61 protein-coding genes and 1 riboswitch (1 of these 62 cut by a window edge) are annotated in these 52963 nt (G+C 69.8%); of the genes, 34 read left to right on the forward strand and 27 right to left on the reverse strand.

Annotated features, from left to right (window positions below):
• From WAE60_RS08235 to WAE60_RS08245, 3 genes are all read left to right on the forward strand, one after another.
• A partial coding sequence (locus tag WAE60_RS08235) for a YceI family protein (protein WP_337685716.1) occupies positions 1 to 516 on the forward strand: 516 nt, incomplete at its 5' end.
• Positions 447 to 1424 carry an L-threonylcarbamoyladenylate synthase gene (locus tag WAE60_RS08240; protein WP_337685717.1) on the forward strand — a complete coding sequence of 326 codons (978 nt, stop codon included), beginning with the start codon at positions 447 to 449 and terminating at the stop codon, positions 1422 to 1424. The genes WAE60_RS08235 and WAE60_RS08240, both read left to right, overlap by 70 nt.
• A 6-nt stretch (positions 1425 to 1430) precedes the next feature.
• Positions 1431 to 1748 (forward strand): hypothetical protein, encoded by a 318-nt coding sequence (locus WAE60_RS08245; protein ID WP_029908679.1) that lies wholly within the window; start codon positions 1431 to 1433, stop codon positions 1746 to 1748.
• Here WAE60_RS08245 and WAE60_RS08250 read toward each other — a convergent pair.
• Positions 1745 to 2143, reverse strand: a complete 399-nt coding sequence (locus tag WAE60_RS08250; RefSeq protein WP_029908678.1) for a type II toxin-antitoxin system VapC family toxin — start codon at positions 2141 to 2143, stop codon at positions 1745 to 1747. The genes WAE60_RS08245 and WAE60_RS08250 overlap by 4 nt on opposite strands.
• Positions 2140 to 2418: a type II toxin-antitoxin system VapB family antitoxin gene (locus tag WAE60_RS08255; RefSeq protein WP_029908676.1), complete on the reverse strand. Its 279-nt coding sequence runs from the start codon at positions 2416 to 2418 to the stop codon at positions 2140 to 2142. Before WAE60_RS08255 ends, WAE60_RS08250 begins: the two co-directional genes overlap by 4 nt.
• Before the next feature lie 67 nt (positions 2419 to 2485).
• Between WAE60_RS08255 and WAE60_RS08260 the strand changes: the two genes are divergently transcribed.
• On the forward strand, positions 2486 to 3895 hold the full coding sequence (locus tag WAE60_RS08260; protein ID WP_337685718.1) for an FAD-binding oxidoreductase: 1410 nt from the start codon (positions 2486 to 2488) through the stop codon (positions 3893 to 3895).
• Positions 3896 to 3950: 55 nt separating this feature from the next.
• Here the strand turns inward: WAE60_RS08260 and WAE60_RS08265 are convergent, their stop codons facing one another.
• Complete coding sequence (locus tag WAE60_RS08265) at positions 3951 to 4283, reverse strand: hypothetical protein (RefSeq protein ID WP_029908673.1); 333 nt, start codon at positions 4281 to 4283, stop codon at positions 3951 to 3953.
• A 157-nt stretch (positions 4284 to 4440) separates the two neighbouring features.
• On the opposite strand from WAE60_RS08265, the gene yaaA reads away from it, so the two are divergent.
• From yaaA to WAE60_RS08310, 9 genes are all read left to right on the forward strand, one after another.
• Positions 4441 to 5208 (forward strand): peroxide stress protein YaaA, encoded by a 768-nt coding sequence (gene yaaA / locus WAE60_RS08270; RefSeq protein WP_337685719.1) that lies wholly within the window; start codon positions 4441 to 4443, stop codon positions 5206 to 5208.
• 97 nt (positions 5209 to 5305) lie between these two features.
• Complete coding sequence (locus tag WAE60_RS08275; protein WP_029908669.1) at positions 5306 to 6103, forward strand: 3-hydroxybutyrate dehydrogenase; 798 nt, start codon at positions 5306 to 5308, stop codon at positions 6101 to 6103.
• Positions 6104 to 6209: 106 nt separating this feature from the next.
• Positions 6210 to 7271 carry a patatin-like phospholipase family protein gene (locus WAE60_RS08280; protein WP_337685720.1) on the forward strand — a complete coding sequence of 354 codons (1062 nt, stop codon included), beginning with the start codon at positions 6210 to 6212 and terminating at the stop codon, positions 7269 to 7271.
• Between the two features lie 136 nt (positions 7272 to 7407).
• Complete coding sequence (locus WAE60_RS08285; protein ID WP_051695219.1) at positions 7408 to 7866, forward strand: NUDIX hydrolase; 459 nt, start codon at positions 7408 to 7410, stop codon at positions 7864 to 7866.
• Between the two features lie 4 nt (positions 7867 to 7870).
• Positions 7871 to 8194: a hypothetical protein gene (locus tag WAE60_RS08290; protein WP_337685721.1), complete on the forward strand. Its 324-nt coding sequence runs from the start codon at positions 7871 to 7873 to the stop codon at positions 8192 to 8194.
• 45 nt (positions 8195 to 8239) lie between these two features.
• Positions 8240 to 8782 (forward strand): DUF1993 domain-containing protein, encoded by a 543-nt coding sequence (locus tag WAE60_RS08295; protein WP_029908660.1) that lies wholly within the window; start codon positions 8240 to 8242, stop codon positions 8780 to 8782.
• Between the two features lie 199 nt (positions 8783 to 8981).
• Positions 8982 to 9764: an SDR family oxidoreductase gene (locus WAE60_RS08300; RefSeq protein ID WP_337685722.1), complete on the forward strand. Its 783-nt coding sequence runs from the start codon at positions 8982 to 8984 to the stop codon at positions 9762 to 9764.
• A gap of 138 nt (positions 9765 to 9902) precedes the next feature.
• A complete protein-coding gene (locus tag WAE60_RS08305) occupies positions 9903 to 10040 on the forward strand; it encodes a hypothetical protein (RefSeq protein ID WP_197026647.1) in 138 nt (45 codons plus the stop codon).
• Between the two features lie 247 nt (positions 10041 to 10287).
• The gene (locus tag WAE60_RS08310) at positions 10288 to 11253 is read left to right on the forward strand and encodes a nitronate monooxygenase family protein (protein ID WP_337685723.1); all 966 of its coding nucleotides are present in this window, start codon (positions 10288 to 10290) and stop codon (positions 11251 to 11253) included.
• Between the two features lie 156 nt (positions 11254 to 11409).
• Here the strand turns inward: WAE60_RS08310 and WAE60_RS08315 are convergent, their stop codons facing one another.
• Positions 11410 to 12162, reverse strand: a complete 753-nt coding sequence (locus WAE60_RS08315) for a Crp/Fnr family transcriptional regulator (protein ID WP_029908655.1) — start codon at positions 12160 to 12162, stop codon at positions 11410 to 11412.
• 140 nt (positions 12163 to 12302) lie between these two features.
• Here WAE60_RS08315 and WAE60_RS08320 point away from each other — a divergent pair, with 140 nt between their 5' ends.
• A complete protein-coding gene (locus WAE60_RS08320) occupies positions 12303 to 12851 on the forward strand; it encodes a hypothetical protein (protein ID WP_337685724.1) in 549 nt (182 codons plus the stop codon).
• On the opposite strand, the gene WAE60_RS08325 is transcribed toward WAE60_RS08320, so the two are convergent.
• Entirely contained in the window at positions 12848 to 13057 is a 210-nt protein-coding gene (locus tag WAE60_RS08325; protein ID WP_029908651.1) for a hypothetical protein, read from the reverse strand. The genes WAE60_RS08320 and WAE60_RS08325 overlap by 4 nt on opposite strands.
• Positions 13058 to 13216: 159 nt before the next feature.
• Between WAE60_RS08325 and WAE60_RS08330 the strand changes: the two genes are divergently transcribed.
• The 3 genes from WAE60_RS08330 to WAE60_RS08340 are packed head-to-tail and all read left to right on the forward strand — an operon-like array spanning position 13217 to position 15104.
• On the forward strand, positions 13217 to 13642 hold the full coding sequence (locus tag WAE60_RS08330) for a TIGR02301 family protein (RefSeq protein ID WP_029908650.1): 426 nt from the start codon (positions 13217 to 13219) through the stop codon (positions 13640 to 13642).
• 48 nt (positions 13643 to 13690) lie between these two features.
• Positions 13691 to 14647, forward strand: coding sequence for an SPFH domain-containing protein (locus WAE60_RS08335; protein ID WP_029908648.1), 957 nt, complete (start codon positions 13691 to 13693; stop codon positions 14645 to 14647).
• Between the two features lie 4 nt (positions 14648 to 14651).
• Positions 14652 to 15104 carry an NfeD family protein gene (locus WAE60_RS08340; protein ID WP_337685725.1) on the forward strand — a complete coding sequence of 151 codons (453 nt, stop codon included), beginning with the start codon at positions 14652 to 14654 and terminating at the stop codon, positions 15102 to 15104.
• Between the two features lie 103 nt (positions 15105 to 15207).
• Here the strand turns inward: WAE60_RS08340 and WAE60_RS08345 are convergent, their stop codons facing one another.
• From WAE60_RS08345 to WAE60_RS08370, 6 genes are all read right to left on the reverse strand, one after another.
• Complete coding sequence (locus WAE60_RS08345) at positions 15208 to 15969, reverse strand: ABC transporter permease (protein ID WP_337685726.1); 762 nt, start codon at positions 15967 to 15969, stop codon at positions 15208 to 15210.
• Positions 15966 to 16889 carry an ABC transporter ATP-binding protein gene (locus WAE60_RS08350; protein WP_029908644.1) on the reverse strand — a complete coding sequence of 308 codons (924 nt, stop codon included), beginning with the start codon at positions 16887 to 16889 and terminating at the stop codon, positions 15966 to 15968. Before WAE60_RS08350 ends, WAE60_RS08345 begins: the two co-directional genes overlap by 4 nt.
• Before the next feature lie 137 nt (positions 16890 to 17026).
• Positions 17027 to 17458 (reverse strand): hypothetical protein, encoded by a 432-nt coding sequence (locus WAE60_RS08355; protein ID WP_337685727.1) that lies wholly within the window; start codon positions 17456 to 17458, stop codon positions 17027 to 17029.
• Positions 17458 to 18468, reverse strand: coding sequence for a phosphotransferase family protein (locus WAE60_RS08360; protein ID WP_337685728.1), 1011 nt, complete (start codon positions 18466 to 18468; stop codon positions 17458 to 17460). Before WAE60_RS08360 ends, WAE60_RS08355 begins: the two co-directional genes overlap by 1 nt.
• Positions 18465 to 19568 (reverse strand): hypothetical protein, encoded by a 1104-nt coding sequence (locus WAE60_RS08365; RefSeq protein ID WP_337685729.1) that lies wholly within the window; start codon positions 19566 to 19568, stop codon positions 18465 to 18467. The genes WAE60_RS08360 and WAE60_RS08365 overlap by 4 nt, the downstream gene beginning before the upstream one ends.
• A gap of 2 nt (positions 19569 to 19570) precedes the next feature.
• On the reverse strand, positions 19571 to 20908 hold the full coding sequence (locus WAE60_RS08370) for a cytochrome P450 (protein ID WP_337685893.1): 1338 nt from the start codon (positions 20906 to 20908) through the stop codon (positions 19571 to 19573).
• A 190-nt stretch (positions 20909 to 21098) separates the two neighbouring features.
• Here WAE60_RS08370 and WAE60_RS08375 point away from each other — a divergent pair, with 190 nt between their 5' ends.
• Positions 21099 to 21695: a helix-turn-helix domain-containing protein gene (locus WAE60_RS08375; protein ID WP_337685730.1), complete on the forward strand. Its 597-nt coding sequence runs from the start codon at positions 21099 to 21101 to the stop codon at positions 21693 to 21695.
• 87 nt (positions 21696 to 21782) lie between these two features.
• Here WAE60_RS08375 and WAE60_RS08380 read toward each other — a convergent pair whose 3' ends face one another.
• The 5 genes from WAE60_RS08380 to ftrA all read right to left on the reverse strand — a co-directional run bounded on the left by WAE60_RS08380 (position 21783) and on the right by ftrA (position 26592).
• Positions 21783 to 22970 carry a Gfo/Idh/MocA family oxidoreductase gene (locus WAE60_RS08380; RefSeq protein WP_337685731.1) on the reverse strand — a complete coding sequence of 396 codons (1188 nt, stop codon included), beginning with the start codon at positions 22968 to 22970 and terminating at the stop codon, positions 21783 to 21785.
• Between the two features lie 23 nt (positions 22971 to 22993).
• Positions 22994 to 23923: a VOC family protein gene (locus WAE60_RS08385; RefSeq protein WP_029908635.1), complete on the reverse strand. Its 930-nt coding sequence runs from the start codon at positions 23921 to 23923 to the stop codon at positions 22994 to 22996.
• A 346-nt stretch (positions 23924 to 24269) separates the two neighbouring features.
• Entirely contained in the window at positions 24270 to 24821 is a 552-nt protein-coding gene (locus WAE60_RS08390) for an RNA 2'-phosphotransferase (protein ID WP_029908633.1), read from the reverse strand.
• A complete protein-coding gene (locus WAE60_RS08395) occupies positions 24818 to 25540 on the reverse strand; it encodes a hypothetical protein (RefSeq protein ID WP_337685732.1) in 723 nt (240 codons plus the stop codon). The genes WAE60_RS08390 and WAE60_RS08395 overlap by 4 nt, the downstream gene beginning before the upstream one ends.
• A gap of 74 nt (positions 25541 to 25614) precedes the next feature.
• Positions 25615 to 26592 carry a transcriptional regulator FtrA gene (gene ftrA / locus WAE60_RS08400; RefSeq protein WP_337685733.1) on the reverse strand — a complete coding sequence of 326 codons (978 nt, stop codon included), beginning with the start codon at positions 26590 to 26592 and terminating at the stop codon, positions 25615 to 25617.
• Positions 26593 to 26677: 85 nt separating this feature from the next.
• On the opposite strand from ftrA, the gene WAE60_RS08405 reads away from it, so the two are divergent.
• Positions 26678 to 27097 (forward strand): rhodanese-like domain-containing protein, encoded by a 420-nt coding sequence (locus tag WAE60_RS08405; RefSeq protein ID WP_337685734.1) that lies wholly within the window; start codon positions 26678 to 26680, stop codon positions 27095 to 27097.
• 105 nt (positions 27098 to 27202) lie between these two features.
• Here WAE60_RS08405 and rnhA read toward each other — a convergent pair whose 3' ends face one another.
• The 4 genes from rnhA to WAE60_RS08425 all read right to left on the reverse strand — a co-directional run bounded on the left by rnhA (position 27203) and on the right by WAE60_RS08425 (position 31282).
• Positions 27203 to 27652 (reverse strand): ribonuclease HI, encoded by a 450-nt coding sequence (gene rnhA, locus WAE60_RS08410; protein ID WP_337685735.1) that lies wholly within the window; start codon positions 27650 to 27652, stop codon positions 27203 to 27205.
• Complete coding sequence (thrB, locus tag WAE60_RS08415; protein ID WP_337685736.1) at positions 27649 to 28611, reverse strand: homoserine kinase; 963 nt, start codon at positions 28609 to 28611, stop codon at positions 27649 to 27651. The genes rnhA and thrB overlap by 4 nt, the downstream gene beginning before the upstream one ends.
• Positions 28612 to 28736: 125 nt before the next feature.
• Positions 28737 to 30578 (reverse strand): arginine--tRNA ligase, encoded by a 1842-nt coding sequence (locus tag WAE60_RS08420; protein ID WP_337685737.1) that lies wholly within the window; start codon positions 30576 to 30578, stop codon positions 28737 to 28739.
• Positions 30575 to 31282, reverse strand: coding sequence for a hypothetical protein (locus WAE60_RS08425; protein ID WP_029908620.1), 708 nt, complete (start codon positions 31280 to 31282; stop codon positions 30575 to 30577). Before WAE60_RS08425 ends, WAE60_RS08420 begins: the two co-directional genes overlap by 4 nt.
• 182 nt (positions 31283 to 31464) lie before the next feature.
• On the opposite strand from WAE60_RS08425, the gene ispH reads away from it, so the two are divergent.
• The 7 genes from ispH to WAE60_RS08460 all read left to right on the forward strand — a co-directional run bounded on the left by ispH (position 31465) and on the right by WAE60_RS08460 (position 38354).
• Complete coding sequence (gene ispH, locus WAE60_RS08430; protein ID WP_337685738.1) at positions 31465 to 32436, forward strand: 4-hydroxy-3-methylbut-2-enyl diphosphate reductase; 972 nt, start codon at positions 31465 to 31467, stop codon at positions 32434 to 32436.
• 162 nt (positions 32437 to 32598) lie between these two features.
• Positions 32599 to 32690, forward strand: a riboswitch (glycine riboswitch).
• A 139-nt stretch (positions 32691 to 32829) separates the two neighbouring features.
• Positions 32830 to 33957 carry a glycine cleavage system aminomethyltransferase GcvT gene (gcvT, locus tag WAE60_RS08435; protein ID WP_156035596.1) on the forward strand — a complete coding sequence of 376 codons (1128 nt, stop codon included), beginning with the start codon at positions 32830 to 32832 and terminating at the stop codon, positions 33955 to 33957.
• A gap of 18 nt (positions 33958 to 33975) precedes the next feature.
• The gene (gcvH, locus tag WAE60_RS08440) at positions 33976 to 34341 is read left to right on the forward strand and encodes a glycine cleavage system protein GcvH (RefSeq protein ID WP_029908613.1); all 366 of its coding nucleotides are present in this window, start codon (positions 33976 to 33978) and stop codon (positions 34339 to 34341) included.
• A gap of 89 nt (positions 34342 to 34430) precedes the next feature.
• Positions 34431 to 35777 carry an aminomethyl-transferring glycine dehydrogenase subunit GcvPA gene (gcvPA, locus tag WAE60_RS08445; protein WP_337685739.1) on the forward strand — a complete coding sequence of 449 codons (1347 nt, stop codon included), beginning with the start codon at positions 34431 to 34433 and terminating at the stop codon, positions 35775 to 35777.
• Positions 35774 to 37363 (forward strand): aminomethyl-transferring glycine dehydrogenase subunit GcvPB, encoded by a 1590-nt coding sequence (gcvPB, locus tag WAE60_RS08450; protein ID WP_337685740.1) that lies wholly within the window; start codon positions 35774 to 35776, stop codon positions 37361 to 37363. Before gcvPA ends, gcvPB begins: the two co-directional genes overlap by 4 nt.
• A 134-nt stretch (positions 37364 to 37497) precedes the next feature.
• A complete protein-coding gene (locus WAE60_RS08455; protein WP_029908607.1) occupies positions 37498 to 37914 on the forward strand; it encodes a hypothetical protein in 417 nt (138 codons plus the stop codon).
• Entirely contained in the window at positions 37911 to 38354 is a 444-nt protein-coding gene (locus WAE60_RS08460; protein WP_029908605.1) for a hypothetical protein, read from the forward strand. Before WAE60_RS08455 ends, WAE60_RS08460 begins: the two co-directional genes overlap by 4 nt.
• A gap of 3 nt (positions 38355 to 38357) precedes the next feature.
• Here WAE60_RS08460 and WAE60_RS08465 read toward each other — a convergent pair whose 3' ends face one another.
• From WAE60_RS08465 to WAE60_RS08475, 3 genes are all read right to left on the reverse strand, one after another.
• Positions 38358 to 39152: a TSUP family transporter gene (locus tag WAE60_RS08465; RefSeq protein WP_029908603.1), complete on the reverse strand. Its 795-nt coding sequence runs from the start codon at positions 39150 to 39152 to the stop codon at positions 38358 to 38360.
• A gap of 74 nt (positions 39153 to 39226) precedes the next feature.
• Complete coding sequence (locus tag WAE60_RS08470; protein WP_029908601.1) at positions 39227 to 39556, reverse strand: DUF6481 family protein; 330 nt, start codon at positions 39554 to 39556, stop codon at positions 39227 to 39229.
• Between the two features lie 114 nt (positions 39557 to 39670).
• Positions 39671 to 41635, reverse strand: coding sequence for a hypothetical protein (locus WAE60_RS08475; protein WP_337685741.1), 1965 nt, complete (start codon positions 41633 to 41635; stop codon positions 39671 to 39673).
• Between the two features lie 469 nt (positions 41636 to 42104).
• Between WAE60_RS08475 and WAE60_RS08480 the strand changes: the two genes are divergently transcribed.
• The 5 genes from WAE60_RS08480 (at position 42105) to WAE60_RS08500 (ending at position 44720) form a co-directional block, all read left to right on the forward strand.
• Positions 42105 to 42485 carry an AtpZ/AtpI family protein gene (locus WAE60_RS08480; protein WP_029908598.1) on the forward strand — a complete coding sequence of 127 codons (381 nt, stop codon included), beginning with the start codon at positions 42105 to 42107 and terminating at the stop codon, positions 42483 to 42485.
• Positions 42486 to 42510: 25 nt separating this feature from the next.
• The gene (locus WAE60_RS08485) at positions 42511 to 43281 is read left to right on the forward strand and encodes a F0F1 ATP synthase subunit A (RefSeq protein WP_337685894.1); all 771 of its coding nucleotides are present in this window, start codon (positions 42511 to 42513) and stop codon (positions 43279 to 43281) included.
• Positions 43282 to 43331: 50 nt separating this feature from the next.
• Positions 43332 to 43559 (forward strand): F0F1 ATP synthase subunit C, encoded by a 228-nt coding sequence (locus WAE60_RS08490; RefSeq protein WP_018061086.1) that lies wholly within the window; start codon positions 43332 to 43334, stop codon positions 43557 to 43559.
• A 104-nt stretch (positions 43560 to 43663) separates the two neighbouring features.
• Complete coding sequence (locus tag WAE60_RS08495; protein ID WP_029908593.1) at positions 43664 to 44200, forward strand: ATP synthase F0 subunit B'; 537 nt, start codon at positions 43664 to 43666, stop codon at positions 44198 to 44200.
• A gap of 10 nt (positions 44201 to 44210) precedes the next feature.
• On the forward strand, positions 44211 to 44720 hold the full coding sequence (locus tag WAE60_RS08500) for a F0F1 ATP synthase subunit B (RefSeq protein WP_029908591.1): 510 nt from the start codon (positions 44211 to 44213) through the stop codon (positions 44718 to 44720).
• Positions 44721 to 44788: 68 nt separating this feature from the next.
• On the opposite strand, the gene smc is transcribed toward WAE60_RS08500, so the two are convergent.
• The 4 genes from smc to WAE60_RS08520 form a co-directional block, all read right to left on the reverse strand.
• Entirely contained in the window at positions 44789 to 48235 is a 3447-nt protein-coding gene (gene smc, locus WAE60_RS08505) for a chromosome segregation protein SMC (RefSeq protein WP_337685744.1), read from the reverse strand.
• A 16-nt stretch (positions 48236 to 48251) separates the two neighbouring features.
• Positions 48252 to 48947: a DsbA family protein gene (locus tag WAE60_RS08510; RefSeq protein ID WP_337685745.1), complete on the reverse strand. Its 696-nt coding sequence runs from the start codon at positions 48945 to 48947 to the stop codon at positions 48252 to 48254.
• Entirely contained in the window at positions 48944 to 49579 is a 636-nt protein-coding gene (locus WAE60_RS08515) for a thioredoxin domain-containing protein (RefSeq protein ID WP_029908585.1), read from the reverse strand. The genes WAE60_RS08510 and WAE60_RS08515 overlap by 4 nt, the downstream gene beginning before the upstream one ends.
• Before the next feature lie 125 nt (positions 49580 to 49704).
• Positions 49705 to 50247, reverse strand: coding sequence for a DciA family protein (locus WAE60_RS08520; RefSeq protein WP_029908583.1), 543 nt, complete (start codon positions 50245 to 50247; stop codon positions 49705 to 49707).
• A 193-nt stretch (positions 50248 to 50440) separates the two neighbouring features.
• Here WAE60_RS08520 and mutY point away from each other — a divergent pair, with 193 nt between their 5' ends.
• The 3 genes from mutY to WAE60_RS08535 form a co-directional block, all read left to right on the forward strand.
• Complete coding sequence (gene mutY, locus WAE60_RS08525; RefSeq protein WP_337685746.1) at positions 50441 to 51502, forward strand: A/G-specific adenine glycosylase; 1062 nt, start codon at positions 50441 to 50443, stop codon at positions 51500 to 51502.
• Between the two features lie 74 nt (positions 51503 to 51576).
• Positions 51577 to 52206 (forward strand): glycoside hydrolase family 25 protein, encoded by a 630-nt coding sequence (locus tag WAE60_RS08530; RefSeq protein WP_337685747.1) that lies wholly within the window; start codon positions 51577 to 51579, stop codon positions 52204 to 52206.
• Positions 52207 to 52318: 112 nt separating this feature from the next.
• A protein-coding gene (locus tag WAE60_RS08535) for a transglutaminase-like cysteine peptidase (protein WP_156035595.1) crosses the window boundary here: on the forward strand, positions 52319 to 52963 show its 5' portion. 75 nt of this gene lie beyond the right edge of the window; the window shows 645 of its 720 coding nt (coding positions 1–645); its start codon is at positions 52319 to 52321; its stop codon lies beyond the right edge, outside the window.

Below are 52963 nucleotides of genomic sequence, written 5' to 3' on the forward strand. Positions count from 1 at the left end.
CCCGACAACGCCCTGAAGGACCCGGTCGCCTGGACCGTGGCCAAGAGCTCGACCCTGTCGTTCTCGGCCACCTGGGCCGGCGACGCCATCGACGGCCAGTTCAAGCGCTGGACGGCCGACATCCTGTTCTCGCCCGAGGCGCTGGACCGCTCGAAGCTGACGGCGAGCATCGACATGACCTCGGGCGCCACCGGCGACGACCAGCGCGACCAGAGCCTGCCCAGCGACGACTTCTTCGCCGCCGCGGCCCATCCCAAGGCCGTCTTCACCGCCAACAAGTTCCGCAAGACCGGCGAAGGCAAGTTCGTCGCCGACGGAACGCTGGACCTGCGCGGCGTCAAGAAGCCGGTCAGCCTGCCCTTCACCCTGAAGATCGACGGCGACACGGCCATTGCGCGCGGTGTAACCACCCTGGACCGGACGGCGTTCGGGGTTGGACAGGGCGAATGGGCTTCCACGGATCAGATCGGCGGCAAGGTGAAGGTCAGCTTCGCCATCACGGCCAAGCGGAAATAGAGGCTGCGGCGCGGGCCCTCCGCGACGGGGGGCTGGTGCTGCTGCCGACCGAGACCGTCTACGGCCTGGGCGCCGACGCCTCGAACCCCACGGCCGTGGCCGCCATCTTCGAGGCCAAGGGGCGGCCGCGCTTCAACCCGCTGATCGCCCACGTCCACGACGTCGAGACCGCCGTCCGCATCGCCGCCTTAGACGACCGCGCCCAGGCCTTGGCCGCCGCCTTCTGGCCCGGCCCCCTGACCATCGTCGCCCCGGTGCGCGACACGGCCGCCGTCTGCGACCTGGCGCGGGCCGGGCTGGACACCGTGGCCATCCGCGTGCCCGGCCATCCGCTGTCGCGGGCCGTGCTGGAAGCCTTCGGAGGTCCGGTGGTGGCCCCCTCGGCCAACCGCTCGGGCCGGCCCAGCCCGACCACCTTCGAGGACGCCTTCGCCGAGACCGGCGACAAGACCGCCGCCGCCATGGACGGCGGGTCCTGCCAGGTCGGGCTGGAGAGCACCGTCGTGGCCGTGCTGGACGGCCCCGTCCGCCTGCTGCGGCCCGGCGCCGTGACCCGCGCCCAGCTGGAGGCGGTGGTCGGCCCGCTGGCCGAGGCCGATAACGACGCCAAGCGCTCGCCCGGCCGCCTGGCCCTGCACTACGCGCCGGACGCCCCCGTGCGGATCGACGCGACGGCGCCGGAGGCCGGCGAGGCGTATCTGGCGTTCGGGCCTTGGCCGGACGGGGAGGGCGTCTTCAACCTCAGCCCGTCGGGCGACCTGGCCGAGGCCGCCGCGAACCTGTTCGCCTTCCTGCGCGCCGCCGACCGCACGAAACCCGCCGGTATCGCCGTCGCGCCGATCCCCGAAGAAGGCCTGGGCGAGGCGATCAACGACCGACTGAGACGGGCGGCCGGGTTCGTGGGATAAGGGCGGATGAAATTCCGCATCATGTACCTTGAAGACAAGTCCAAGGGCCTGAACGGTCCGGCGCGGATCGGGCGGGTCCGGCTCTCGAAGACCGGCGAGACGCTCTACTACGCGGGCCGCACGTTCCAGGCGCTGCGCAATTCGGGCCTGAAGGCCAATTTCAGCGACAGCGAAACCGGTCAGCCCTTCTGGATCGCCAAGGCCCGCAAGGGCGGCGACGACCGCCTCTACAAGGGCGCGGGCGATCCCCCGACGATCGACGACGACGTCCGCGAGGAATACTGGCGCGACGTTCGCGGCCTGCCGGACCCGGCGGCGGACTAGGCGTCCAGCGCCGAGCGGACGTCGGTCAGCGGGAAGTCGTCGCCCTTGTAGAGCAGCGGGGCGTCCAGCTGCTGGGCCAGGGCGTAGGCGAAGCAGTCGGCCAGGTTCAGGCGGGCGGGATGGCGACCCTTGCCGTAGGTGAGATAGGCGTCGAGCGCCGCGGCTTCGATCGCGGGCTCGTACGCGACCTGGACGCGATAGTCAGCGAGCCAGGCGTCGATCGCGTCGCGCGCGCTGAACAGTCCGTGCGTGGTCAGAACCACGCCCGTCTCGACGTAGTTCATGGGTGAGATCAGGATTTCGTCAGCGGCTTCCAGGGTTTGGACAAACGGACCTCGGTCCGGCTCGCGTAGTGCGATTGCGACCAGGGCTGAGGTATCGACAACCAGCCTCATTCGTCATCCACGCCGGGGATTGCGTTGAGCGCGTCATAATCAGCTTTCGTGATCGGCGGAATGAGCCCGGCGCGAGCTTCCGGCGTCAGGTATTTCCAGGTGATCGCGTCCATCTCGGCGACGCTGCGCGGTTTGTGTTTCGGCGCGGCCGCGCGCTTGGCCTCCAGCCGCTCCTTCACCGCGATCTCGACGGCGGTCGTCAGGCTTTCGCCGGTCAGTTCGGCCAGTTCGCGCACGGCGCGTTCGGCCTCGGGGTTCTTGATCAGGATGCCCATCGGCGTCTCCGGTATAGACTGGAGTATATACTGACAGCGACGGCCTCGGAAGCGTATCCTCCGCGCCATGACCAAGCCCGTTCCCGCCGACGTCGTTTCCCGCCTCAAGGCCGTGCTCGGCGAAGGCGGGTGGAGCCAGGACCCCGATCGGTTGGCGCCCAAGCTGAACGAGTGGCGCGGGCGGTGGTCGGGAGAGACGCCGCTGCTGGCCCTGCCGCGCTCGACGGCGCAGGTCGCCGCCGTGGTCGGGATCTGCGCCGCCGAGGGCGTGGCGATCACCCCGCAGGGCGGCAACACCGGCCTGGTCGCCGGCCAGATCCCGCAGGGCGAGGTCCTGCTGTCGACCGAGAAGCTGACCGCCATGCGCGACGTCGACGCCTTCGACGACGTCATGGTGCTGGAGGCCGGCGTCACCCTGGCCAAGGCCCACGAGGTCGCGCTGTCGGTGAACCGCCGCTTCCCGCTGAGCCTGGCTTCGGAAGGGTCTTGCACCATCGGTGGCCTGGCCTCGACCAACGCCGGCGGCACGGCCGTGCTGCGCTATGGCGTGATGCGCGAGCAGATCCTGGGTGTCGAGGCCGTGCTGCCCAACGGCGAGGTTTGGAACGGCCTGAAACGCCTGCGCAAGGACAACACCGGCTACGACCTCAAGCACCTGCTGATCGGAGCCGAGGGCACGCTGGGGATCATCACCGCCGCCAGCCTGAAGCTCCATCCCCTGCTGGCCTCGCGCTGCGTGGCGATCGCCGCGGTGGCCACGCCGCACGACGCCATCGCCTTGCTGGCCAAGGCCAAGGACGAGACCGGCGGCGCCGTCGAGGCCTTCGAGCTGATGGGCCGCCTGGGCGTGGCCTTCGCGCTGAAGAACATCCCCGGCCTGCGCGAGCCGCTGGAGGCCGTGCACCCCTGGTACGTGCTGATCGAGACGGCCTCGGGCGAGCCCGGCGCGGCCGAGGCGGCCATGGAGCGGCTGCTGGCCGGGGCGCTGGAGACGGGCCTGATCCAGGACGCCGCGGTCGCCCAGACCGAGAGCCAAGCCCATGCCTTCTGGGCCGTGCGCGAGAATCAGTCCGGCGGCCAGAAGCCCGAGGGCGCGGCCTGGAAGCACGACGTCTCTGTGCCGGTGTCGAAGGTCGCCGACTTCATCGACCAGGCCACGATGGCGGTCGAAAGGCTGTCGCCGGGCGTCAGGGTCGTGGCCTTCGGCCATGTCGGCGACGGCAACGTGCACTACGACGTGCTGAGGGCCGACGGGGCGGCCGACGATCCGCACGACGCCCTGCGCGACGAGGGCGCGCGGGTGGTCCACGACATCGTCGCGGCGATGGACGGCTCGATCAGCGCCGAGCACGGCCTGGGGGCGATGAAGTCGGTCGAGGCCCTGCGCTACAAGAGCCCGGTCGAGGTCGAGGCCTTGCGGGCCGTGCGGGCGGCGCTCGATCCCAAACGGATCATGAACCCGCGGGTGCTGTTCTAACTCTTGATCCCGCTCATCCCGGCATCCGCCGGGATGAGCGGATTGGAAGAGCTTTCTACGCGGCATCTTCGTCCCGCCGCTTCGCCGCCGCCGCCTGCTGAGCGCGGCGGACGCTCACGCAGACGAACATCGCGGCGATGGCGCCCAGCGGGGCCGTGGCCTTGAAGTAGCCGACCTGCTGGCCCGGACCCAGGATGTTGATGGCGGCCGGCACGAAGCCCCAGGCGCCGTCCGAGGCCCGCATCCAGAACGCCCCGATCCCGACGAAGCACAGCACCGCCCAGGCGATGCGCCACTTCAGGGCCGGCGTGCGCAGCACGACGAACAGGCCCACGAACATGACCAGCGGGCAGAGGAGGGCGGCGGTGAGGCCGAGAAGCTGAGGCATCGGTGGTGTCCGTCGAAAGGGCGGGCAACATCGCGGCGAGCGCCGCCATTGTCCAGCCGCGCACTCCAGACCCGGTGCGTGACGGGCGCCGAAACCGGTCCCACTTTCGGCCGTCACGCACTAGCTTCGGCCCGCTCGAGCCTCTATCTGGACCGCCATGCTGATGGTCATTTCTCCCGCCAAGTCGCTGGACTTCACCGCCTCCGACAAGGTGCTGCCCCTCACCACGCCCGAGCTGAAACCCCAGATCGCCGAGCTGGCCAAGGTGACGCGCAAGCTGACGGTGGCCGACCTGCGCCGACTGATGCACATCTCCGAGAAGCTGGCCGAGCTGAACCGCGAGCGCTTTCAGCACTTCGACGCCGCTGTCGAGGAGGGCCTGCAAGCGGTCATCGCCTTCAACGGCGACGTCTACGCCGGTCTCAACGCGCGGGAGCTGGACCGCCCGGCCCTGGACTGGGCCCAGGATCACCTGCGCATCCTGTCGGGCCTGTACGGCGTGCTGCGCCCGCTGGACGCCCTGCAGGCCTATCGCCTGGAGATGGGCACGCGGCTGAAGACCAAGAAGGGCTCCAACCTCTACGACTTCTGGGGCGAGACGATCTCCAAGACCCTGAACGCCGCCGCCGAGGGCCACGCCGACCCCACCCTGGTGAACCTGGCCAGCCAGGAATATTTCGGCGCCGTCGACGCCAAGGCCCTGAAGCTGCCGACCGTGACCTGCCACTTCAAGGAAGAGAAGGGCAACACCCTGCGGGTGCTGGGTTTCTTCGCCAAGAAGGCCCGCGGCCGCATGGCCCGCTTCGCCATCGACAACCGCATCGACAAGGCCGCCGACCTCAAGGCCTTCGACCTGGACGGCTACAAGTACCGCGCCGACCTCTCCACGCCGGCCGACTGGGTTTTCGCTCGCCTCCAGCCCTGAATTCATCTACCGATGAATTTATAGGGGCTCGCTCATCGCAACAGCGAGCTATATGCTGCGATGCAGCAAATTTGGCAGGATTGTCAGGGAGCTCGCGATGGCCGTGGATTTCGGTTTGCAGGGGCAGGTCGCCATCGTGACCGGCTCGACCAGCGGCATCGGCCACGCCCTGGCCGACGCCCTGGCGGCCCAGGGCGTCAACATCGTCCTGAACGGCCTGGGCGAGATGACCGCCATCGAGAAGACCCGCGCCGAGCTGGCCGAGAAGCACGGGGTCGAGGTGCTGTACCACGGCGCCGACATGACCAAACCCGACCAGATCGCCGACATGGTCAAGGCCGCCAAAGCCGAGTTCGGCGAGCTGGACATCCTGGTCAACAACGCCGGCGTCCAGCACGTGGCCCCGATCGAGGAGTTCCCGATCGACCAGTGGGACCTGATTATCGCGATCAACCTCAGCTCGGCCTTCCACGCCACGCGGGCGGCGATCCCGATCATGAAGGAGCAGGGGCGCGGGCGGATCGTCAACATCGCCTCGGCCCACGGCCTGGTGGCCTCGCCGTTCAAGGCCGCCTATGTCGCCGCCAAGCACGGCATACTGGGCCTGACCAAGACGGCGGCCCTGGAGCTGGCCACCTTCGGCGTCACCTGCAACGCCATCTGCCCGGGCTTCGTGAAGACCCCGCTGGTCGAGGCCCAGATCGTCGACCAGGCCAAGGCCCGGGGGATCTCGGAGGAGGCGGTGATGAAGGACGTGATCCTGGCCGCCCAGCCGACCAAGCAGTTCGTCACCTTCGACCAGCTGAACGGCATCCTGCTGTACCTGGTGTCCGACGCCGGCGCCTCGGCCAACGGCGCGGCCTTCAGCGTCGACGGCGGCTGGACGGCGCAGTAGTCCCGGCCGGGGACATGCCCTCGGGCGTGTCCCCAAGTCCTGGCTCGGCGCTAGCTGATGGAGACACGCCGCGAGGGCATGTCCCCGATCGTATGACGGAGTCCGCATGCCCATCGGTCCGTTCAAGAAGAAGCCCTCGGGCCCCAAGCCCATCAGCCTGGCCCTGCAGGGCGGCGGCTCGCACGGGGCGTTCGAGTGGGGCGTGCTGGACCGCCTGCTCGAGGAGGAAGACCTCGACATCCTGGCCGTGACCGCCGCCTCGGCCGGGGCGATGAACGCCGTCTGCCTGGCCCAGGGCCTGATCGACGGCGGGCGGGACGGGGCCAAGGCCCGACTGGAGCGGTTCTGGAAGCAGGTCAACCGCAACGGCGGCCGCAACGTGTTCGGCGACACCAGCATCTGGACCAGCGCCTTCGCCGGCGGGGCCGACTGGATCAAGAACAGTCCCGGCTGGCGGCTGGCCGAGACCTTCGCCCTGTCGATGAGCCCCTACGAGTTCAACCCGTTCAACCTGAACCCGCTGCACGACGCCCTGGAGGGCGAGATCGACTTCAAGGCCCTGCGCGAACGCTCGCCGATCAAGCTGTACATCGCCGCCACCCAGGTGCGCACCAGCAAGGCCAAGGTGTTCCGCGAGACCGAGCTGACCGCCCGTCACATCATGGCCAGCGCCTGCCTGCCCCAGGTGTTCCAGGCGGTGGAGATCGACGGCGAGCCCTACTGGGACGGCGGCTTCCTGGCCAACCCGCCCCTGTGGCCGCTGTTCTACGACGACACCCCCGACGACATCCTGCTGGTCAGCCTCAACCCGTTCGTCCGCGAGGAGACGCCCAAGACGCCGGGCGAGATCATGGACCGGCTGAACGAGATCACCTTCAACGCCGCCCTGGCCAGCGAGCTGCGGGCCATCGGCTTCGTGCGCAAGCTGCTGGACGAGGGCCTGTTGAAGGACAACGCCCGCGGCCGCTACCGGCGGATGCTGATGCACGCCATCACCGCCGACAAGGCCCTGGCCGACCTGTCGCTGGGCAGCAAGTTCGACACCGAGTGGAGCTTCCTGACCGACCTGCGCGAGCGTGGCCGCAAGGCGGCCGACGACTGGCTGGGCCATTGCCTGACCCAGGTGGGGGTGAGTTCGAGCTTTGACCTGAAGGACGGGTTTCCATAGCGGAGCGGGGGACATGCCCTTGCGGCGTGTCCCCAAGTCTTGGCGCGGCGCGAACTGATGGGGGACACGCCGCAAGGGCATGTCCCCGGGCGGAGGGGCCTTCCACCCGACCCGTCGGGGGCGTATCAGGCGCGCCATGGTTTCCGCTTCCGCCGTCCAGCCCGCCGCGCCCGCCGCCGAATATCCCGTCCCCACCGTCGGCGTGATCTGCCTGCGCGGCGACCAGGTGCTGCTGATCAAGCGCGGCACCCCGCCGCGCCTGGGCCAGTGGAGCCTGCCCGGCGGACGCCTGGAGCGCGGCGAGACCACGGTCGTCGCCGCCCTGCGCGAGCTGGCCGAGGAGACGGGCGTGCAGGCCGAACTGCTGGGCCTGGTCGATGTGGTCGACGGCCTGTTCACCTCGCGCACCACCGGCGAGACGACGCGGCACTATGTGATGATCGACTACGCGGCGCGGTGGGTGTCGGGCGAGCCGGTGGCCGGCGACGACGCGGCCGAGGCGCGGTTCGTGTCGCTGGACGAGGCGCTGGCCATGGTCGAGTGGGACGTGACGCGCGAGGTGATCGCCGAGACGTTCGAGCGGTTCGGGGAATAGGAGGATGCTGGCCCAACTCGCAAGGCTGCCGCTGGAGCGCCTGACCGGGACCTTCGCGGCCTTCTATTTCGCCTTCATGCTCATGGCGTTGTGGCGCGCCCATGTCGTCGGGATCGACAACATCAAGGGCGGCTATCGTCACGATGCAAAGGCGTCCGGTCCCGAGATGGTGCGAGGCCATCTCAGGATGATCCTGTTCGGGCGCACCAAGGACGGACTTTTGCGGGCGCTGTTCTGGCTGACAAGATCGGCGTTCGTCCTCTTCCTCCTGGTGATGCTGGTGACCTCGGCGATCATTCAGTCGCCCTATCGGATGAGCCTTCGATAGGGCTAACGTAGGTCCAATCCGTCCGCGTCGATCGAGACCTCCGCCATGACTCTCCACGCCCTGGCCGTCCCCACCTTCACCCAGATGCTGCGCAACCTGTCGGGCCAGCTCGACAAGGGCGAGGCGTTCGCCGCCGCCCAGGGCCTCCAGCCGGCCGACCTGATCGATGCTCGGCTGGCGCCCGACATGTTCCCGCTGTCGGACCAGGTGCGGTTCAGCTGCCACCAGGCCCGCCAGACGCTCGCGCGCCTGACCGGCCAGACGCCGCCCGACCTGGCCGAGGTCGCCCTGGACTTCGCGGCGCTGAAGGCCCTGATCGCCGCGACGGTCGACAAGCTGACGGCGACGCCGCAGAGCGCCTTCGACGGCGCCGCCGAGCGGGCGATCGAGCTGGTCATGCCCAACGGCATCGTCTTCGACATGACCGGCGAGCAGTTCTTGCGCGACTGGGCCCTGCCGCAGTTCTATTTCCACCTGGTCACCGCCTACGACATCCTGCGCCACAAGGGCGTGGCCCTGGGCAAGCCGGACTATGTGGCGCACGTGCTGCCGTACATCCGGCCGGGGACGATGCCGGGGGCGAGGTAGGTCACCGACTTGCCCCCACCTGATCGCTACGCGATCTGTCCGCCCCCGTAGGGGGCGGAGCCTTCAGGTGCTGCTCTTTCCCCTCCGGGGGAAGACGACCGCGAAGCGGTCCGTAGGGGGCAAGTGTTCGCCGCGGAAGCCTTGACGTTCCGCCCCTCAGCAGCTCCCATCCAAACAAACGTTCGGGAGCGAAACGCGCATGGCCTACAAACCCTTCGACCTGACCGGCCGCACGGCCCTGGTCACCGGCGGCAATCGCGGCATCGGCCTGGGCATGGCCACCGCCCTGGCCCAGGCCGGGGCCGACATCGTCATCTGGGGCAGCAACGCCGAGCGCAACCAGGCCGCCGAGGTCGAGCTCCTGAAGCACGGGACTCGGGTGAAGGCCCAGGTGGTCGACGTCTCCCAGGAGGATCAGGTCCGCGAGGGCATGGAGGAGGCCGTGGCGGCCCTCGGCCGGGTCGACGCCGTCTTCGCCAACGCCGGGGTCGGCTACGGCGCGCCCAGCTTCGTGGAGATGAAGACCGAGACCTACCGCAAGACCCTGGCGGTCAATCTGGACGGGGTGTTCTTCACCTTCCGCGAGGCCTGCCGGCACATGGTGGAGCGGGCCAAGGGCGGCGATCCGGGCGGCTCGATCGTCGGGATCGCCTCGCTGGCCGCCATCGAGGGCGCGGCCCGCAACGAGGCCTATGCGGCGACCAAGGGGGCGGTGATCTCGATGATGAAGTCGGTCGCCGTCGAGCACGCCCGCTGGGGCGTGCGGGCCAACGCCATCCTGCCCGGCTGGATCGCCACCGACATGACACAGGGCGCCCAGGACAACCCGGCCTTCGCCGAGAAGGTGATCCCGCGCGTGCCGGCCCGCCGCTGGGGCCAGCCGGCCGACTTCGGCGGCGTGGCCGTCTACCTGGCCTCCGACGCCTCCAGCTACCATTCGGGCGACACCTTCGTGATCGACGGGGCCTATTCGATCTTCTGACGGAAGACGAAAACTGGACGGCCGGGTCCACGAATTCCCGTTATAAATAAGGGACTTGCGGAACCTTCGGGCCGGTGAGAAGCTTTCCCTGTCGACAGCTCGGGCGAAAGATCCGGGCGTCGCCAGAGGAAACGAGAGATGACCCCGCAAGACATCGTGGGCCTGACGCCGCCGCGCGGCATGCTGGCCCTGATCGCGATGATCCTGACCTCGATGGCGGCCTGCTTCTGGACGTCGGAAGCCGAGGCGCAGCCGGAAGTCCTGCGGCGGGACTAGATATCGCTCTTGTCCCTCCCCCTTGTGGGGAGGGGGGACCGGCGAAGCCGGTGGGTGGGGCTTGCGGCCTCGCCTGAAATTCAGCTGACCCCACCCGACCCTGGCTCCGCCAGGGCCACCCTCCCCACAAGGGGGAGGGACGAAGCTCCAGCGTGACACGCCTGCCCTCGCGGCACGCTTTCCGCCCCCTGCAGAAGCGCCCATCCTCCCCGAAAATCCGGCCCCAAAAGCCCGGGAGGAGACCCCAATGACCCTGCACACCCCGCTGTGCGACCTGCTCGGCGTCGAGCATCCGATCCTGCTGGCCGGCATGGGCGGGGTCTCGTACGCCCAGCTGGCCGCGGCCGTGTCCAACGCCGGCGGCTACGGCGTGCTGGGCATGGCCGGGACCAGCCCCGACTTCATCCGCCTGCAGATGGCCCAGGTCCGCGACCTGACCGACAAGCCGTTCGGCGTCGACCTGCTGGCCGCCACGCCCGACGCCCTGACCGCCTCTGTCGACGCGATCATCGAGGGCGGGGCCTCGTCCTTCGTCGCCGGCCTGGGCGTGCCCTTGCCGATCATCGAGAAGCTGAAGGGGGCGGGGCTGAAGGTCATGGTCGTGTGCGGGGCGGTGAAGCACGCGGTGAAGGCGCAGGCCGCCGGCTGCGACGCGGTGATCTGCCAGGGCGGCGAGGGCGGCGGCCACACCGGCCTGGTCGGCACCCTGCCGCTGGTGGCCCAGGCGGTGGACGCGGTCGACATCCCGGTGGTGGCGGCCGGCGGCCTGTTCGACGGCCGCGGCCTGGCCGCCGCCCTGGCCCTGGGCGCCCAGGGCGTCTGGATGGGCACCCGCTTCATCGCCTCGGCCGAGGCCCATGCGGGCGATCTCTATCGCCAGGCGGTGGTCGAGGCGTCCGACGAGGACACCGTCCGCACCCGCTCCTATTCCGGCAAGCCGATGCGGGTGCGCAAGAACGCCTGGGTCGAGGATTGGGAGTCCCGCCCCGCCGACATCCTGCCCTTCCCGCAGCAGGCCATCGCCTCGATCCAGGCCGGGGCCATGGGCGGCATCGGCGGCCAGATCGAAGGGCTGGACCCGGACCGCTCGTGCTTCGCCATGGGCCAGAGCGCCGGGGGCGTGCGCGAGGTGCTGCCGGCGGGCGAGATCGTGCGGCGGATCATGGAAGAGGCCGAGGCGGCGATCGGGCGGGTGGCGGGGTTGAAAGGGTAGTGGCTCACCCACTTGCCCCACCTGACCGCTACGCGGTCTGTCCGCCCCCGTAGGGGGCGGAGCCTTTGCGCCGCGTTCGCTGAAAGCTCTTCCCCCTGCGGGGGAAGACGATCGCGAAGCGATCCGTAGGGGGCAGGTGTTCGCCGCCGAAACCCCTCAGACCTTCACCTCGGGCAGCATCCGCTGGAAGTGCGCCTCGACCTGGGCGTGGCATTCGCAGGCCCGGCGCTCCAGTCTCGGCTGGTCGAGGATCTCGATCCGGCCCCGTCCGGTGCGGATCAGGCCCTCGTCCTGCAGGGCCTTGGCCACGGCGGTGACCGTGGTGCGCTGGACGCCCAGCATGTCGGCCAGGGTCTCCTGGGTCAGGCGGATGGTGGCGTCGTTGGCCCGGTCGTGGGTCGACAGCAGCCAGCGGCACATGCGCTGGTCGATGCTGTGCAACGCGTTGCAGGCCGAGGACTGCATCATCTGGGCCAGCAGCACGTCGGCGTAGCGGGCGAACAGGTCGGCCAGGGCCGGCGAGCGCAGCTTGGCCTCCTCCAGCCGGTTGGTCGGGATGCCCAGGGCCGCGCCTGGGATGCGGACCACGGCCCGGCCGTAGGCGGGCTTGAAGCCGGCGCTGACGATGCCGCCGACCGCGCCCTCGCGGCCGATCGAGGCGACCTCGATCTCGTCGCCGTCACGGGTGACGACCAGCAGCGAGGCCATGGTCGAATAGCAGGGCAGGACCGTCGTCACGACGTCCTCGCCGGCCTCGAACAGGGTCTGGCCGACGGCCAGGGTCATCGGCGACAGGTACGGCGCCAGCAGCGCCAGGTCATGGGGGCGCAGGGCGGCCAGCAGGCGGTTGCCCGCGCAGCCCGGCGGGGGGATCGTATTCGCGACAGCCATTTCGGCGGTGTCGGCCATGGTCGCCTCCTGGAGGCCAGTCAAGCTCGTCGAGACGATAGCGCGCGACGCGGCGATCAGTTTCCTGTCGACGCCGGCCGGGTTCCGAGTCACCGTCCGGCGACGCTTGGTTAACTCAGTGCTCTTGGGGGAGAGACGACATGCGGGACCGCGCCGTCATCCGACATCGCCTCGGCCAGTACAGCGCCCTGTGGCTGGGCGGCTTCCTGCTGGCGCTGATCATCGCCGCCGGCGCCAGCCTGGTGGCGGGGCTGGACCTGGTGGACGTGGCCGACTGGATCCTGCCGACCGCCTTCGTCCTCCTGGGCGCGGCCATGGCCTACGGGGTCGGCGCCACGGCGCTGTCGCGGGCCGGCCTGGCGACCAAGAGCCTGGTCACGGCCCTGGGCCTGCTGCTGGTCCTGCCGCTGCTGTGGGCTCCGGTCCTGGCGGTGCTGGTCGTGGCGGCCATCGGCGGGGCGGTGATCGAATATTCCACCGCCTATGCCGGCTTCCGGATCGCCGTCAGCCAGATCATCTATCCGCTGGTCTCGCTGTTCACCGAGAGCCCGCTGGCCACGGCCGTGTGGGCGATGTTCCAGGTCGTGGCCTCGGTGATCGGCTTCGCGGCCTCGCTGGTGCAGGTCTGGAGGGCCGTGCGGGGCTTCCTGTACGGCGGGGATGGCGATGGGGACGTGGAAGCGGCCTAGCTCAGCAGGGTCGGCTGGTGCAGCTGACCCAGGTCGTCCTGAAGGTGCATGCGGACCGGCAGGCCCACGCCGGTGACCTGTTCGGCCAGGCGGCGGGCGGCGGTCTCGGCCTGGCGGCGGGTGGCGTACGCGCCCACCCTCAGCTGGTCGCCGATGATGGCCCAGGTTTCTCCGACGCGAACCACGCCGTAATGCACTTCAGCCATGTCGGCCTCCCTGCGCGTGTTGTTCCCCACGTTATCCACAGGGTCGCTCCGATCCGTGGCCATCGCAAGGCCTGTTCGAGTCTTTTTGTGCATCCGCACGGTTCGCGCGAGGCGCGCGGAACCGTGACAACGGCGCGGCCAGCGGAGATAGTGCCGGCCATGAAACGCCTGCCGCTCAACGCCTTGCTCGCCTGCGCCGTCCTGTTCGGAGGCGGGGCCGCCGTCGCCCAGGACCGGGGGCCGACCGAGCGGCAATCCCTGCTGGACCTGGCCTTCACCCTGGGCGAAAGCCACGCCCTGCGGCAGGTCTGCGAGGGCGGCGGCGACCAGTACTGGCGCTCGCGCATGGTCCGGCTGACCGAGGTGGAGAAGGCCGACCAGGCCTTCGACGCCCAGCTGCGCGAGCGGTTCAACACCGGCTTCGCCGCCCGCCAGGGCCAGTTCCCGCAGTGCGACGAGGCCAGCCGCGAGGCCGAGCAGCAGGTGGCCCGCAAGGGCCAGGCCCTGGCCGCCAAGCTGTCCAAGTCGATGGTGACCCGCGCCTCGCCCGACCAAGCGGCGCCGGATTCCGTGGCGGAGAACTGAGCCAGGCGCTAGGCTGCCTTCCAATGGTTGTGGGAGGCTCTTGAAGTGCTGTCTTATCTGGTTCCGCTGGTGCTCGTGGCGCTGGCGATCTTCCTGGTCGTGAACGTCATCAAGATCGTGCCCCAGGGGCGCGAGTTCACCGTCGAGCGGTTCGGCCGCTACACCCGCACCCTCAAGCCGGGCATCAGCATCCTGACCCCGTTCGTCGAGAGCATCGGCCGGCGCGTGAACATGATGGAGCAGGTGCTGGACGTGCCTCAGCAGGAGGTCATCACCAAGGACAACGTGTCGGTGAAGGTCGACGCCATCGTCTTCATCCAGGTGATGGACGCCTCGCAGGCCGCCTACCGGGTCGACAACCTGATGTACGCCATCACCCAGCTGGCCCAGACCAACCTGCGCACCGTGGTCGGCTCGATGGAGCTGGACGAGGTGCTTAGCCAGCGCGACGCGATCAACACCCGCCTGCTGTCGACCATCGACCACGCCACCGGCCCCTGGGGCGTGAAGGTGGCGCGGATCGAGATCAAGGACCTGACGCCGCCGGCCGACATCACCAACGCCATGGCCCGCCAGATGAAGGCCGAGCGCGAGCGCCGCGCCGTGATCACCGAGGCCGAGGGCGAGAAGCAGGCCCAGATCGCCCGCGCCGAGGGCCAGAAGCAGTCGGCCATCCTGCAGGCCGAGGGGCGCCGCGAAGCCGCCTTCCGCGACGCCGAGGCCCGCGAACGGGAAGCCGAGGCCGAAGCCAAGGCGACGGCCTTCGTGTCGGAGGCCATCTCCAAGGGCGACGTCAACGCCATCAACTACTTCATCGCCCAGAAGTACGTGGAGGCCTTCGCCGAACTGGCCAAGAGCCCGCAGCAGAAGACGGTCATCGTCCCGGCCGACTTCGCCGGCCTGACCGGCTCGGTGGCCGGCGTGGCCCAGCTGATCAAGACCCTGGGCGGCGACGACGGCGGGGCGCGCCCGGCCGTGCCGCCGACGCCCAAGCGCGGAGGCTGACGCCATGCACGGCCTGATGCTGTTCTACGCGACGCATCCGTTCTGGGTGTGGCTGGCGGTCGGGGCCGTGTTCCTGGCCGTCGAGGTGGCCACGGGCACCGGCTGGCTGCTGTGGCCGGCCGCCAGCGCCCTGCTGGTGGGCCTGCTGACCCTGGCGGTCCAGCCGGGCCCGCCGGTGGAGCTGGGCCTGTTCGCGGTGCTGACCATCGCCACCACCTATCTGGCCCGGCGGTTCCTGCGGCCGGTGCTGGACGCCGGCAATCCCGACCTTAACGACCCGTCGCTGCGCCTGGTCGGCCGCGACGGCGAGGCGCTGGACGGCTTCGCCAACGGCAAGGGCCGGGTGTTCGTCGACGGCAAGGAATGGGCCGCCGTGGCCCCCGAAGGGGTGGCGCCGGCGGCGGGCCAGAAGGTGCAGGTCGTGGCCGTCGAGGGCGCGGTGCTGACGGTGCGGTGAACCGGATGGGGACATGCCCTTGCGGCGTGTCCCCAAGACTAGGCTCCGTGCGAAACTTGGGGACACGCCACAAGGGCATGTCCCCGGTCAGTTTCTCGTCGTCCTAGACCTTCAGCCGGTACCCCGTCTTGAACACCGCCCACACCGCCGTCAGGCAGGCGGCCAGGAAGCACAGGGTGGCGCCGAAGCTGACGATCGGGTTCAGGTCCGACACGCCGTAGAAGCTCCAGCGGAAGCCGCTGACCAGATAGACCACCGGGTTGAACAGGGTGATCTTCTGCCAGATCGGCGGCAGCATGCTGATCGAATAGAAGCTGCCGCCCAGGAAGGTCAGCGGCGTGACCACCAGCATCGGCACGATCTGCAGCTTCTGGAAGTCGGTGGCCCAGACCCCGATCACGAAGCCGAACAGGCTGAAGGTCACCGCCGTCAGCACCAGGAAGCCCAGCATCCAGAACGGGTGGGCGATCTCGTAGGGCACGAAGATCCGGGCCGTGGCCAGGATCAGCAGGCCCAGGCACACCGACTTGGTCGCCGCGGCGCCGACATAGCCGATCACCGTCTCGATCCACGACACGGGCGCCGAGAGCAGTTCGTAGATCGTGCCGGCCCACTTGGGCATGTAGATGCCGAACGAGGCGTTGGAGATGCTCTCGCCCAGCAGCGACAGCATGACCAGGCCGGGGATGATGAAGGCCGCGTAGCTGACCCCGTCGATAGCCTGCATGCGCGAGCCGATCGCCGAGCCGAACACCACGAAATAGAGGCTGGTCGACAGCACCGGCGAGATCACGCTCTGGGCCAGGGTGCGGAACCAGCGGGCCATCTCGAAGCGGTAGATGGACTGGATGGCGTGGATGTTCATTTCGCGTCCCTCACCAGGCTGACGAAGATCTCTTCCAGCGAGGATTGGCTGGTGTGCAGGTCCTTGAAGTCGACGCCTTCCTCCGAAAGCCGGCGCAGCAGGCCGGCGATGCCGGTCTCCTCGGCCTGGGCGTCGAAGGTGTAGATCAGCTCGTGGCCGTCGGCGGCCAGCTCCAGCGCGTAGTCCGACAGCTTGGCGGGCACGGCCGTGAGCGGGCTCTGCAGCTGCAGGGTCAGCTGCTTCTTGCCCAGCTTGCGCATGAGCACGTCCTTGTCCTCGACCAGGATGATCTCGCCCTTGCTGATCACCCCAATCCGGTCGGCCATCTCCTCGGCCTCCTCGATATAGTGGGTGGTCAGGATGATGGTGACGCCGCTCTCGCGCAGCTTGCGGACCATCTCCCACATGTCGCGGCGCAGCTCGACATCGACGCCGGCGGTGGGCTCGTCCAGGAACAGGATGGTCGGCTCGTGGCTCAGGGCCTTGGCGATCATCACCCGCCGCTTCATGCCGCCCGACAGCGTCATGATCTTGGCGTCCTTCTTGTCCCACAGCGACAGGTCGCGCAGGACCTTCTCGATATGGGCGTCGTCGCGGGGCTTGCCGAACAGGCCGCGGCTGAACCGGGTGGTGGCCCAGACGGTCTCGAAGGCGTCGGTGTTCAACTCCTGGGGCACCAGGCCGATCTTGGTCCGGGCGGCGCGGTAGTCCTTGACCACGTCGTGGCCGTCGGCCGTGACGACGCCGGTGCTGGGATTGACGATGCCGCAGATGATGCTGATCAGCGTGGTCTTGCCGGCCCCGTTGGGACCCAGGAGGGCGAAGATTTCGCCCTTCCGAATCTCGAGATCGACGGTCTTCAGGGCCTGATGGCCGGAAGCATAGGTCTTGGTCAGACCGGAAACGGAAATGATCGCCATGGGATTCCTGGGCTGCGTCCGCCCCCTCCCGGAGCGAAGCCGCGCGTGGCAGATGGGGCGCAGGCGCGAACTTGGCTAGGGCTCATGAGGGATATGAGCCGAAGTTTCTCCTCCCCCGTTCCACGGGGGAGGAAAATTTACCGCGCCGGCAACGGCGGCAGCTCCAGGTTCCGTCGCTCGGCCATCTGGCCGTACAGCCCCACGATCATCTTGTGCCGCAGGAGGTCGCCGGCCGCCTCCACGGCCTCGTGCAGGGCGATCAGCCCCCGGCGCAGGGCGGCGTTGGCGCGGTCCAGGGCTTCCAGCGACAGGTCGACGGGCCCCGTCGAAGCGATCTCGGCGTACTGGACGCCGTAGGTCTCGGCCGCCTTGGCCAGGACGGCGGCGATGGCCGCGTTCTCCCAGACCCGGGCCTGGGTCCCGCGCTCCACCTCCTGGGCGGCCAGCAGCGAGAGCAGGGCGATCACCCCGACGCGGCCGGTCATGAACTCGCCCTGCTGCTCGGGCGGTCCGGGGATGGCCAGGGCCATGAAGTTGCCGCGCAGGATGTCGGGCAGGGCCGGGGTCATCAGATCCCCTCCAACTGGGCCAGGCGCCTGGCCAGGATCACGTCGTGCCGCCGGGCGGTGTACCAGCCGGAGATCGCCAGGATCGGGTCGGTGAAGCCGCCGTCGCGATACTCCTTGGCCGCCGAGGTCCAGATCGCCTGGCCCTTCACGGCGTTGAACAGCGACCACCAGGCCAGGGCCTGCGGATCGACCTTCAGGCCGCTGGCCGCCTCCCACAGGGCGATGGCCTCGGCCTGCGGGACCAGGCCCGCGACCCGGTTCTCATCGAAGTGGTTCCACAGCGGGTCGAAGGCCCAGCCCAGGTCCTCGATCGGGTCGCCCAGATGGGCCATCTCCCAGTCCAGGATCGCCAGGATCGTCCCGGCCCCATCGTGCATGAAGTTGCCGGTGCGGTAGTCGCCGTGGACGATCGACACCCGCTGGGCCGGCGGCGGCGGATGGCGATAGAGCCAGCGGACGGCGGCGCGGACGATCGGCTGCGGATGCTGCTCGTCGGCCTCGATCACGCCGGACCAGTGGTCGAGGGCGATGCGCCAGCAGTCCTCCGGCGCGGGGGCCTCGGCGACCTCGCGGATCGGCGTCCCCTCGTGCGGCAGGGCGGCCAGCCTGCCCAGGGTGGTGAAGAACTGCGCGCCCAGCGTGGCGGCGTGCTCGGCGTAGGGATCGAACACGAACGGCGAGGGCACGGTCCCGCCGTCGATGCGCTCCATCAGGAAGAACGGCCGGTCAAGCGGCCCGCCGTCCTCCTCCAGGGCGACGGCCTGGGGGACGGGCACGTGGCCGTGGACGGTGCGGTAGGCCAGGAACTCCAGCCGGCGGTCGGTCTCGATCAGGCTGCCCGGCGGGTCGCGCCGCAGGATCATGCCGCGCGTGACGCCGCCGGTGTCGGCGTCCAGACGATAGGTCTCGCGGCTGGCCCCGCCGGGGATGCGCGAGAGGTTGCTCACCGAGGTCGGCGCGCCCCACAGGTCGGTGAGGTAGGCCTCGAGGCCGGCCTGCAGCCCGCTCATGGCGCCATGTCCAGGATCGACTTGAAGCCCGAGGGCGTGTGCGGGCCCAGGGCCAACTGCTCGAATACCCCGCGCCCGGCTCTCTTGGATCCGTCCGGACGCCGCCAAGTCACGTTCACCAGGGCCTGGACGTGCAGGTGGAAGGGCAGGGTGCGGTCCAGGTCGGCCAGGACCAGGTCCTCGCGCTCGACCTTCAGCCGGCCGTGGTTCAGCCCATGGCCCCAGACCGGATGGCCGTAGCCCAGGCCCAGCATGAAGAACTCGGCCTGGGGCTCGAGCGTGATCTCGTTGCCGCCCCCTAGGCTGATCATGCCGAAGTCGGCGTGTCGCGTACCGGAGCGCCAGTCGATGGAGTAGCTGACCGTGTCGAAGTCGGTGACCCCGTCGCGTTCCGAGCCCAGCGGCGCCCAGACCGCCCGCCGGTTCCAGGCCCGGCCGTGCTCGTCGTCATTGGTGTGGAAGAAGAAGTCGCCGTCCGGGAAGACGCACGGGGTCCACAGCCAGAAGAACTGCGGCGGCACCTGCGGGGCCATCTCCTGCGGATCGCGCGCCCCGATCGGCCGCACGCCCCACGAGCGGTCGCGGGTGCCGACGAAGCCGGAGACGTCGTGGCGCACGCCGTCCACCTCGACCCAGCCCTCGTAGCGGCCGTTCTGGGTCAGGCGGGTGTAGTCCAACAGGGTGCGCGGCCCGACCCGGCGGGTGAAGCGCGGCTCCTCGATCGGGAACGACCGGCCCTCGAAGGTGATCTGAGCGCTGATCCGCTGGTCGGGGGCCTCGACCGTGATCCGCAGGCGCCGCAGCGGCTCCAGCACCTCGATGGCGATGGGGCCCACCGACAGGTCCATCCGCTCCATCTCCAGCCAGCGGCTGGCGTGCAGGTTCACCTGGCGGCCGTCCTTCATCCAGCAGAAGGCGGCGTCGGCGATGTTGAGGTGCGGATAGACCCCGAACGCGGCGGCGAACATCGCGTCGCCGTCGCCTGTCGCCTCGTAGCCGTTGAAGAAGTAGCGGTCGTAGAAATTGCGGTCGGTGCCGGCATAGGCCACCGGCTCGGCCGTCTGGTGGATCGGATAATCGTCCCCGCGCGTCAGGGCCATGCTCAGGCCCGCCCGCCCGGGGTGAACTCGACCTCCAGTTTGCTGATCGCGTGGACGAAGTTGTTGGGCGCGATGTCGATCCCGCCGGTCCAGCGGATGTCGGGGAAGCGGCCCAGGATCTGGCGGTAGGCCTCCTCCAGCTGGATCTGGGCCACGCGCTTGCCGATGCAGACGTGCGGGCCGTAGCCGAAGGCGATGTGCTTGTCGGCGTTGGGCCGGGTGATGTCCAGCCGGTCGGGATCGGCGAACACCGCCTCGTCGCGGTTGGCCGCGCCGTAGTACATGACCACCTTCTCGCCCTCGCGGATGGCCTGGCCGGCGATCTCGGTGTCGCGGGTGGCTGTGCGGCGCATGTAGATCACCGGGCTGACCATGCGGATGAACTCGTTGACCGCCCCGGTCATCAGCGACGGGTCGGCGACCAGCCGGGCCTTCTGGTCCGGGAACTCGGTCAGCAGCTTCATGGTGCCCGACAGGGTGTTCCGCGTCGTGTCGTTGCCGGCGAAGACGATCAGCAGCCACGAGCCGTCCAGGTACTCGTCGCTGAGCAGGGTCCCGTCCACCTGGGCGCGGGCGATGGCGCTCATCAGGTCGTTCTGAGGATCGGCCCGGCGCTTGAGCAGCATGGTGCGGCCGTACTCGAACATCTCCTCGACGTTGGTGTTGAAGTCCTGGACGAACTGCATGAGTTCCAGCGTCGGGGTGATCGGGGCCAGGGCCTGCTTCAGGGCCAGGTCCTGGGCCATCTCCAGATAGTGCATCCACTTCAGGAACTTGCCGCGGTCCTCGGCCGGCACGCCCAGGATCTCGCACAGGGTGAAGAGCGGCAGCTTGGACGAGAACATCTCGACCAGGTCGCAGCGGCCCAGGGGCGCCATCTCGTCCAGCAGCCGGCCGATCTCGGCCCGGACGGTCTCGGTCAGGGCGCGCAGATAGGCCGGGGTGAAGTAGGGCATGTGCTCGCGGCGCAGCTGCATGTGCTCGGCGCCGTCGAGGTTGATCATGGTGTCCATCGAGGCGCGGTAGAGCAGGGCGTGGCGCTTCTGCGGATCGCCGTGCGCCATCAGGATGCCGCCCTTGCGCGACGAGAAGGTCTGGGGATCGGCCTCGACCGCCATGATGTCGGCGTGGCGGGTGATCGCCCAGAAGCCCGGGCCGCCATAGGGCTCGGGATGCCACATCACCGGGGCCTGGGCCCGCAGCCTGGCGAAGTCGCCATAGGGCTGGCCGCGGGTGAATTGCTCGATGTTGGACAGGTCCACCCCGTCGAGGGTGGGGAACAGGGTGGGGGCGCCGGGCCCCTCGATCCCGTCCATGGCGGTCTCGCTGACGAGCTGCATGGCCATGCGCTTCCTCCCTTTTCGGCCCGCGAGCTCCGCCGCGTGGCTGGGATCGAGTAGTTCAGACGACAGGTGTCGTGTCAATCGACTGGCGTCGAATCCGGGCGCATGGCAGTTTGCTGAAGGGGACAGGCGCATGCGCCTGTCCCCAGCCCTAGGCGCGACGGAGGACGGTTTGGCGAGAGCGGCGGTGGAGAAGACGGGCGGCCTGCGCGAGGCCCAGCGCCAGCTGACCCGCGAGCGGCTGATCGACGCCGCCGTCGCGCTCTTCGGCCGGAGAGGCTTTCGCGCCGTGACGATCGAGCAGATCGCCGCCGAGGCCGGCGCCAACCGCGCCACCTTCTATCTGCACTTCCGCAACAAGGAGGACGTGGCCAACGCCATCGGCGACCGGCTGGTCCCCAACATCCAGGCTACCTTCGCGGCGCTGGACGCGATCCCGGATCCCAGCCTGGAAGAGGTTCGCGCCTGGCTGGCCCAGGGCATGGCCGAGCAGACCGACGAGCGCCGCAACCTGCTGGCCGTGGCCACCGAGGCCAATGTCGCCGACCCCGACCTGGCCGACGACTACCTGCGCTTCATCAACCTGTTCATCGACGCCATGCCCAACTATCTGGGCCGGTTCCCGGCGGAAGACCTGCCGGCGGCGCGCACGCGGATGCTGATGCAGCTCGTCCAGTTCGAGCGGCTGTCCTATGTGATGGTGGTGCAGCGGGCGTCCGCGCCGCTGGAGCCGTTGCTGGATGAGCTGGCGCAGAGCTGGTGGCGGTTGCTGCGGGGGACGTAACGCCGACCGGGGACATGCCCTTGGGCGTGTCCCCACCAGATGCACTGCCAGATTTGGGGACACGCGCGAGCGCATGTCCCCGGTCGGTCAAGCCTTCGCCACGTCCACCACTCCGGCCGGGTCCACCGCCCGCCTGTACCCCCAGTCGGTCTTCACCGTCGCACCGTCCTTGGCCGCCGACTCCAGGATCGCCTGCATCAGGCGCATGTCCTGCAGGCCCTCCTCGCCGGGCGAGACCATCGGCGCCTTGCCGCGCACCACGTCGGCCATCCAGTCCATCTCGCGGGCGAACTGGTCGCCCGCGGGGGCGGGGACCGGCGGCAGGGCTTGGCCGCCCTTGACCACGGTCAGGCGGTTGCCGCCGTAGAAGGCCGCCGGGTCGGCGACCAGCCGGCCCTGCTCGCAGATCACCTCGAAGGCCATGGTCGGGGCGTAGGCGAACGAGGTCGAGCCGTTGGCGATCACGCCCGAGGGGAAGCGGAACTGCCAGTTGATCAGGTCCTCGGTCTCCTTGAACCGGGGATCGGACCGGTCGGTCTGGGCCCAGGCCTGGACCGCGACCGGCTCCTCGTTCAGCAGGTAGCGGGCGGCGTTGACGCCGTAGACGCCCATGTCGCCCAGGGCCCCGCCGCCCGACATCTTGCCGTCCAGCCGCCAGACGTCCGACGGGTCGGAGAGGTCGGCCTGCCGGCCCATGGTGGTGTTGATCTGCCGGACCTTGCCCATCGACCGCGTCCGCAGGCGGCGCATGACGTCCAGGTTCTGGGCCTCGTAGTGGCAGCGATAGGCGATCATCAGGTGGCGGTCGGCGGCCTTGGCGGCGGCGATCATCGCCTCGGCGTCGGCGAGGGTGGTGGCCATCGGCTTCTCGCACAGCACGTGCTTGCCGGCCTTGAAGGCCTTGATCGTGTGCTCGGCGTGCATCGAATTGGGCAGCACGATGTAGACGACCTGGATGCGCGGGTCCTTCGCGATGCGGTCGTAGTCGTCGTAACCGTAGACCGCGTCTGCGGGCAGGCCGTTCTCGGCGGCCACTCGTTTGGCCTTCTCCGGATGGCCGCTGACCACGGCGGCCAGCCTGGCCCCCTTGGCGATCTTCAGGGCCGGGATCAGCTGGTTCAGGCTCAGCTTGCCCAGGCCCACGATGGCGAAACCGATCTTGTCGGAGGCGGGCATGGCGGGCTCCTGGGCTTGGGCCTTTGCGGCGGCCGGGGCGAGGGCGGCGGCGACGCCGGCGGCGGCGATCAGATCGCGTCGGGAAGGGCGGCTGGGCATGGAGGGCTCCTTCGGCTGGCCGGTCAGGGTTTCGGATCGTCGGCGGTGAACGGCGAGCAGCAGGGCTTGCCGATGGCGTGGAACTCCATGATCTCGGCCCGCGTGCCGTCGGGGTCGAACAGGTTCAGCTGCCACTTGGCGTCGCGGCCGATCTTGGGCGTCTCCTTCTGGCCCTCCAGGCGGTCGCCGTTCCACAGTAGGGTGTAGGCCAGCCGCGTGTCGGGCACGCCCAGCGAGAAGTGGTCCAGCACCCCGGCCGTGGCCTGGCTCATGCCGGGCGGCGGACCCCGGCCGTCTGGCGGGGCGACCAGCATGTATTCCAGCCAGTCCGAACCGTCGGGAACCTGCAGCGACACCCAGCTGGGCTTGTCGTCGCTCATGCCGCCGAACCAGTAGGGCCGGAAGCCCAGGACGCCCCGATAGAAGGCGTCGGCCTTGGCCCGGTCGTGGACGATGAAGCCCACGTGGATGATCCGGCTGGACAGCGGATTGACCGCGATCGCGGGCGGCTTGGCCGGCGGCTGGACGAACTGGACCTTCACGCCCTCGGGATCGGTCACGTCGAACCAGCGCTCGCCGTCTGCGCCGGTCTCGACCTTGGCCGGCACGGTCACGCCCTTGGCCTCAAGGTACAGGCGCAGGCCTTCCGCATCGGGGGTGTTGAAGGCGGCGTGGTCCAGCCGGTCGATCCGGGACGGACCCGGCGGCAGGGGCAGCACCTCGACGAACTGGGTCGGGCTGAAATAGTAGCGCGCGCCGGCCGGGTTCTCGGGATCGGGCCCCTTCACCGCGCCCAGGCCCTTGACGTAGAAGGCCTCGCTCCTGGCCGGGTCGGCCGCGTGGACCGCCAGGTGCGAGACCGAGACGATGGGCGGTCGGGCCGCCTCGGCCCGGGCCGCGCAGGGCGTTCCGCCGGACAGCAGGATCAGGGCGCAAGCCAGGGCTCGCATCATCGTCTCACTCCCGCGCGACCCTCCGCTCTCGGGACGGGCGAGGGTGTCGGGCCGCAGGATAGCGCGACGTGGTAGCGTTACCAGGGAAAACAGACGCCGACCAAGGTCGGGCTTGCCAAGAAAAGGTCTGGCCAGGCCCTGAACGCAAACAGCGCCCGTGCCGAGGGGGGAGGGCACGGGCGCTGCGCTTACAGGACGCTGGGGCCGGCCGGGGGGAGGAGCCGGGTTGTCCGCGTCGAAAGAGAGATTGGGATCCGAACCCGACTTCGCAACGGCGCGACCAAGGTCATTTCGCGGCCGGTTCGTTGCGGACGGGTGATGTTGTGTCGGTCTGGGCCGCCGCCGCTCAGGCGTTTTCCAGGAACTCCGGCGGCACGGCCGCGGCCAGCCAGACCCCGTTCCCCGTCCGGAAGAACGCGTGGCCGGCGCGCGCCATCTCGCCGCTCAGCACCCGCAGGATGACGGCGTCGCCCCGCCGGCCGCCCACCTGGCGCGCGGTGTCGATGTCCGGCGACAGGTGGACGTGATGCCGCGCCATCGGTCGCAAGCCCTCCTGGCGGATGGCGGGCAGGAAGCGCTCGACCGTGCCGTGGAACAGCACCTCGGGCGGGGGCGCGGCGACCCAATCGCCCTGCACCTCGACGGAATGGCCTTGCCGGGCCCGCAGGCGCGCGCCGTCCGGGGAGAGTTCGAAGCGCTTCTTCTCGCTGGTGTCCACGACGTGCCGAAGGGCTTCCGGGGAGGCGGGCCGGCCGGCCTTCTCCAGCGCCTTCAGCACGGCTTCGACCGACGTCCAGCCTTCGCCGTCCAGGACCAGGTCGCCCTCGTCGGGGCGATGCCGCAGCCAGAACGACAGGAGCTTGGAAATCCCCACGGCGGTGGTCTTGTCGATACTCATGTCGCGGATATGCCGGGATCGCTCGAAGCTTGGCAATGGAGTCCAGGGCCTCTGGAGATGGAGGAGCGCGCCTTGAGGTTCGGCGCCGTCTTGAAGCGGTCTGGAACATAGCTCCTGACCAGCGAGGCCTTGTCGAACATGTCCGTAGCCGGCAGTTCGGAGAGGACGCTGACCGCCTCCGACGACAGACCGAGCCGGCCCTCGGGGCTGTTCTGGGCGTAGGTCGAGCGCACGATCACGCCGGCCTGCGTGACGTCGTAGGTGCGGATGTCGTCCTTATCGACCAGGCGGACATGGTCGGCCGTCCCGAACGGCGTCTTGACCTGCCCCTGCCAGGCGATCGCCAGGAAGGCTTTGTTGGTGTTGATGCCGCAGGCGGCGCGGGCCACGAAGGGGCCTTCGACCGTCTTGCCCGTGGTCAACGACAGCGCCGCTCCGGTTTGCGCCTTGCAGTCGGCGATCACGCGATCTCGCGGCGTCTCCACCCGATGCTTGTCGCCCGAGTGGAATTCCGCCCCCCATTCCAGGACCGGGGTTCCGCTGCGTGACTCCTCGTTCCAATTGTAGACGGCGTAGGTCGCCTGGGTGGTCTTGGTGCGATCGACGACCTCCTTGACCTTGCCGGTCAATTCGACCGGCGGCGGGGTCTGGTCGCAGGCGGCCAGCGCGGCGCCGGCCAGGACGGCGACCACCGGAACGGTCCGGAACAAGAACTTCATCGGTAACGACCCCTCGATACGCTTCGCGCGGCAAGCTTAGCCGTGGGCCGGGGGCGGCGGAAGGGTGCGCCGCCCTACCCCCCGAACCGCGCCCGGTAGGCCTGGGGCGTCGTCGCCAGCGACTTCCTGAAGTGATGCCGCAGGGCTGGGGCGCCGAAGCCGACGGCCTGGGCGATCTGCTCGACGCCGAAGGGGGTGGTCTCCAGCAGGTCGCGGGCCCGGGCCAGGCGTTCGGCCAGCAGCCAGCGGGCGGGCGTCGTGCCGGTGGCGGCCTCGAAGCGGCGCAGGAAGGTGCGGGGGCTCATGCCCGCCGCGTCGGCTAGGGCCTTGACCGTGTGCTCGCGGGCCAGGTCGGCGCGCATGCGGTCCAGGATCGGCGACAGGCGCGAGGCCTCGTGGGCGGCGGGCACCGGCCGCTGGATGAACTGGGCCTGGCCGCCGTCGCGATGGGGCGGGATCACCAGCCGCCGGGCCACGGTGTTGGCCGCCTCCGGCCCGAAGTCGCGGCGCACCAGGTGCAGGCCCAGGTCCAGGCCGGCGGCGCTGCCGGCCGAGGTCATGACGTCGCCCTCGTCGACATAGAGCACGTCGGGCAGCACATCGATGTCGGGATGGAGGTCGCGCAGCTTGTCGACATAGCGCCAGTGGGTGGTGGCCCGCCGACCCGCCAGCAGGCCGGCCGCCGCCAGCACGAACACCCCCGAGCAGATCGACATCACCCGCGCCCCGTTGCGGTGGGCTGCCTGGAGGGCGTCGATCAGCGGCCGGGGAACGGGCGTGTCGGCGCCGCGCCAACCGGGGGCGATGATCGTGCCGGCCTGCTCGACCAGCTCCAACCCGCCGTCAGCCACCACCTGAACCCCGCCCAGGCCGCGCAGCGGTCCCGGCTCGATCGCCGCCGTGGCGAAGGCGTACCAGTCCGGACCCATCTCGGGCCGGGGCAGGCCGAACAGCTCGACCGCCACCCCGAACTCGAAGGTGCACAGGCCGTCATAGGCCAGGGCGACGACGCGGCGGTTGGCGGGCCCGGCGGGGGCGGTGACGTTTGGCATGATCTTTACGGTCGATGTCTATCCTGCCAACTAACGCTGGAGGGCCGTCCGGGGCAAGTCTTCCTCGCCAACTCAGGAGGTCGTCATGAGCTTTGTTTCCGCCATCCCCGCCGCCGCGTCCCCGGTCGCCGCCGCCCACTTCGCCGCCCGCCTCGCCCTGGAGACCGACTGTTCCGACGTCGCCGCCGCCATGAAGGCCGGCGAACAGGACTTCGTCCTGCTGCACGTGGTGGGCTCGCCGGAGGCCTATGCCCGCCGCCACGTGCCGGGCGCGATCCACCTGCGCCACGCCGAGATCGACGCCGCGCGCATGGCGACCTGGCCGGCCGACACCCTGTTCGTCGTCTATTGCGCCGGCCCGCACTGCAACGGCGCCGACCGCGCCGCGCTGAAGCTGGCGACCCTGGGCCGCCCCGTGAAGCTGATGATCGGCGGCGTCACCGGCTGGGAGGACGAGGGCCTGGCCTTCGCGACCGGCGCGGAGCCTGGGGTGCTGGCGGCGTAGTGACGGGGACACGCCCTCGCGGCGTGTCCCCAACGCCTGGCTCCGTGAATGCTGATGGGGACACGCCCAAGGGCATGTCCCCGACCGGACGTGTCCCCGGCCGGGCTAGGCCCGCTCGCCCAGGGCCTTCAGCATGCCCAGCCGGGCCAGTTCGTCGGCGCGTTCGTTGTGGACGTGGCCGGCGTGGCCCTTGACCCAGCGCCAGTCGACCTCATGGCGGGCCCGGGCGGTGTCCAGGCGCTGCCACAGGTCGACGTTCTTGACCGGGCTCTTGTCGGCGGTCTTCCAGCCCTTGGCCTTCCAGCCGTGGATCCACTGGGTGACGCCCTTCATCACGTACTGGCTGTCGGTGTGCAGCTCGGCCTTGGTCGGCTTGTTCAGCGCTTCCAGGGCCTGGATGGCGGCCATCAGTTCCATGCGGTTGTTGGTGGTCGCCAGCTCGCCGCCGCAGATTTCCTTCTTCTTGTCGCCGTACATCAAGAGCGCGCCCCAGCCGCCGGGGCCGGGATTCCCGCGGCAGGCGCCGTCGGTATAGATCACCAGCTTGGGGGTCACGCGCCGGCCCCGAACAGGCTGAGGCCCTCGCGGTGCACGGCCAGCTTGCGCTCGTATTCCAGCGGGTCCTTCGGCTTGACCATTGCCCCGGCCGGGGTCGCGCCCCAGTCGGCCAGGCGGGTCAGGAAGAAGCGCATGGCCGCGCCGCGCGCCAGGATCGGGATGGCGTCGCGCTCGGCCGGGCTCAGCGGCCGGCGGCGCTCGTAGCCGGCGATCAGGGCCCGGGCGGCGGTTATGTTGAAGCTGCCGTCGGACTCGAAGCACCAGGCGTTCAGGGTCACGGCGATGTCGTAGGCGAAGGCGTCGTCGCAGGCGAAGTAGAAGTCGATGGCCGCCGCGAACTTGCCGTCCGGCTTGAAGAAGACGTTGTCCGGGAAATAGTCGGCGTGGATCACGCCCGACGGCAGGCCGCGCGGCCACGACAGGGCCAGCTCGGCCAGGTCCTTGTCGATGGTCGCGGCCAGGCCGGGCTTGAGGCCCTCGGCGGCCTGGCGGTGCTTGGAGAACAGTGGGGCCCAGTGCGGCTGGCCCAGGTCGTTGGCGCGGCGGGCCGGATAGCCCTCGCCGGCCAGGTGCAGCCAGGCCAGGCCCTCGCCGGCCTCGCGGCAGTGGGCGATGGTCGGGCGGCGGGCCGACAGGCCGGGCAGGAACTCGACCAGGGCGGCGGGCTTGCCGCGGACGGTCTTCAGCGTGGCGCCCGAACGGTCGGCGATCGGCTTGGCGCTGGGATAGCCGCGGTCGGCCAGCCAGGTCAGCAGGTCCAGGAAATAGGGCAGGTCCTCCGGCTTGGCGCGTCGCTCGTAGACCGTGAGGATGAACCGGCCGGTCTCGGTCTCCAGCAGGAAGTTGGAGTTCTCCACCCCCTCGGCGATGCCCTTGAACGCCACGGCCTGACCCAGGTCGTAGTCGGCCAGGAAGGCGGCGAGTTCGTCGTCGGTGATGTCGGTGTAGACGGCCATGGCGCGGGGATGCGGGAGCGGGCGCTGGCGGTCAAGAGCGCGAAGGCCTGCTTTTCATCGGTCGTCCCCGAGAAAAGCTGAAGTCCGTCCGGGGCGCTCGAGGACTTCGAGCGCCCCGGCGGATCTTACATCCGTTCCGGAGCGTCGATGCCCAGCAGGTTCAGGGCCAGTTCCAGCTGCTTCAGCGTCGTCTCGGCCAGGGCCAGGCGCGAGGCCCGGATCGCCGGATCGTCGGCGCCGAGGATCGGGCAGGCGGCGTAGAACTTCGAGAAGGTCTGGGCCAGCTTGTAGGCGTGCTCGGCGATGAAGTTGGGGGCCTTCTTGTCGTAAGCCTCCGACAGGGCGCCTTCGAAGGCGTCCAGCAGCAGGGTCAGGTCACGCTCGGCCTGCTCGCCGACGATCACCGCCCCCGAGGACAGGCCCTGCTCGGCCGCCTTGCGCAGGATGCTCTTGATGCGGACCGACTGGTACAGCAGGTACGGGCCGGTCTTGCCCTCGAAGCTGGTGAAGCGGTCCAGGTCGAAGACGTAGGACGTGCCGCGGAAGTTCTGCAGGTCGGCGAACTTCAGGGCGGCCACGCCCACCTTGTGGGCGATGTCCTCGAAGGCTTCGTCCGACAGCTCGGCGCCCAGGCCGGCTTCGCGCAGGCGCTCGCGGGCCTTCTCGCGGGCCATCTCGATCAGGTCGTGCAGCTTGAGCACCCCGCCGGCGCGGGTCTTGAACGGCTTGCCGTCGCTGCCGTTCATGGTGCCGAAGCCGATATGCTCCAGACCGCCCGGCTCGGCGTAGCCGGCCAGGTAGGCGGCGCGGAACACCTGCTCGAAGTGGTCGGCCTGGCGCTGGTCCACGGCGTAGAGGATCAGGTGCGGGTCGAAGCTCTTGCGGCGGTCCAGGATCGTGGCCAGGTCGGTCGTGCCGTACATGGCCGAGCCTTCCGACGAGACGACCAGCAGCGGGTCGGGGCTCTCGACCTCGACCACCGAACCGTCGGGCAGCTTCTTCTTCTTGGTCTCGCCGGGACGGGCCACGCGGACGATCCGGGCGCCCTGGTCGTCGACCAGTAGGCCCTTGACCTCCAGCTGGCGGACCATTGGGGCGATCAGGTCCTGCACGTCGCTCTCGCCCTTCCACAGGTCGAAGTCGACGCCCAGGGCGTGGAATTCGCGCTCCAGGGCCACGCGGCTGATGTTGACGAAGTGACGCCACAGCAGGCGGTAGCCGAAGCGGCCGTTCTGCAGTTCGGCGGTGGCCTTGCGGGCCCGCTCCTTGAACTCGGGGTCTTCCTTCTGGCGCGCCGAGGCGGCCGGATAGATGCGGTCCAGGTCCTCCAGCGACACCCGCTGGGCGAACTCGGCCATCACCTTTTCCTCGTCGGCCTTGGAGAAGCCGCGCGGGGCCTCGACCAGGCGCTCGAGCAGGGCGCGGATGAAGGCGTCCTCCTCCATGATGGCGCTGATCAGCAGGCCCATCTGGAAGCCCCAGTCGCCGAAGTGGGCGTCGCCCACCACGTCGTCGCCGCGGAAGCGGTACAGGCGCTTGACCGACTCGCCGATGATCGAGGCGCGCAGGTGGCCCACGTGCATCGGCTTGGCCACGTTCGGGCCGGCGTAGTCGACCAGCACCCGGCGCGGATTGGCCAGGGGCTCGGCCCCGGCGCGCGGGTCGGCGGCGATCTCGTTGGCGCGGGCGGCCAGGGCGTCGTCGCTGACGCGCATGTTGATGAAGCCGACGCCGGCGATCTCGACGGAGGCCAGGCGCGGGTCGGTCTTCAGGATGTCGACGACCTGCACGGCGATCTCGCGCGGATTGCGCTTGGCGCTCTTGGCGGCCGCCAGGGCCCCGTTGCATTGGAAGTCGGCCAGGTCGGGCCGGTCGGACGCGGTGACGCGACCGAAGTCGGGGGACAGTCCGGCGGCCTGGAAGGCGGCCGCGGCCGCCTCGCTCAGGGACCGCTTCAAATCACTCATGGCTTGGGCGTGTTTCCGGTTTGGGTCTGGGCCTGCTGGGTCTGGCCGGCGTTGACGCGGAAGCGCTTGCCGTCACGGTTGAAGGCGGCCATTTCCGGGGTCACGTCGAAGCCGATCAGGACCTCGAAATTGCCGCCGCTGACCTTTTCGTCAGCGCGCGGGATGGTGATGGTGTTCAGGGTCTGGTTCACATAGACGCGATCCTGGCCCGGCGCGAACTTCACCGGCAGGTCGAAATATTCCTTGGCCAGGACGCTCTTGTTGCGCTCGGTCACCGCGACCCAATAGCGATAGGTCTTCTGGTCGCTGGTCGCCTGGGGACCGCGCCCCATCTCGAACAGCATCTGGACCTGCATCTTGATCGGGTCGTTGCTCTTGTAGGCGCAGCCCGAGGACAGGCCCTGGATCTCGCCGGTGTACATCGCCTGGGCGGCCGATTCCTTGCCGTCCTTGAACTCGACATAGCGGCTGGCGTCGTACAGCACCTTCACATAGGGGCACGGGCCGGCGTTGCGCAGCTGGGCCAGCGGGGCCTTGGGCTGGTTCCACTCGTCGTCGCGCTTCTTCTTCTTGGCGGCCTGGTCGTCGTCGCCGCCTTGACCGCCGCCGGGACGCCCGCCCTGCTGGGCGTGAACGGTCGTCGCCGTCGCGGCGATCGAGAGGGCCATCAGGGCGCTGAGGGCGACGGAAAGGTTGCGGCGCATGAAACGTCCGGTTCGAGAAGGAAAGCTTGAGCGGGAAATCCCCGCCAGCGTCATGGAGCCTGATAAAGGCATATGCGTGACGTCGCAATGTACAGCAGGTTTCAACAGGATGCGGCGGACTTTTCGTCCAGGGGGCGGCCGGACGCTGGCGCGGGGGGCTCGGAACCCTTAGGTTCGGCGCCATGAACGCCCACTCGCCCATCTCCAGCCCCGGCCGCCGCGAACTCAGCGTGGTGCTGGCCAGTCCGCGCGGCTTCTGCGCCGGCGTCGACCGGGCGATCCAGATCGTCGAGCGGACGATCCAGAAGTTCGGCGCGCCGGTCTATGTGCGCCACGAGATCGTCCACAACCGCCACGTCGTCGACCGGCTGAAGGCCCTGGGCGCGGTGTTCATCGAGGAACTGGACGAGGCGCCGGACGATCGTCCGGTGGTGTTCTCGGCCCACGGCGTGCCCAAGACGGTGCCGGCCGCGGCCAAGGCCCGCGAGATGGTCTATCTGGACGCCACCTGCCCGCTGGTCTCCAAGGTCCACGTCGAGGCCCAGAAGCATTTCGACGCCGGGCGCGAGATCGTGCTGATCGGCCACGCCGGCCACCCCGAGGTGGTCGGCACCATGGGCCAGCTGCCCGAGGGGACCGTGACCCTGATCGAGGACATCGACGACGCCCGCGCCTGGGTCCCCAAGGACCCGGCCAACGTCGCCTTCCTCACCCAGACCACCCTGTCGGTCGACGACACCGCCGAGATGGTCGACCTGCTCAAGCAGCGCTTCCCGGGCATCGCCGCCCCGCACAAGGAAGACATCTGCTACGCCACCACCAACCGCCAGGAGGCGGTGAAGCTGCTGGCCGGCGCCTCGGAGCTGATCCTGGTGGTCGGCTCGCGGAACTCGTCCAATTCGGTGCGGCTGATGGAAGTCGGCAAGCGGGCCGGCGCCCGGGACGCCCGGCTGATCGACGACGCCCGCGGCATCGACTGGTCGTGGTTCGAGGGCGTGTCCCGCGTGGGCCTCACCGCCGGCGCCTCGGCGCCCGAGGACCTGGTCCAGGGCGTGATCGAGGCCCTGGCCACGCGCTACGACGTCACCGTCGAGGAACTGGTCGAGGCCCGCGAGACGGTGACCTTCAAACTGCCGCGCCTGCTGACGGCCTGAGGGCGTTTCCACCCGTTCTATTTTAGATCGTCATCCTCGGAACAAGTCCGAGGATGACGGTTGAAAGATCAGGGGCGCCGCGATCGACGTTGGCGACAAGCTATAGGCGACACCCCCGCGCCTTCCCCGTTGACTCCGCCCGCACCGTCGCCCAAACACGCCTCGACCCTCGCGGGAGACGTCGGGATTCTCGTCCCGAGGCCGAAGGCGCAACCGCCCCGGAAACGCTCAGGCAAAAGGACCGCGCGGGTTTAGGAACGCTGGAAAGAGGCAGTCGGAAACGGCTGCCCGCCGAAGGAGCAAGGTTCAGCTGGCTGGACCGGAATCTCTCAGGTCAAAGGGACAGCGGGGGCGAGACCACCTGGCGAGAGCCGGGCGGCGTCGCCGACCCCGATTGGAGCCCAAAGCGTGTCCGAGCAAGACCTCAAGAAGACCCCGCTGTACGACGCGCACGTCGCCGCCGGCGCCCGCATGGTGCCGTTCGCCGGCTACCACATGCCCGTGCAGTACAAGGACGGGGTGCTGAAGGAGCACCTGTGGACCCGCGAGCACGCGGGCCTGTTCGACGTCTCGCACATGGGCCAGGCCCGGCTGCGCGGCGCTGATCCCGCCAAGAGCTTCGAGAAGCTGGTCTCGGCCGACTACCAGGGCCTCAAGCCCGGCAAGCAGCGCTACGCCGTGCTGCTGAACGCCGAGGGCGGGGTGATCGACGACCTGATGACCGCCCGCCCCGACGACGACGGCCTGTTCATCGTCGTCAACGGCGCCTGCAAGGACAACGACTACGCGATCATCGCCGAAGCCCTGAAGGGCGAAGCGACCGTCCAGCGCCTGGAAGACCGCGCCCTGCTGGCCCTGCAGGGCCCCGAGGCCGCCGCCGTCCTGGCCGCCCATATCCCCGAGGCCGCCGGCATGGTGTTCATGGACAGCGCCGCCGTGACCGCCTTCGGGACCGACGTCCTGATCTCGCGCTCGGGCTACACCGGCGAGGACGGCTACGAGATCTCGGTCCCCGCGACCGAAGCCGCGCGCATCTGGAACACCCTGCTGGAGGACGAGCGCGTCAAGGCCATCGGTCTGGGCGCCCGCGACAGCCTGCGCCTGGAGGCCGGCCTGCCGCTGTACGGCCACGACATGGACGAGACCGTCTCGCCGATCGAGGCCGGCATGCCGTTCGCCGTCGGCAAGAGCCGCCGCGAGGCCGGCGACTATCTCGGCGCCGACCGCATCGCTAAGGAGTTGGCCGGCGACCTCAAGCGCGTGCGCGTCAATCTGAAGGTGCTGGAAGGCGCCCCGGCCCGCGAAGGCGCCGAGATCGCCGACGCCGACGGCAACGTCATCGGCAAGGTCACCAGCGGCGGCTTCGGCCCCAGCTACGGCGGCGCCATCGCCATCGGCTTCGTGCCCCCGCAATTCGCGGTTCTCGGCGACAAGCTGAAAGTCATCGTCCGGGGCAAGCCGGCGGCCGCCGAGGTCGTCGCCAGCCCGTTCGTCCCCACCCGCTACGTGCGCAAACTTTAAGTCAAAAGGGCCAAGACCATGAAGTTCACCAAGGACCACGAGTGGGTCGAAGTCGCCGGCGACATCGCCACCGTCGGCATCACCGCCTACGCCGCCGAGCAGCTGGGCGACGTGGTGTTCGTCGAGGTGCCGGAAGTCGGCAAGACCGTGAAGCAGGGCGACCAGCTGGCGGTGGTCGAGAGCGTCAAGGCCGCCTCGGACGTCTACGCCCCGGTGTCGGGCGAGGTGGTCGAGGCCAACGAGACGCTGAGCGACAGCCCCGAGACCGTCAACGCCCTGCCGGAAGCCGGCGGCTGGTTCGCCAAGGTCAAGCTCAGCAACGCCGCCGAGCTGGACGCCCTGATGGACCGCGACGCGTACGAAGCCTTCCTCGGCACGCTCTAATAACTCCGCGCATCCCCGCGAAAGCGGGGATCCATGCGGCCTCCTCAGCTTAGGTCCCCGCTTTCGCGGGGATGAGCGGAATCAAGATCATGCGCTACCTCCCCCTCACACCCGAAGATCGCGCCGACATGCTCGGCGTCATCGGCGCGGAGTCGATCGACGAGCTGTTCGTCGACGTTCCGGCCGTCGCCCGCCGCGCCCAGCCGGTGGACCTGCCGTTCCATGCCGGCGAGCTGGAGGTCGAGCGCGAGATGCTGGCCCTGTCGCGCCGCAACCGCGCGGCCTCGGAAGGCCCGTTCTTCGTGGGGGCGGGGGCCTATCGCCACCACGTGCCGGCCACGGTCGACCACATCATCCAGCGGTCGGAGTTCCTGACCAGCTACACGCCCTACCAGCCGGAAATCGCCCAAGGCACTCTTCAGGTACTCTTCGAGTTCCAGACCCAGGTCGCGGCCCTGACCGGCATGGAAGTGGCCAACGCCTCGCTCTATGACGGCTCCACCGCCGCCGCCGAGGCGGTGATGATGGCCACCCGCGTCACCCGCCGGAACAAGGCGGTGCTGTCGGGCGGCGTGCACCCGCAATATGTCGGCACGGTCGAGACCCTGGCCCACGCCGCCGGCGTCGCCACCGACCGCCTGCCGGCCGCCATCGACGCCGAGGACGCGGTGATCGCCGCCATCGACGCCGACACCGCCTGCGTGGTCGTCCAGACCCCCAACGTCTTCGGCACCGCCACCGACGTGACCAGGATCGCCGCCGCCGCCCAGGCCGCCGGCGCCCTGCTGATCGTGGTCACCACCGAGGCCGTGTCGTACGGCCTGCTGAAGTCGCCCGGCGAGATGGGCGCCGACATCGTCGTGGCCGAGGGCCAGTCGATCGGCAACGGCCTGAACTTCGGCGGTCCCTATGTCGGCCTGTTCGCCTGCAAGGAAAAATACGTCCGCCAGGCCCCGGGCCGCCTCTGCGGCGAGACCGTCGACGCCGAGGGGCGTCGCGGCTTCGTCCTGACCCTGTCGACCCGCGAGCAGCACATCCGCCGCGACAAGGCCACGTCGAACATCTGCACCAACAGCGGCCTGTGCGCCCTGGCGTTCAGCATCCACATGAGCCTGTTGGGCGAGAAGGGCCTGCGCCGCCTGGCCCTGGTCAACCACCAGAAGGCCGTGAAGCTGCGCGACGCCCTGGCCGCCGTGCCGGGCGTCCAGGTGCTGACCCCGCGTTTCTTCAACGAGTTCGCGATCAAGGTTCCGGGCAACGCGGCCGAGCTGGTCGAGACCCTGGCCGCCAACGGCGTCATCGCCGGCGTGCCGTTCTCGCGCCTCGACCCGGCCGCCGGCCTGGACGACGTCCTGCTGGTCGCCGCCACCGAGACCACGCCCGACGGCGACATCGCCCTCTTCTCCAAGGCCCTGACCAAGGTGCTGGCCCAATGAGCATGAATTCCGTCGGACGGCCGACCCGTCCTGAAACCGCTACCGACGCCAACGACTACGTCCACCCCACCCTGACCGGGGCCCGCGGCCTGCTGCAGGACGAGGCGCTGATCTTCGAACTGGACGCCTGGGACAAGACCGGCGTCGACCTGCCCGACGCCCCCGCGGCGGATGACCTGGGCGACCTGGTCCGCGCCTCGGCGATCGGCCTGCCGGGCCTGTCCGAGCCGGAAGCGGTGCGCCACTACGTGCGCCTGTCGCAGAAGAACCACGCCATCGACCTGGCGCTGTATCCGCTGGGCTCGTGCACGATGAAGCACAACCCGCGCCTGAACGAGAAGATGGCGCGCCTGCCGGGCTTCTCGGACATCCACCCGCTGCAGCCGCAGTCGACGGTGCAGGGCGCGATCGAGCTGATGGACCGCCTGGCGCATTGGCTCAAGACGCTGACCGGCATGCCGGCCGTCGCCCTGTCGCCCAAGGCCGGCGCGCACGGCGAGCTGTGCGGCCTGCTGGCCATCCGCGCCGCCCACGAGGCGGCCGGCAACGGCCACCGCAAGACGGTGCTGGCCCCGACCAGCGCCCACGGCACCAACCCGGCCACGGCGGCCTTCTGCGGCTACACCGTGGTCGAGATCGCCCAGACCGACGACGGCCGCGTGGACCTGGCCGACCTGGAGTCCAAGCTGGGCGACCACGTGGCCGCCATCATGGTCACCAACCCCAACACTTGCGGCCTGTTCGAGCGCGACGTGGTCGAGATCGCCCGCCTGACCCACGCGGCGGGCGCGTACTTCTACTGCGACGGCGCCAACTTCAACGCCATCGTCGGCCGGGTGCGCCCGGGCGACCTGGGCGTCGACGCCATGCACATCAACCTGCACAAGACCTTCTCCACCCCGCACGGCGGCGGCGGTCCGGGCGCGGGTCCGGTGGTGCTGTCGGCGGCCCTGGCCCCGTTCGCCCCCACCCCGTGGGTGGTCAGCCACGAGCACGGCTTCCACTTGGTGGAAGAGGCCAAGGGGCCCGCCGCCCAGGCCTTCGGGCGGATGAGCGCCTTCCACGGCCAGATGGGCATGTTCGTGCGCGCCTACGCCTACATGCTCAGCCACGGCGCCGACGGCCTGCGCCAGGTGGCCGAGGACGCGGTCCTGAACGCCAACTACATCAAGGCCCGCCTGTCGGACCTGATGAGCCCGGCCTTCCCGAACGGCCCGTGCATGCACGAGGCCCTGTTCGACGACGCCTGGCTGGAAGGCACCGGCGTGACCACGCTCGACTTCGCCAAGGCGATGATCGACGAGGGCTTCCACCCGATGACCATGTACTTCCCGCTGGTCGTCCACGGCGCGATGCTGATCGAGCCGACCGAGACCGAGAGCAAGCAGGAGCTGGACCGCTTCGTCACGGCGCTGCGCGCCCTGGCCGGGACGGCCCTGAAAAACAAGGATGGGGCCGGCGAGGTCGAGCGCTTCAAGGGCGCCCCGTACCACGCGCCGCTCAAGCGCCTGGACGAGACCCTTGCCGCGCGTAAACCACGCTTGCGGTGGAAACCTGTGGCCGCCGCGCCACTGGCTGCGGAATAGCGGTCACAGTCGTACAAAGCGACAACGGGGCGCCTTTACGGAAGGGCGCCCCGTTCTCATATCGGGTTCTGTGAGCCGAGGAGGCCGGTCTGTCGCCGGGATCGAACGGACCACGGAACCCGTTTCGCCCCGTTATGAACCTCGCCCTCGCCATGCCGCCCGTGCGCTTCTCCGTCGCCGATGAACTCGCCCGCGAGCTTCTCGGGCGGATTTCGCGCGTCGTCCTGGTGGCGCTGGGCTTGATCCTGATCGTCGCGGGCTTCCTGATCGCGCCGCTGCCCGGCCCGCTGGGCGTGCCGCTGACCGTGGCCGGCCTGATGCTGGTGCTGCGCAACTCGTTCCGGGCCCGCAAGCAGTTCGTGCGCTTCCAGCACGCCCACCCCAAGCTGCTGTTCCCGCTGCGCCGCCTGCTGCGCCGCGAGCCGGAAGTGTTCCCGGTCGCCTGGCAGCAGGTCCTGCGCATGGAGCGCCTGGTCATCCCGCGCCGCTGGCGCGTGGCCAAGCGCTGGCGCCAATCCTTCAAGCGCTCCGCGCTCAAGAAGCGTCCGTGAGCTCGACCGCCGAAACGCTCGCCAGACTGCCTTCGAGGCTCTACCGCCGCCGTCGCCGTCTGGCCCTGGTCCTGCGTGAAACCGCGGGCCGCGTCGCCCGCTGGGCGGCGCTGGCCTTCGGCGTGCTCGTGCTGCTGGCCGGGGTGGTGCTGACGCCCCTGCCGGGCCACCTGGGCCTGCCGCTGCTGGTCGTCGGCCTGATGATCGTGCTGCGCAACTCGTTCCAGGCCAAGCGCCGCTTCCTGCGCTGGCAGCGCCGCCATCCCAAGCTGATCTTCCCGATCCGCCGGCTGATGCGCCGCGAGCCCGAGATCATGCTGGTGGCCTGGCAGCAGCTGCTGCGCTCCGAGAAGCTGTTCCTGCGCAAAGCGTCCTGGCGGGTGCTGAAGCGCGGGCGGAAGTACCTGCGCCGGCGCTGGCTGAAGAAGCAGCCGGTCTGACGGCTAGCCGCCGAACAGCCCGACGACCGCGTGCCGCAGCGGATTGGCCGGGTCGCTCAGCAGCTTCACCGCCATAGCGCACGACATCACCACCAGCAGCGGCCGGATCAGCCGGGCGCCGAACCGCATGGCCAGGCGCGAGCCGACCTGCGCGCCCAGGAACGCCCCGGCGGCCATGACCAGCCCGATCGGCCAGATCACCGCGCCCTTCAGGATGAACAGCGACAGGCTGCCCAGGTTCGAGGCGGCGTTGGCCAGCTTGGTGTGGGCGGTGGCCTTCAGCGCGCCGTAGCCCAGCAGGGTGACGATGGCCACCATGTAGAAGGCCCCGGCCCCGGGGCCGAAGATCCCGTCGTAGAAGCCGATCAGCGGGGCCACGCAGAAGGCGAAGACCGGCACGGTCAGGCGCGGATGGACGTCCTCGCCCTTCAGCCCCTTCGAGAACCCGAAATAGAGGGCGATGACGATCAGCAGGACCGGCACCAGGGCCGCCAGCACGCGCGGCGACAGCAGGCTGGCGCAGAGGGCGCCGCAGAGGCCGGCGACGGCGGCGCCGCCGGCCACGGGCAGGGCGGTCTTCCAGTCGATCAGGCCGCGCCGGGCGAAGGCGCTGGTGGAGGAGATGGCGCTGACCGCGCCCTGCAGCTTGTTGGTGCCCAGGGCCGCGACGGGGTTCATGCCGGTCAGCAGCAGGGCCGGGACGGTCAGCAGGCCGCCGCCGCCGGCGATGGCGTCGAACGCCCCGGCGACCATGGCCACGGCGAACATCGTGGCCAGCAGGGCGAAATCGACGTGCATGAACTCAAGCCCTCACGTGGCCCGCCCTTACAGACGGGTCGGGACCACGCGAAAGGCGAGCGGTAGTCGTTGGATTACTTCTGGCGCGCCTTGCGGGCGGCGTACTTGGCGTCGCGGCGGGCCTTCTGCTCGGCGGCGGTCAGGGCCTTGCGCTCCTTGCGCTCCTTGCGCTTCTCGGCGAGGACCTCTTCTTCCTTGGCCAGGGCTTCCAGGCGGGCGGCTTCCTTGGCCGCCGCGCGCTCGGCGCGGACGCGTTCCAGTTCGGCTTCGCGCTCGGCGTGGCGCTGCTCGAAGTTGGGATCCTGAACGGTGGGCTTCACCTTCATCTTGGCCAGCATGGCCTTCTTGGCTTCGGCGGCGGCGGTGATGCGATCGGCGAAGCCGGTGTTCTTCAGGTGCGACATGAATCTTCTGGTTGGTGGAAAGTGCGCCTCTAAGACCCCAAAACGCCGCGAAAAGCAATTGATCATCCCCGACGCAAAAGGACACAGGTCCCGTCGCGCCGGGGATTTGGCCGGCTATTTCTCGATCCGGTAGACCGCGTAGCTGTGCGGCGCGACCCGGGCGGCGAACTCGGTGCGGACCGGCACGCCCTGGCGGCGCCAGGCGTCGGCCTTGCCGTCGGCGGGCCTGGCCTCGACCACCTGGCCGGTCGACAGGTTGCGCAGCTTCACCCCCGCCCCCAGCAGCGACAGGTTCACGTCCGTGTCGTCGTCGCGGAACGACTGCACCACGAAGGTCCCGTTGTCGTAGGCGAACAGGCTGACCCGGTCGGGCGCGTCCAGCCGCACGGGGAAGTCGCGCTGCAGGTAGCGCTTGATCTCGGTCGTGACGCCCTGGGGCAGGTTGTAGAGGTCGCCCGGGTTCTCCGGCATGGTGATCACGTAGAGGACCCCGCCGCCGTAGCGGTTCATCAGCAGGATCGGGAACCCCTTGGCGTTGGCCACGCCCCGGATGATCCCCCAGCTGTCGTTGGTGTAGAAGGCCAGTTCCGGGAACAGCACCGGCGGGGTCTCGCGCTTCGGATCGTTCAGGCTCTCGCCGTTGCCCGCGCCGTAGCCGTTCAGGAAGTCGTGCAGGGCCACCTTGCGGCCGGTGTCGCGCACCTCGAGGATGTCCTCGATCCCCTTGCCCTGCAGCGCCGAGAGCAGGCCCGAGGTGATGAACACCGTCTTGCCGGCCAGGAGGTTGCCCTTGATCTCCTCGACGATCTTCGGGTCCTTCGCGGCCGCCTGGGTCAGCAGCGCCACGTCCGCGCCCTTGGGGAAGTTGGGCGACAGCTCGATCGGAATGCCCACATTGCCCAGGTAGTTGTGCAGGAAGTCCTCGCCCGACGACTGGTAGGGCTTGTAGGCGGCGATGCCGATCGGCTTGCCCAGCCAGCCCAGGTCCTTGTCGATCTTCTCCAGCGACCAGCCGGCCGCGCGGCCCCAGCCGGGACCCGGGTCGCCGGCCTGCCCCGACGGCTTGTAGCTGGCGACCATGGCCTTCCAGTCGAAGCTGGTGGCCTTGTCGCTCCACGGGCGGGCGCCGGGCTCGACCGCCTTGGGCTCGTTCATCGGCCGCCAGTTGAACAGGGTGATCTCCGGCGCCTTGGCCAGCAGGGTGTCCCACAGCTGCTCGGCGTAGCGGTCGACATAGAGGGTCGAGAACGTGTCGACCCAGCCGCCGCCGTTGCCCGGCCCGCCGTTCGAGCCGACGGGCCGGATGTTGTCGTAGTAGCGGATGATCGAATAGCTCTCGTACTGCTGCAGCAGCTGGTCGGTGATCACCGGATCGCGGGTCTCGGTGCCGGTGTAGATGCCGTCGAACATCTGCGACTGCTTCTCCAGGTCGTAGCCCGTGCCCTGGAAGTGCTCGTACCAGTTGGGGTACTTGATGATCACCCGCACCTTGGGATTGACCGCCTTGGCGGGGCCCAGGACCAGGTCCTGGCTGACCGCGCGCATGGTCTCCAGGCGGTACTGGCTCCACGAGCGGTCGCCCTTGGCGGCGATGTCGGCGGGGCTCTTGGACGTGTAGAAGAAGAAGTCGTCGAGGATCACCTCGTCGAAGTGCTTGGCCGCCAGGCGCACGGCCTTCTCGCACTCGGCCCGGTGGGAGGGGTTCTCATAGTCGAAGGTGCCGAACTGGCCGCCCTCGCCGCCGGTCGCCAGGGTGATCCCGCCGGCCACCTGCACGCCGCGCGCCTCGAACCAGCCCTTGACCCGCTCGATCTGCTCGTCGGTGGCGAAGTTGCTGCTGCGGTAGACCTCCAGATAGACCTTGTCGAAGCGCAGCTGGCGGCTGGCGCGTTCGAACTGGGCGTCGAACACCGCCTTGTCCGACAGGGCCTTGGCGTCGTTGACGGCGATGTAGATCGCCGCGCGGAAGTTCTTGTAGGCGGGCGCCGGCTGGGGCCTGGCCGGGGCGGCCCAGGCGGCGGGCGCGAGCAAGGCGCACAGCGCCGCGGCGCCGAGCAGACTGCGGGTGACGCGGATCATGGCTGGTTTCTTCCCTCGATAGGCCCGACGGCGCGTCGAGGCGCTCGGACTTGGTTGCGGTACCATATGGTTGGTATGACAAATCAGGCGAGGGGAATCTTGGCCGGACGCGAAAGCGCGCTTCCCTCCCCCTTGTGGGGAGGGCGGCCCTGGCGCAGCCAGGGTCGGGTGGGGTTTGATGAGTCAGCAGGCCCCACCCACCAGCTTCTCTGGTCCCCCTCCCCATAAAGGGGAGGGAAGAAGGTGGAGGTCACCCAACGGAACCCGCGTTCGCCGATCACGTAAGGGCGCGATGATTCCGACACTCGGCTCGAAAAACCCTAAAATCCCTTATAAAACCGCGACTTGAGAGTATACCGCCCAACCTTGACGCACCGCAGCGCGCCCTATAGGTTCCGCCGCGATCAAGCCGGCCGGAAATCCGCCTCTATTGGGGCGGCCGCGGGCGTTTTCGGACCTGACCGCACCCATGCCCAAGGCCGACGAACCGAACGACAAGGCTCCGCAGAGCCTCGACGCTCGGATCGCCGCCTTCGAGGCGCGGAAAGCGGCGGAGCAACCGGGGCGCGCCGAGCACGAGAAATCGTCCCAGGACGGCTATCGTCTCCTGGCGGATCTGATCGGGGGCGTTCTGGTGGGGCTCGGCTTCGGCTGGCTGCTCGACCGTTACGCCGGCACGGGGCCCTGGGGCATGGTCGGCGGTCTGCTGATCGGCATGGGGATCTCGATCTACACCATCGTCCGCAAGGCGATGAAACTGAGCGCGCAGGCGTCGACCAAGGCCCCGGGGGCCACGGACGACGAGAACACGGGAGGCGGGTCCACCGCCCCCAAGCAGAAGAGAGACTAGGGCCTTGGCCACGCCGATCGACCCGATGCACCAGTTCATGATCCAAAAGATCGTGGAGCTGCCGTCCTTCACTGTCCCGGGCCTGGGCGTGATCGACATGTCGATCACCAATTCCGTCGCCGCCATGCTGCTGTCGGCGTTCCTGATCGTCACCTTCTACAGCTTCGCCGGCAAGGGCGCGGTGGTTCCCGGCCGCCTGCAGACCGTGGGCGAGATGCTCTATGGAATCGTCGATGGCCTGACGAGCTCGATCATCGGCCACGACGGCAAGAAGTACCTGCCCTTCGTCTTCGCCCTGTTCTCGTTCGTGCTGTTCGCCAATCTGCAAGGCATGCTGTTCGGCTGGACCGGCAACTTCCTGGGCTTCACCTCGACCTCGCAGCTGGCCGTGACCCTGACCCTGGGCCTGATGGTCATCCTGACGGTCATCGGCGTCGGCTTCGCCAAGAACGGCGTCAAGTTCTTCAAGCTGTTCGCCCCGTCGGGCGTGCCGCCGGTGCTCTACGTCATCCTGGTGCCGATCGAGATCATCTCGTTCCTGATCCGCCCGATCACCCTGGCCCTCCGTCTGTTCGGCAACATGCTGGGCGGCCACGTGGTGCTGAAGATCTTCGCGACCTTCGTGGCCATCCTGCTGGCCATGACCCCGATCTACTGGCCGATCGGCATCCTGTCGCTGACCTCCGTCGTCGCCCTGACGGCCCTAGAGTTCATGGTGGCCTTCCTCCAGGCCTTCGTGTTCGCGGTGCTCACCTGCGTCTATCTGAACGACGTCGTGCACCTCGACAGCCACTGATCACCCTTTAGTCTATCAACCAACACAGTCTTCCCTAAGGAGTCTCAACAATGGACGCTTCCGCCGCTAAGTTCATCGGCGCCGGCCTGGCCATGCTCGGCATGATCGGCGCGGGCATCGGCCTCGGCATCATGTTCGGCAACTACTTCCAAGGCGCCCTGCGCAACCCGACCGCGGCCGCTCAAGAGCGCCCGATGCTGTTCCTGGGCATGGCTCTGACCGAAGCCCTGGGCATCTTCGCCCTGGTCATCGCCTTCCTGATCCTGTTCTCGAAGTGATAACCCTGGGGCGCGGCCGGTCCGGCGGACCGACGCGCCCCAGAACCGTTCTTCGAGCCTTCCCCGCGTTGGGGCGGGCTCCAAACTAAGAGGCTTCTTCGCCCATGGCGACGGAACATCACGGCACGGTCGAGTCGACCGAGGCCCCCCACGGGCAGGAAAGCGGCGGGCTTCCCCAGCTGCAGTTCCAGCACTGGGGCGGCCAGATCGTCTGGCTCGTGCTCATCTTCGCCGTTCTCTACGCGGTGCTGTCCAAGGCGCTCCTGCCTCGGGTCAGCGGCGCGATCGAGACCCGCGGGGCCAAGATCGCCGGCGACATCGCCGACGCCCGTCGTCTGAAGGACGAAGCCGAGGTGCAGGCCCGCGCGGCCGCCGCCGAGGTGGCCGAGGCTCGCGCCAAGGCCCAGAAGACCGCGGCGGACGCCAAGGCCAAGGCTTCGGCCGAGGCCGCCGAGCGTCAGGCGAAGGAAGAGGCCGTGCTGGCCGAGAAGCTGGCCGCCGCCGAAGGCCGCATCCAGGCCGCCCGCGACGAGGCCATGGGCCACGTCCGCACGGTGGCCTCGGAAACGGCCGGCGCCATTGTCGAGAAGCTGACGGGCAAGGCGGCTTCGGCCGCCGAGCTCAAGGCCTCGCTGGCCTAAGGAGACGACGATGGAACACGAAGCCCTCTTCGATCTCGCCAACCCCGAGCTGTGGGTCCTGATCGGCCTGGCCCTGTTCATCGGCCTGCTGGTCGTGCTCAAGGTCCTGCCCGGCGCCCTGTTCAAGGCGCTGGACGCCCACGCCGAGAAGATCCAGGCCGAACTCGACGAGGCTCACCAGCTGCGGGAAGAGGCCCAGGCCCTGCTCGCCGAGGTGAAGGCTCAACGGGACGAAGCCGAACGCCAGGCCGCCGGCATGCTGGAAGCCGCCAAGGCCGACGCCGCGCTGATCGCGTCGGAAGCCAAGGCCAAGCTGGAAGAGCAGATCGCCCGCCGCGCCGAAATGGCCGAGCGCAAGATCGCCCAGGCCGAGGCCCAGGCCGCCGCCGACGTCAAGTCGGCCGCTGTCGACCTCGCCGCCCAGGCCGCCGAGCAGATCCTGGTCGCCCGCCTCGCGGCCGGCGCTTCGGACGGTCTCGTCGACGCGGCGATCAGCCAGGTCGGTTCGAAGCTGCAATAGCGGTTTCGGATACGGCGAAAAGACGAAAGGCGCGCTCCGCGAGGGGCGCGCCTTTTTCTTTTTGAAGCCTACTGCGCCGCGACCAGCTGCTCGGCGGTCGACAGGTCCACGCTGACCAGCTGGCTCACGCCGCGCTCGGCCATGGTCACGCCGAACAGGCGGTCCATCCGGCTCATGGTCACCGGATTGTGTGTGATGGCGATGAACCGCGTGCGGGTACGCCGGCGCATCTCGTCCAGCATGTTGCAGTAGCGGTCGACGTTGGCGTCATCCAGCGGCGCGTCGACTTCGTCCAGCACGCAGATCGGGGCCGGATTGGCCAGGAAGACGCCGAAGATCAGGGCGCTGGCGGTCAGGGCCTGCTCGCCGCCGCTCATCAGGCTCATGCTGGCCATGCGCTTGCCGGGCGGGCAGGCGAAGATCTCCAGGCCGGCCTCCAGCGGGTCGTCGCTCTCGATCAGCCGCAGCTCGGCCTGGCCGCCGCCGAATAGGGCCTGGAAGAGGGTCTGGAAGTGGGCGTTGATCACCTCGAAGGCGGCCAGCAGGCGCTCGCGGCCCTCGGCGTTCAGCTCCTCGATGCCGGCCCGCAGCTTACCCACCGCGCCCGACAGGTCGGCCCGCTCGGTGCGCATGGTCTCCAGGCGCGCGGCGTATTCGTTGGCCTCTTCCTCGGCGCGCAGGTTCACCGGGCCGATGGCGTCGCGCTCGCGTTCGAGCGCGAAGAGGTGGGCTTCGACGCCCGCGGCGTCCTTCGGAACGGCCACGGCCTCGCCGGCCACGTGGCGGCCCAGCTCCTCGGGCTCCATGCGGGCCTGCTCGCGGATGGCCGTGGCCACCTCTGCGAAACGGTCGCGGGCGGCGTCCAGGGTGGCCACCAGGCCGGCGCGCTTCTCGCGGGCCTCCGAGGCGGCCTGCTCGGCGGCGCGGGCGGCGCGGTCGGCGTTGAGGCGGGCGGTCTCGGCGGCCTCCAGGGCGTCCGAGGCCTTGGCCCGGCGGTCCTCGGCGGCGGCGAACTGCTCGACGATCACGACCAGCTTCTCGGCCAGGACGGTCGGCGCCTCGCGGGCGGCCTCCAGGGCGGCGGCGGCCTTGATCCGGTCGGCGTCCAGGCTGGTCTCGCGCTTGGCCGAGGCCTCGCGGCGCTTGGTCCAGTCGGCGTGGTCGCGCTCCAGGCTCTCCAGGCGGCGCTGGCGGCCGGCGGTTTCGCGGGTCTCCTGGTCCAGGGCCGAACGGGCGGCGGCGGCGGCCTCGCGGGCGGCCGTGGCGGCCTGGCGGGCGGCGGTCAGGCGCGGGGCCAGGTCCTCGGCGCTCTCGGTCCCGGCGCTCTCGGCGCGGACCGCGTCGAGGGCCGTCTGCGCCTCGACGCGCTCGGCCTCGAAGCGGGCGATGGTGTCGTCCAGCGACTGGGCGCGGGCCTCGCGCTGGGCGGCCTCGCGCTCGTAGCGGGCGACCTGCTCGCGGGCGCCGGTCAGCAGGCGCTCGGCTTCGGGCGGACCCCGGCGCTTGTCGCGCAGCGTCTCCTCGGCGACGCGCAGGGCGTCGGCGGCGGTCTTCAGGGCGGCGGTCGCGGCCTCGGCGCGCGGGGCGACCTGGTCGATCTCGGCCTCGACCTCGGCCAGGCGCGTGCGCTGCTCCAGCCGCACGGCGGCCGGCTTGGGGGCGTCGGCGCGGGCCACGAAGCCGTCCCAGCGCCACAGGTCGCCTTCCTTGGAGACGAGGCGCGCGCCCACGGGCAGGCCCTTGGCCAGGCGGTCGCCGTCCGCCCGCTCGACCACGGCCACGTGCGACAGGCGGGCGGCCAGTTCCGGCGGGGCCTTGATCAGCGGGGCCAGCGGCGTCGCGCCGTCGGGCCAGGCGACGGTCTTGGCGTCGGCGCCGGCCCAGAACGAGGCGGCGCGGGGGTCCAGGGCGGCTTCCAGGTCGTCGCCCAGGGCGGCGGCCAGGGCCGCGCCGTAGCCCTTCTCGGGCGTCACCGCGTCCAGGGCCGGCGAGAAGCCGCTTTTGGCGCGCGGGGCGGTCAGCTGGGCCAGGCCCCGGGCCTCGGTGCGCAGGCGGCCCAGCTGGTCCTCGACCTTGCGGGCCAGGTCGCGCGACTGGGCCTCGGCCTGGGCGGCCTTCACACGGACGGCCTCGGCGTCTTCAAGAGCCTGCCGGGCTGACGCCAGGCCTGCCTCGGCGTTGGCGAAGCGCTGGCGGGCCTCGGCTGCGGCGGGGTCAACCACGGGGCCGACGGCGGCGCGTTCGGCCTTGGCCTGGTCCAGGGCGCGGACGGTGCGGGCCAGGCGGCCCTCCGCCTCCTGCAGGCGCTGGGCGGCGGCGCGGGCCCGGGCGTCCTCGGCGGCGGCGCGGGCGGCCAGCTGTTCGACCTCGGCGTCGGCTTTCGCCCGATTGTCCTCGGCGGCCTTGGCGGCGGCGGCCAACTCGGGACCCCGGGCGGGCGCGGCGGCGATCTGGGCGCGCAGTTCGACCAGCTCGGCGTCGGCGCGGGCCAGGGCCTGGACGGCGTCCTGCAGGCCCTGGGACTCGCGGGCCCGGTCGTCGTCGATGCGGGTCAGGTCGGCCGACAGCCGCTCGAACTCAGCCTGGGCGGCCTCGGCCTCGCGCTCGGCGCGGTCCTTCTGGATGGCCAGCTGACCCAGGATCGCCTGGGCGATCGAGGCCTCCTCGCGCAGCGGCGGCATGGCGGTCTCGGCCGCCAGGATCGCGGTCTGGGCCGTGGCGGCGGCGCGGGCGGTCTCCTCGACGGCGCGGGCGGCCTGGGTGGTCTCGGACTGGGTGCGCTCCAGCGTGTCGCGCGCCTCGGTCCAGCGGGCGTAGAGTACGGCCCCCTGCACGGCGCGGATCTCGGCGGACAGGCGCTTGTACTTCTCGGCCTGGCGGGCCTCGCGCCGCAACCGGCCCAGGGCCGTCTCCAGTTCGCGCGCCACGTCCTCCAGGCGCGAGAGATTGGCCTCGGCGGCCCGCAGGCGCAGCTCGGCCTCGTGGCGGCGGGTGTGCAGGCCCGAGACCCCGGCCGCCTCTTCCAGGATGCGGCGGCGGTTCTGCGGCTTGGCCCCGATCAGCTCGCTGATCTGGCCCTGGCGGACCAGGGCCGGCGAGTTGGCGCCCGTCGAGGCGTCGGCGAACAGCAGCTGGACGTCGCGGGCCCGCACCTCGCGGCCGTTGATGCGGTAGGTCGAGCCCTCGCCCCGGTCGATGCGGCGAACCACCTCCAGGGTCGGGTCGTCATTGAACTGGGCGGGCGCGGTGCGGTCGCTGTTGTCGATCGTCAGGGTGACGTCGGCGTGGTTGCGGGCCGGGCGGTTGCCGCTGCCGGCGAAGATCACGTCGTCCATGCCGCCCGCGCGCATGGCCTTGGCCGAGTTGGCGCCCATCACCCAGCGCAGGGCTTCCAGCAGGTTGGACTTGCCGCAGCCGTTGGGACCGACGATGCCCGTCAGGCCGGGCTCGATCCGGAACTCGGTCGGTTCGACGAAGGATTTGAATCCCGAAAGGCGCAGGCGCTGGAATTGCACGGCGCGCGCCCGACTCTCAGCCCTTGGCCGGCTTCGCGGCCGACTTGGGGGCGGCGGCGGGCTTGGGACCCGTCTTGGGCGTCGCCTTGGCGATGGCGGCGGCGAAAATCTCGATCGGCTGGCCGCCCTCGATCCGCTCGCCGTTGACGAAGAAGGTCGGGGTCACCTCGATCTGGTCGCGCTCGCCGGCCTTGGTGATGCGGGCGTTGACGGCGTCCAGGGCCTTCTTGTCCTCCAGGGCGGCGGTGAACTGGGCCTCGGTCAGGCCGAAGCTCTTGCCGATCTTCAGCAGCCCGCCCCACAGGTCCTCGCTCTCGAAGATGGCGGTCTGCTGCCTGAAGATCGCGTCGATGACCTCGAAATAGCGGGCGGGGCCCACCCGCCGGGCCAGCAGATAGCCGGCGGCGGCGAACTCGTAGGGCTGGGTCAGGTATTCGCGGAACACGTACCGGACCTTGCCGGTGTCGATGAACTGCTTCTTGAAGGCCGGGAACACGTCGTTGTTCCAGTGGGCGCAGTGCGAGCACGACAGCGAGGCGTACTCCACCACCTGCACCGGGGCCTTGGGCGAACCCAGGGCCATGTCGCCCTCGGCGGGCGGCAGGGGCGCGGCGCGCGCGACCGTCGGCATGGCGATGACCGCCACGCCCGAAGCCGCCCAGCCCAGGGCCGGGAGGCCCGTTCCGATCAGGGCGCGCCGGCTCAGGATCATTTCGCGGCGGCCTCGGCCTGGTCGATCAGGGTGCTCAGCTGCTCCAGGGTCTGCTCGCCGCCGTCGTCGCCGCCGGCCTTCTTGCCGTTGACGATGAAGGTCGGGGTGCCGGTGATCTTGTCTTCCTTGGCGGTGCGCTCGACGCGATCGTTCAGCGCCTTGAGGGCCTTCTCGTCGTTGACGCAGGCGTTGAACTGGGCCTCGTTCAGGCCCGCCGCCTGCGCCACGCCCTGCAGTTCGCCGCGGATGTCGCCGCTCTGGTAGATGCGCTCCTGGGCGCGGTACAGGGCGTCGACGACCTGGAAGTATTTGTCCTTGCCGGCGCAGCGGGCGATCAGGAAGCCGGCGGCGGCCAGGCGCGGATCGCCGGTCAGGGACTCGCGGGCCACGTAGTGGACGCGGCCGGTGTCGATGTACTTGGCCTTGAAGGCGGGGAAGACGTCGGCGTTCCAGCGGGCGCAGTGCGGGCACGCGGTCGAGGCGTACTCGACGACCGTGACCTTGGCGTTGGCGTTGCCCAGCGACATGTCGTCGGCGGTCACGGCCGCCTTCTTGTCGCAGCCGGCGAGCGTGGCGCCCAGTGTGGCGGAGAGGGCGGCGACGGTCAGGAGCCGGCGGGTCAACGGACGCATGTGATCTTCCCTGGAAGAGGCGTGAACAGTGAAGTTAAGCGCGATTCTTTAGTCGCGTGAAAAGGGCGCGGATAAGGCGAGGCATCAGCCTATCGGACGCGTGGTTGTCAATCCAGAGACGCCGCTCAGCGCGGGTCGCGCAGCACGCCGCGGCCCAGCTTCAGCAGGGCGTCCTTCAGGCCGCCCTCGGGCTGGTCGGCCAGGCTGTCGGCCAGGTCGCGCTCCTGGGCGGCGTCCAACGGCGGCTTCCTGCGGGGGCGGGCGGCGACGGGGGCGGCCTGGACCTTCACCGGGCCCTGGACGATGCGCAGCTTGGTCACCGCGCCCTTGCCCAGCAGGAGGTCCAGGCGCTGGGTGATCTGCGGGGCCTGGTGCTGGATCAGCGAGGCCACGGGGCCGTCGACCCGCAGCTCCAGGGTGCCGCCGTCGCCGGTGCGGCTCTTGATGACCCGGACGGGCTCGGTGCGCCGGGCCAGGGTCTCGCCGACGATCTCCTTCCAGCGGGCCTGCAGGACGCCCGGGCCCTGGCCGAACTTCTCGTCCAGCTTCTTGATCAGCGGGGCCAGCGACTTGCCGGCCGGGGGCGGCGGACGCACCTGCGGACGCGTGCGGCGGCGCTTGAGGATCTCGAGGGCTTCTTCCGCGGTGGGCAGGGGGCGACGGCGCATGGGTTCAGGTTAGCAGAGATAGCCAGGGCCACGATGCAAACATGATGCAAAAAGTTGTCATCCCGGAAGCCTCGCAGAGGCTGTCCGGGACCCAGGGGACTGGGCGAAGGCGGCGCGGCTGTCCTGGGTCCCGGACAAGCGCTGCGCGCTTTCCGGGATGACAACGATAGACGGGTTTTGCATAGCTCGTCCCATGCTCGACATCCCCGCCCTCCGCGCCGCCCTGCTGGCCTGGTACGACGCCCAGGCGCGCGACCTGCCCTGGCGCACCGGACCGGCGGCGGGCAAGGCCGGGCAGCGCTCCGACCCCTACAGGGTCTGGCTGTCGGAGGTGATGCTGCAGCAGACCACCGTGCCGCACGCCACGCCCTATTTCCTGAGCTTCACCCGGCGCTGGCCCACCGTGTCGGACCTGGCGGCGGTGGAGGACGGCGAGCTGATGGCCGCCTGGGCCGGCCTCGGCTACTACGCTCGGGCCCGCAACCTGCTGGCCTGCGCCCGGGCCGTGGCGGCGGAGCACGGCGGGGTCTTCCCCGACACGGAGGAGGGACTGCGCGCCCTGCCGGGCGTGGGCGCCTACACCGCCGCCGCCGTGGCCGCCATCGCCTTCGACCGCGAGGCCAACGTCGTCGACGGCAATGTCGAGCGGGTGATGGCCCGGCTGTTCGCGGTGGAGGAGCCCGTCCCCGACGCCAAGCCGGAGCTGAAACGGCTGGCGGACCAGCTGGTCACCACGGAGCGTCCCGGCGACTGGGCCCAGGCCCTGATGGACCTGGGGGCCACGGTCTGCCGGCCCAAGGGGCCGCTGTGCGACCGCTGCCCGATCTCGGCCTGGTGCGAGGGCCTCAAGACCGGCGCGCCCGAGACCTATCCGCGCAAGACCCGGAAGGCCGACCGCCCGCGCCGGCACGGCGTGGCCTATGTCCTGACGCGCGGCGACGCGGTCGCCCTGGTCCGCCGCCCGCCCAAGGGCCTCCTGGGCGGCATGCTGGGCCTGCCGACCAGCGACTGGCGCGATCGTCCGTGGACGGACGTGGAAGCCGCCGAGGCCGCTCCAAGCTCCGGCGTCTGGCGCGACGTCGGGGTGGTGGAGCACGTCTTCACCCACTTCGCCCTGACCCTGTGGGTGCTGCGGGCCGAGAGCAACGGCGCGGAGCTCGTGGAGGGCGACGTCGTCTGGACCCCGCGCGAGGGGCTGTCGGCCCTGCCCAGCGTGTTCCTGAAGGCCGCGCGGGCCGCCGATCGATTGCTCTGATCGGGCGAGTTTCGGCGAGGGACAACTTCCGGCTTTGGTGGCAAGCTCGCGGCGCCGAGCCCAGGAGCCCGTCCATGGCCATCAACACCGTCATCGACCTCTCGCACCACAACGCCAGCCCGAACTTTGTCCAGGCCGCCGCCGGCGGGATCACGGGCGTGCTGCACAAGGCCACCGAGGGGCTGGGCTTCGTCGATCCCGACTACGCGGTCCGGCGGACCGCCGCTCAGGCCGCGGGCCTGATGTGGGGCGCCTATCACTTCGGGACTGGCGACGATCCCGTCGCCCAGGCCGATCACTTCCTGCAGACGGTCGGGCCGGACAACGCCGGCATGCTGCTGGTCCTGGATTTCGAGCAGAACCCGAACGGCTCCAGCATGAACTTGGACCAGGCCCGGGCCTTCGTCACGCGGATCAGCGACCAGGCCGGGCGTTGGCCCGGGCTCTATTCGGGCAATTACGTCAAGGAGCTGCTGGGGAACGAGAAGGATCCGGTGCTGTCCTTGTGCTGGTTCTGGCTGGCCCAGTACGGCTCCACCGCGACCGTACCGCCCAACTGGTCGGGCTGGACGCTGTGGCAGTACACGGACGGGGTCAACGGGCCGCAGCCGCACGCCGCGCCGGGGATCGGCCCCTGCGATCGCGACCAGTATTTCGGCGAGGCCGACGCCCTTCGGGTGTTCTGGCTGAACGGGGGCGCCTAAACGCTCGGCGCCCTCCGGCGAAAGGGATACGGCGGCTGCGGTAAACCCCCGATGGGCGCGGGATCGGCGGCCTCCTAGCCTAACGCTCCAAACAGCGTTGGGCGTGGTCGGCATGCCGGAAATCCAAGACGTTCGACGCCGGCGTTTCCACCGGCTGGCCGGGGCGGGACTCCTGGCCGCGATGCTGCCCACAGCGTCCCGCGCCAACACGCTGGTGGGCGGTTGGATCACCATCAAGATTCCGCCGCCGCCCGACGTGGCGGCCAAGCTCAAGAACTTGACGGCCAGGGTCGATGCGCGCCAGCCGTTGATGGAAACCAGCAATGAGCGGCCGATCCGGAAATACCGGGAATTTCTTGACCAGCTGGCGGCGAAGAACCTGTCGCAGATGGATCAGCTCAAGGCGGTCAACACCTATGTCAACGCGAACGTCGCCAGGAGGAAGGACGGGCCGGAAGACGTGTGGGCCGAGGCGTACACGACCCTGAAGGAGGGCGGCGATTGCGAGGACATCGCCCTGGTCAAGCGCTGGGGGCTGAAGCGGCTGAAATACGCGCGCGAGAACCTGTTCCTGGTCATGGGCATGACCCTGCTGACCCGCCCGCCCGAAGGCCACGCCCTGCTGGCCGTGCGCCTGTCCGACAAGGTCTTCCAGGTCATGTACAACCTTGTGTACTCGATCGAGGACGCGACGAGCCTGCGCTATTTCGAGCCCGCCTACGCCGTCAACGAGTTCGGCTTCTGGCGGGTCGACAGG

Origin of the sequence: Caulobacter sp. CCG-8 (assembly GCF_037402475.1) — a bacterium.
Taxonomy (GTDB): domain Bacteria; phylum Pseudomonadota; class Alphaproteobacteria; order Caulobacterales; family Caulobacteraceae; genus Caulobacter.

What these genes read in the sequence shown, in the direction of transcription:
- WAE60_RS08240 (WP_337685717.1), top strand. Translation starts at nt 447, where the DNA reads ATGGGCTTCCACGGATCAGATCGGCGGCAAGGTGAAGGTCAGCTTCGC.
- WAE60_RS08245 (WP_029908679.1), top strand. Translation starts at nt 1,431, where the DNA reads ATGAAATTCCGCATCATGTACCTTGAAGACAAGTCCAAGGGCCTGAAC.
- WAE60_RS08250 (WP_029908678.1), bottom strand. Translation starts at nt 2,143, where the DNA reads ATGAGGCTGGTTGTCGATACCTCAGCCCTGGTCGCAATCGCACTACGC.
- WAE60_RS08255 (WP_029908676.1), bottom strand. Translation starts at nt 2,418, where the DNA reads ATGGGCATCCTGATCAAGAACCCCGAGGCCGAACGCGCCGTGCGCGAA.
- WAE60_RS08260 (WP_337685718.1), top strand. Translation starts at nt 2,486, where the DNA reads ATGACCAAGCCCGTTCCCGCCGACGTCGTTTCCCGCCTCAAGGCCGTG.
- WAE60_RS08265 (WP_029908673.1), bottom strand. Translation starts at nt 4,283, where the DNA reads ATGCCTCAGCTTCTCGGCCTCACCGCCGCCCTCCTCTGCCCGCTGGTC.
- yaaA (WP_337685719.1), top strand. Translation starts at nt 4,441, where the DNA reads ATGCTGATGGTCATTTCTCCCGCCAAGTCGCTGGACTTCACCGCCTCC.
- WAE60_RS08275 (WP_029908669.1), top strand. Translation starts at nt 5,306, where the DNA reads ATGGCCGTGGATTTCGGTTTGCAGGGGCAGGTCGCCATCGTGACCGGC.
- WAE60_RS08280 (WP_337685720.1), top strand. Translation starts at nt 6,210, where the DNA reads ATGCCCATCGGTCCGTTCAAGAAGAAGCCCTCGGGCCCCAAGCCCATC.
- WAE60_RS08285 (WP_051695219.1), top strand. Translation starts at nt 7,408, where the DNA reads ATGGTTTCCGCTTCCGCCGTCCAGCCCGCCGCGCCCGCCGCCGAATAT.
- WAE60_RS08290 (WP_337685721.1), top strand. Translation starts at nt 7,871, where the DNA reads ATGCTGGCCCAACTCGCAAGGCTGCCGCTGGAGCGCCTGACCGGGACC.
- WAE60_RS08295 (WP_029908660.1), top strand. Translation starts at nt 8,240, where the DNA reads ATGACTCTCCACGCCCTGGCCGTCCCCACCTTCACCCAGATGCTGCGC.
- WAE60_RS08300 (WP_337685722.1), top strand. Translation starts at nt 8,982, where the DNA reads ATGGCCTACAAACCCTTCGACCTGACCGGCCGCACGGCCCTGGTCACC.
- WAE60_RS08305 (WP_197026647.1), top strand. Translation starts at nt 9,903, where the DNA reads ATGACCCCGCAAGACATCGTGGGCCTGACGCCGCCGCGCGGCATGCTG.
- WAE60_RS08310 (WP_337685723.1), top strand. Translation starts at nt 10,288, where the DNA reads ATGACCCTGCACACCCCGCTGTGCGACCTGCTCGGCGTCGAGCATCCG.
- WAE60_RS08315 (WP_029908655.1), bottom strand. Translation starts at nt 12,162, where the DNA reads ATGGCCGACACCGCCGAAATGGCTGTCGCGAATACGATCCCCCCGCCG.
- WAE60_RS08320 (WP_337685724.1), top strand. Translation starts at nt 12,303, where the DNA reads ATGCGGGACCGCGCCGTCATCCGACATCGCCTCGGCCAGTACAGCGCC.
- WAE60_RS08325 (WP_029908651.1), bottom strand. Translation starts at nt 13,057, where the DNA reads ATGGCTGAAGTGCATTACGGCGTGGTTCGCGTCGGAGAAACCTGGGCC.
- WAE60_RS08330 (WP_029908650.1), top strand. Translation starts at nt 13,217, where the DNA reads ATGAAACGCCTGCCGCTCAACGCCTTGCTCGCCTGCGCCGTCCTGTTC.
- WAE60_RS08340 (WP_337685725.1), top strand. Translation starts at nt 14,652, where the DNA reads ATGCACGGCCTGATGCTGTTCTACGCGACGCATCCGTTCTGGGTGTGG.
- WAE60_RS08345 (WP_337685726.1), bottom strand. Translation starts at nt 15,969, where the DNA reads ATGAACATCCACGCCATCCAGTCCATCTACCGCTTCGAGATGGCCCGC.
- WAE60_RS08350 (WP_029908644.1), bottom strand. Translation starts at nt 16,889, where the DNA reads ATGGCGATCATTTCCGTTTCCGGTCTGACCAAGACCTATGCTTCCGGC.
- WAE60_RS08355 (WP_337685727.1), bottom strand. Translation starts at nt 17,458, where the DNA reads ATGACCCCGGCCCTGCCCGACATCCTGCGCGGCAACTTCATGGCCCTG.
- WAE60_RS08360 (WP_337685728.1), bottom strand. Translation starts at nt 18,468, where the DNA reads ATGAGCGGGCTGCAGGCCGGCCTCGAGGCCTACCTCACCGACCTGTGG.
- WAE60_RS08365 (WP_337685729.1), bottom strand. Translation starts at nt 19,568, where the DNA reads ATGGCCCTGACGCGCGGGGACGATTATCCGATCCACCAGACGGCCGAG.
- WAE60_RS08370 (WP_337685893.1), bottom strand. Translation starts at nt 20,908, where the DNA reads ATGCAGCTCGTCAGCGAGACCGCCATGGACGGGATCGAGGGGCCCGGC.
- WAE60_RS08380 (WP_337685731.1), bottom strand. Translation starts at nt 22,970, where the DNA reads ATGCCCAGCCGCCCTTCCCGACGCGATCTGATCGCCGCCGCCGGCGTC.
- WAE60_RS08385 (WP_029908635.1), bottom strand. Translation starts at nt 23,923, where the DNA reads ATGATGCGAGCCCTGGCTTGCGCCCTGATCCTGCTGTCCGGCGGAACG.
- WAE60_RS08390 (WP_029908633.1), bottom strand. Translation starts at nt 24,821, where the DNA reads ATGAGTATCGACAAGACCACCGCCGTGGGGATTTCCAAGCTCCTGTCG.
- WAE60_RS08395 (WP_337685732.1), bottom strand. Translation starts at nt 25,540, where the DNA reads ATGAAGTTCTTGTTCCGGACCGTTCCGGTGGTCGCCGTCCTGGCCGGC.
- ftrA (WP_337685733.1), bottom strand. Translation starts at nt 26,592, where the DNA reads ATGCCAAACGTCACCGCCCCCGCCGGGCCCGCCAACCGCCGCGTCGTC.
- WAE60_RS08405 (WP_337685734.1), top strand. Translation starts at nt 26,678, where the DNA reads ATGAGCTTTGTTTCCGCCATCCCCGCCGCCGCGTCCCCGGTCGCCGCC.
- thrB (WP_337685736.1), bottom strand. Translation starts at nt 28,611, where the DNA reads ATGGCCGTCTACACCGACATCACCGACGACGAACTCGCCGCCTTCCTG.
- WAE60_RS08420 (WP_337685737.1), bottom strand. Translation starts at nt 30,578, where the DNA reads ATGAGTGATTTGAAGCGGTCCCTGAGCGAGGCGGCCGCGGCCGCCTTC.
- WAE60_RS08425 (WP_029908620.1), bottom strand. Translation starts at nt 31,282, where the DNA reads ATGCGCCGCAACCTTTCCGTCGCCCTCAGCGCCCTGATGGCCCTCTCG.
- ispH (WP_337685738.1), top strand. Translation starts at nt 31,465, where the DNA reads ATGAACGCCCACTCGCCCATCTCCAGCCCCGGCCGCCGCGAACTCAGC.
- gcvH (WP_029908613.1), top strand. Translation starts at nt 33,976, where the DNA reads ATGAAGTTCACCAAGGACCACGAGTGGGTCGAAGTCGCCGGCGACATC.
- gcvPA (WP_337685739.1), top strand. Translation starts at nt 34,431, where the DNA reads ATGCGCTACCTCCCCCTCACACCCGAAGATCGCGCCGACATGCTCGGC.
- gcvPB (WP_337685740.1), top strand. Translation starts at nt 35,774, where the DNA reads ATGAGCATGAATTCCGTCGGACGGCCGACCCGTCCTGAAACCGCTACC.
- WAE60_RS08455 (WP_029908607.1), top strand. Translation starts at nt 37,498, where the DNA reads ATGAACCTCGCCCTCGCCATGCCGCCCGTGCGCTTCTCCGTCGCCGAT.
- WAE60_RS08465 (WP_029908603.1), bottom strand. Translation starts at nt 39,152, where the DNA reads ATGCACGTCGATTTCGCCCTGCTGGCCACGATGTTCGCCGTGGCCATG.
- WAE60_RS08470 (WP_029908601.1), bottom strand. Translation starts at nt 39,556, where the DNA reads ATGTCGCACCTGAAGAACACCGGCTTCGCCGATCGCATCACCGCCGCC.
- WAE60_RS08475 (WP_337685741.1), bottom strand. Translation starts at nt 41,635, where the DNA reads ATGATCCGCGTCACCCGCAGTCTGCTCGGCGCCGCGGCGCTGTGCGCC.
- WAE60_RS08480 (WP_029908598.1), top strand. Translation starts at nt 42,105, where the DNA reads ATGCCCAAGGCCGACGAACCGAACGACAAGGCTCCGCAGAGCCTCGAC.
- WAE60_RS08485 (WP_337685894.1), top strand. Translation starts at nt 42,511, where the DNA reads ATGCACCAGTTCATGATCCAAAAGATCGTGGAGCTGCCGTCCTTCACT.
- WAE60_RS08490 (WP_018061086.1), top strand. Translation starts at nt 43,332, where the DNA reads ATGGACGCTTCCGCCGCTAAGTTCATCGGCGCCGGCCTGGCCATGCTC.
- WAE60_RS08495 (WP_029908593.1), top strand. Translation starts at nt 43,664, where the DNA reads ATGGCGACGGAACATCACGGCACGGTCGAGTCGACCGAGGCCCCCCAC.
- WAE60_RS08500 (WP_029908591.1), top strand. Translation starts at nt 44,211, where the DNA reads ATGGAACACGAAGCCCTCTTCGATCTCGCCAACCCCGAGCTGTGGGTC.
- WAE60_RS08510 (WP_337685745.1), bottom strand. Translation starts at nt 48,947, where the DNA reads ATGATCCTGAGCCGGCGCGCCCTGATCGGAACGGGCCTCCCGGCCCTG.
- WAE60_RS08515 (WP_029908585.1), bottom strand. Translation starts at nt 49,579, where the DNA reads ATGCGTCCGTTGACCCGCCGGCTCCTGACCGTCGCCGCCCTCTCCGCC.
- WAE60_RS08520 (WP_029908583.1), bottom strand. Translation starts at nt 50,247, where the DNA reads ATGCGCCGTCGCCCCCTGCCCACCGCGGAAGAAGCCCTCGAGATCCTC.
- mutY (WP_337685746.1), top strand. Translation starts at nt 50,441, where the DNA reads ATGCTCGACATCCCCGCCCTCCGCGCCGCCCTGCTGGCCTGGTACGAC.
- WAE60_RS08530 (WP_337685747.1), top strand. Translation starts at nt 51,577, where the DNA reads ATGGCCATCAACACCGTCATCGACCTCTCGCACCACAACGCCAGCCCG.